At 68.8% G+C, this 55,142-nt stretch carries 57 protein-coding genes and 2 tRNA genes (2 of these 59 running past the window's edge); 35 read left to right on the forward strand and 24 right to left on the reverse strand.

Annotation, left to right across the window (positions count from 1 at the left end; translation table 11 throughout):
- The 6 genes from ACYVIO_RS08090 to rph form a co-directional block, all read left to right on the forward strand.
- Window positions 1-227: the 3' portion of a hypothetical protein gene (locus tag ACYVIO_RS08090; protein ID WP_460650028.1), read on the forward strand. 1,108 nt of this gene lie to the left of the window's left edge; 227 of the gene's 1,335 nt are visible here — the last part of the coding sequence; its start codon lies off the left edge, out of view; it ends in the stop codon at window positions 225-227.
- Window positions 228-330: 103 nt separating this feature from the next.
- Window positions 331-831 carry a tRNA adenosine deaminase-associated protein gene (locus ACYVIO_RS08095; RefSeq protein ID WP_460650029.1) on the forward strand — a complete coding sequence of 167 codons (501 nt, stop codon included), beginning with the start codon at window positions 331-333 and terminating at the stop codon, window positions 829-831.
- Window positions 832-859: 28 nt separating this feature from the next.
- On the forward strand, window positions 860-1,294 hold the full coding sequence (tadA, locus tag ACYVIO_RS08100) for a tRNA adenosine(34) deaminase TadA (RefSeq protein WP_460652071.1): 435 nt from the start codon (window positions 860-862) through the stop codon (window positions 1,292-1,294).
- A gap of 13 nt (window positions 1,295-1,307) precedes the next feature.
- A tRNA-Ser gene (locus ACYVIO_RS08105) sits at window positions 1,308-1,398 on the forward strand.
- Between the two features lie 142 nt (window positions 1,399-1,540).
- Window positions 1,541-3,049, forward strand: a complete 1,509-nt coding sequence (locus tag ACYVIO_RS08110; protein ID WP_460650030.1) for a potassium/proton antiporter — start codon at window positions 1,541-1,543, stop codon at window positions 3,047-3,049.
- 138 nt (window positions 3,050-3,187) lie between these two features.
- Complete coding sequence (gene rph, locus ACYVIO_RS08115; protein ID WP_460650031.1) at window positions 3,188-5,770, forward strand: rifamycin-inactivating phosphotransferase; 2,583 nt, start codon at window positions 3,188-3,190, stop codon at window positions 5,768-5,770.
- Window positions 5,771-5,808: 38 nt separating this feature from the next.
- Here the strand turns inward: rph and ACYVIO_RS08120 are convergent, their stop codons facing one another.
- On the reverse strand, window positions 5,809-6,372 hold the full coding sequence (locus tag ACYVIO_RS08120; protein ID WP_460650032.1) for a LytR C-terminal domain-containing protein: 564 nt from the start codon (window positions 6,370-6,372) through the stop codon (window positions 5,809-5,811).
- On the reverse strand, window positions 6,372-6,665 hold the full coding sequence (locus tag ACYVIO_RS08125) for a type II toxin-antitoxin system VapB family antitoxin (RefSeq protein WP_184801463.1): 294 nt from the start codon (window positions 6,663-6,665) through the stop codon (window positions 6,372-6,374). Before ACYVIO_RS08125 ends, ACYVIO_RS08120 begins: the two co-directional genes overlap by 1 nt.
- Before the next feature lie 130 nt (window positions 6,666-6,795).
- On the opposite strand from ACYVIO_RS08125, the gene ACYVIO_RS08130 reads away from it, so the two are divergent.
- The 6 genes from ACYVIO_RS08130 to ACYVIO_RS08155 all read left to right on the forward strand — a co-directional run bounded on the left by ACYVIO_RS08130 (window position 6,796) and on the right by ACYVIO_RS08155 (window position 13,404).
- Window positions 6,796-7,497 carry a L,D-transpeptidase family protein gene (locus ACYVIO_RS08130; protein WP_460650033.1) on the forward strand — a complete coding sequence of 234 codons (702 nt, stop codon included), beginning with the start codon at window positions 6,796-6,798 and terminating at the stop codon, window positions 7,495-7,497.
- A gap of 101 nt (window positions 7,498-7,598) precedes the next feature.
- On the forward strand, window positions 7,599-9,137 hold the full coding sequence (locus tag ACYVIO_RS08135; RefSeq protein WP_460650034.1) for a helicase HerA-like domain-containing protein: 1,539 nt from the start codon (window positions 7,599-7,601) through the stop codon (window positions 9,135-9,137).
- Window positions 9,138-9,252: 115 nt separating this feature from the next.
- Window positions 9,253-10,566, forward strand: coding sequence for a GGDEF domain-containing protein (locus tag ACYVIO_RS08140; RefSeq protein WP_460650035.1), 1,314 nt, complete (start codon window positions 9,253-9,255; stop codon window positions 10,564-10,566).
- Window positions 10,567-10,813: 247 nt separating this feature from the next.
- Complete coding sequence (locus ACYVIO_RS08145) at window positions 10,814-11,449, forward strand: SigE family RNA polymerase sigma factor (protein WP_460650036.1); 636 nt, start codon at window positions 10,814-10,816, stop codon at window positions 11,447-11,449.
- Window positions 11,446-12,405: a hypothetical protein gene (locus ACYVIO_RS08150; protein ID WP_460650037.1), complete on the forward strand. Its 960-nt coding sequence runs from the start codon at window positions 11,446-11,448 to the stop codon at window positions 12,403-12,405. The genes ACYVIO_RS08145 and ACYVIO_RS08150 overlap by 4 nt, the downstream gene beginning before the upstream one ends.
- Before the next feature lie 78 nt (window positions 12,406-12,483).
- The gene (locus ACYVIO_RS08155; protein WP_460650038.1) at window positions 12,484-13,404 is read left to right on the forward strand and encodes a hypothetical protein; all 921 of its coding nucleotides are present in this window, start codon (window positions 12,484-12,486) and stop codon (window positions 13,402-13,404) included.
- Between the two features lie 51 nt (window positions 13,405-13,455).
- Here the strand turns inward: ACYVIO_RS08155 and ACYVIO_RS08160 are convergent, their stop codons facing one another.
- Complete coding sequence (locus tag ACYVIO_RS08160) at window positions 13,456-14,673, reverse strand: hypothetical protein (RefSeq protein ID WP_460650039.1); 1,218 nt, start codon at window positions 14,671-14,673, stop codon at window positions 13,456-13,458.
- Window positions 14,674-14,859: 186 nt separating this feature from the next.
- Between ACYVIO_RS08160 and ACYVIO_RS08165 the strand changes: the two genes are divergently transcribed.
- Together ACYVIO_RS08165 and ACYVIO_RS08170 are read left to right on the forward strand one after the other, a co-directional pair.
- The gene (locus ACYVIO_RS08165; RefSeq protein WP_184801481.1) at window positions 14,860-15,381 is read left to right on the forward strand and encodes a SigE family RNA polymerase sigma factor; all 522 of its coding nucleotides are present in this window, start codon (window positions 14,860-14,862) and stop codon (window positions 15,379-15,381) included.
- Entirely contained in the window at window positions 15,378-16,358 is a 981-nt protein-coding gene (locus ACYVIO_RS08170) for a hypothetical protein (RefSeq protein WP_460650040.1), read from the forward strand. The genes ACYVIO_RS08165 and ACYVIO_RS08170 overlap by 4 nt, the downstream gene beginning before the upstream one ends.
- A gap of 181 nt (window positions 16,359-16,539) precedes the next feature.
- Here the strand turns inward: ACYVIO_RS08170 and ACYVIO_RS08175 are convergent, their stop codons facing one another.
- Together ACYVIO_RS08175 and ACYVIO_RS08180 are read right to left on the reverse strand one after the other, a co-directional pair.
- Complete coding sequence (locus tag ACYVIO_RS08175) at window positions 16,540-17,091, reverse strand: DinB family protein (protein WP_460650041.1); 552 nt, start codon at window positions 17,089-17,091, stop codon at window positions 16,540-16,542.
- Complete coding sequence (locus ACYVIO_RS08180) at window positions 17,091-17,891, reverse strand: helix-turn-helix domain-containing protein (RefSeq protein WP_460650042.1); 801 nt, start codon at window positions 17,889-17,891, stop codon at window positions 17,091-17,093. Before ACYVIO_RS08180 ends, ACYVIO_RS08175 begins: the two co-directional genes overlap by 1 nt.
- A gap of 33 nt (window positions 17,892-17,924) precedes the next feature.
- On the opposite strand from ACYVIO_RS08180, the gene ACYVIO_RS08185 reads away from it, so the two are divergent.
- Complete coding sequence (locus ACYVIO_RS08185) at window positions 17,925-18,353, forward strand: nuclear transport factor 2 family protein (protein ID WP_460650043.1); 429 nt, start codon at window positions 17,925-17,927, stop codon at window positions 18,351-18,353.
- A gap of 80 nt (window positions 18,354-18,433) precedes the next feature.
- The gene (locus ACYVIO_RS08190) at window positions 18,434-19,846 is read left to right on the forward strand and encodes an alpha/beta hydrolase (protein WP_460650044.1); all 1,413 of its coding nucleotides are present in this window, start codon (window positions 18,434-18,436) and stop codon (window positions 19,844-19,846) included.
- On the opposite strand, the gene ACYVIO_RS08195 is transcribed toward ACYVIO_RS08190, so the two are convergent.
- Window positions 19,843-20,712: an aminoglycoside phosphotransferase family protein gene (locus tag ACYVIO_RS08195; protein ID WP_460650045.1), complete on the reverse strand. Its 870-nt coding sequence runs from the start codon at window positions 20,710-20,712 to the stop codon at window positions 19,843-19,845. The two genes, ACYVIO_RS08190 and ACYVIO_RS08195, sit on opposite strands and share 4 nt — an antisense overlap.
- A gap of 88 nt (window positions 20,713-20,800) precedes the next feature.
- Here ACYVIO_RS08195 and ACYVIO_RS08200 point away from each other — a divergent pair, with 88 nt between their 5' ends.
- From ACYVIO_RS08200 to ACYVIO_RS08210, 3 genes are all read left to right on the forward strand, one after another.
- The gene (locus ACYVIO_RS08200) at window positions 20,801-21,106 is read left to right on the forward strand and encodes a hypothetical protein (protein WP_460650046.1); all 306 of its coding nucleotides are present in this window, start codon (window positions 20,801-20,803) and stop codon (window positions 21,104-21,106) included.
- 156 nt (window positions 21,107-21,262) lie between these two features.
- The gene (locus ACYVIO_RS08205) at window positions 21,263-21,664 is read left to right on the forward strand and encodes a hypothetical protein (protein WP_460650047.1); all 402 of its coding nucleotides are present in this window, start codon (window positions 21,263-21,265) and stop codon (window positions 21,662-21,664) included.
- 128 nt (window positions 21,665-21,792) lie between these two features.
- Window positions 21,793-22,578, forward strand: a complete 786-nt coding sequence (locus ACYVIO_RS08210; RefSeq protein WP_460650048.1) for a methyltransferase domain-containing protein — start codon at window positions 21,793-21,795, stop codon at window positions 22,576-22,578.
- Here ACYVIO_RS08210 and ACYVIO_RS08215 read toward each other — a convergent pair.
- Entirely contained in the window at window positions 22,551-23,021 is a 471-nt protein-coding gene (locus ACYVIO_RS08215) for a GAF domain-containing protein (RefSeq protein ID WP_460650049.1), read from the reverse strand. The genes ACYVIO_RS08210 and ACYVIO_RS08215 overlap by 28 nt on opposite strands.
- 456 nt (window positions 23,022-23,477) lie before the next feature.
- Between ACYVIO_RS08215 and ACYVIO_RS08220 the strand changes: the two genes are divergently transcribed.
- Window positions 23,478-24,248, forward strand: a complete 771-nt coding sequence (locus tag ACYVIO_RS08220) for a hypothetical protein (RefSeq protein WP_460650050.1) — start codon at window positions 23,478-23,480, stop codon at window positions 24,246-24,248.
- Between the two features lie 145 nt (window positions 24,249-24,393).
- Here ACYVIO_RS08220 and ACYVIO_RS08225 read toward each other — a convergent pair whose 3' ends face one another.
- From ACYVIO_RS08225 to ACYVIO_RS08235, 3 genes are all read right to left on the reverse strand, one after another.
- Complete coding sequence (locus ACYVIO_RS08225; protein ID WP_460650051.1) at window positions 24,394-24,705, reverse strand: recombinase family protein; 312 nt, start codon at window positions 24,703-24,705, stop codon at window positions 24,394-24,396.
- Complete coding sequence (locus tag ACYVIO_RS08230; protein ID WP_344176948.1) at window positions 24,702-24,890, reverse strand: hypothetical protein; 189 nt, start codon at window positions 24,888-24,890, stop codon at window positions 24,702-24,704. The genes ACYVIO_RS08225 and ACYVIO_RS08230 overlap by 4 nt, the downstream gene beginning before the upstream one ends.
- 390 nt (window positions 24,891-25,280) lie before the next feature.
- A complete protein-coding gene (locus ACYVIO_RS08235) occupies window positions 25,281-26,666 on the reverse strand; it encodes an MFS transporter (protein ID WP_460650052.1) in 1,386 nt (461 codons plus the stop codon).
- A gap of 70 nt (window positions 26,667-26,736) precedes the next feature.
- On the opposite strand from ACYVIO_RS08235, the gene ACYVIO_RS08240 reads away from it, so the two are divergent.
- The gene (locus ACYVIO_RS08240; protein ID WP_460652072.1) at window positions 26,737-27,165 is read left to right on the forward strand and encodes a winged helix-turn-helix transcriptional regulator; all 429 of its coding nucleotides are present in this window, start codon (window positions 26,737-26,739) and stop codon (window positions 27,163-27,165) included.
- Between the two features lie 16 nt (window positions 27,166-27,181).
- Window positions 27,182-27,955 (forward strand): GNAT family N-acetyltransferase, encoded by a 774-nt coding sequence (locus tag ACYVIO_RS08245; protein WP_460650053.1) that lies wholly within the window; start codon window positions 27,182-27,184, stop codon window positions 27,953-27,955.
- On the opposite strand, the gene ACYVIO_RS08250 is transcribed toward ACYVIO_RS08245, so the two are convergent.
- Window positions 27,952-29,148, reverse strand: a complete 1,197-nt coding sequence (locus tag ACYVIO_RS08250) for an MFS transporter (protein ID WP_460650054.1) — start codon at window positions 29,146-29,148, stop codon at window positions 27,952-27,954. The genes ACYVIO_RS08245 and ACYVIO_RS08250 overlap by 4 nt on opposite strands.
- Window positions 29,149-29,213: 65 nt before the next feature.
- Between ACYVIO_RS08250 and ACYVIO_RS08255 the strand changes: the two genes are divergently transcribed.
- Together ACYVIO_RS08255 and ACYVIO_RS08260 are read left to right on the forward strand one after the other, a co-directional pair.
- Window positions 29,214-29,666, forward strand: a complete 453-nt coding sequence (locus tag ACYVIO_RS08255; protein ID WP_460650055.1) for a helix-turn-helix domain-containing protein — start codon at window positions 29,214-29,216, stop codon at window positions 29,664-29,666.
- 326 nt (window positions 29,667-29,992) lie between these two features.
- Window positions 29,993-31,213, forward strand: coding sequence for a GH12 family glycosyl hydrolase domain-containing protein (locus ACYVIO_RS08260; RefSeq protein WP_460650056.1), 1,221 nt, complete (start codon window positions 29,993-29,995; stop codon window positions 31,211-31,213).
- Between the two features lie 186 nt (window positions 31,214-31,399).
- Here ACYVIO_RS08260 and ACYVIO_RS08265 read toward each other — a convergent pair whose 3' ends face one another.
- On the reverse strand, window positions 31,400-33,847 hold the full coding sequence (locus ACYVIO_RS08265) for a Tex family protein (protein WP_460650057.1): 2,448 nt from the start codon (window positions 33,845-33,847) through the stop codon (window positions 31,400-31,402).
- 124 nt (window positions 33,848-33,971) lie between these two features.
- Between ACYVIO_RS08265 and ACYVIO_RS08270 the strand changes: the two genes are divergently transcribed.
- Window positions 33,972-34,394 carry a hypothetical protein gene (locus tag ACYVIO_RS08270; RefSeq protein ID WP_460650058.1) on the forward strand — a complete coding sequence of 141 codons (423 nt, stop codon included), beginning with the start codon at window positions 33,972-33,974 and terminating at the stop codon, window positions 34,392-34,394.
- Window positions 34,395-34,422: 28 nt separating this feature from the next.
- Here the strand turns inward: ACYVIO_RS08270 and ACYVIO_RS08275 are convergent, their stop codons facing one another.
- Together ACYVIO_RS08275 and ACYVIO_RS08280 are read right to left on the reverse strand one after the other, a co-directional pair.
- Window positions 34,423-35,916, reverse strand: a complete 1,494-nt coding sequence (locus tag ACYVIO_RS08275) for a DHA2 family efflux MFS transporter permease subunit (RefSeq protein ID WP_460650059.1) — start codon at window positions 35,914-35,916, stop codon at window positions 34,423-34,425.
- A gap of 56 nt (window positions 35,917-35,972) precedes the next feature.
- Window positions 35,973-36,602, reverse strand: a complete 630-nt coding sequence (locus ACYVIO_RS08280) for a DUF624 domain-containing protein (protein ID WP_460650060.1) — start codon at window positions 36,600-36,602, stop codon at window positions 35,973-35,975.
- A gap of 91 nt (window positions 36,603-36,693) precedes the next feature.
- On the opposite strand from ACYVIO_RS08280, the gene ACYVIO_RS08285 reads away from it, so the two are divergent.
- The 4 genes from ACYVIO_RS08285 (at window position 36,694) to ACYVIO_RS08300 (ending at window position 40,989) form a co-directional block, all read left to right on the forward strand.
- Window positions 36,694-37,767 (forward strand): LacI family DNA-binding transcriptional regulator, encoded by a 1,074-nt coding sequence (locus ACYVIO_RS08285; protein WP_460650061.1) that lies wholly within the window; start codon window positions 36,694-36,696, stop codon window positions 37,765-37,767.
- 111 nt (window positions 37,768-37,878) lie between these two features.
- Window positions 37,879-39,153: an extracellular solute-binding protein gene (locus ACYVIO_RS08290; protein WP_460650062.1), complete on the forward strand. Its 1,275-nt coding sequence runs from the start codon at window positions 37,879-37,881 to the stop codon at window positions 39,151-39,153.
- Window positions 39,150-40,094: a carbohydrate ABC transporter permease gene (locus tag ACYVIO_RS08295; RefSeq protein WP_460650063.1), complete on the forward strand. Its 945-nt coding sequence runs from the start codon at window positions 39,150-39,152 to the stop codon at window positions 40,092-40,094. Before ACYVIO_RS08290 ends, ACYVIO_RS08295 begins: the two co-directional genes overlap by 4 nt.
- Window positions 40,087-40,989 (forward strand): carbohydrate ABC transporter permease, encoded by a 903-nt coding sequence (locus ACYVIO_RS08300; RefSeq protein ID WP_460650064.1) that lies wholly within the window; start codon window positions 40,087-40,089, stop codon window positions 40,987-40,989. Before ACYVIO_RS08295 ends, ACYVIO_RS08300 begins: the two co-directional genes overlap by 8 nt.
- Before the next feature lie 415 nt (window positions 40,990-41,404).
- Here the strand turns inward: ACYVIO_RS08300 and ACYVIO_RS08305 are convergent, their stop codons facing one another.
- Complete coding sequence (locus tag ACYVIO_RS08305; protein ID WP_460650065.1) at window positions 41,405-41,746, reverse strand: ArsR/SmtB family transcription factor; 342 nt, start codon at window positions 41,744-41,746, stop codon at window positions 41,405-41,407.
- A gap of 43 nt (window positions 41,747-41,789) precedes the next feature.
- Here ACYVIO_RS08305 and ACYVIO_RS08310 point away from each other — a divergent pair, with 43 nt between their 5' ends.
- Complete coding sequence (locus tag ACYVIO_RS08310) at window positions 41,790-42,548, forward strand: SDR family NAD(P)-dependent oxidoreductase (protein WP_460650066.1); 759 nt, start codon at window positions 41,790-41,792, stop codon at window positions 42,546-42,548.
- Window positions 42,549-42,582: 34 nt separating this feature from the next.
- On the forward strand, window positions 42,583-43,326 hold the full coding sequence (locus ACYVIO_RS08315) for an endonuclease/exonuclease/phosphatase family protein (RefSeq protein ID WP_460650067.1): 744 nt from the start codon (window positions 42,583-42,585) through the stop codon (window positions 43,324-43,326).
- Here the strand turns inward: ACYVIO_RS08315 and ACYVIO_RS08320 are convergent.
- Window positions 43,323-43,871 (reverse strand): TetR/AcrR family transcriptional regulator, encoded by a 549-nt coding sequence (locus tag ACYVIO_RS08320; protein WP_460650068.1) that lies wholly within the window; start codon window positions 43,869-43,871, stop codon window positions 43,323-43,325. The two genes, ACYVIO_RS08315 and ACYVIO_RS08320, sit on opposite strands and share 4 nt — an antisense overlap.
- A gap of 283 nt (window positions 43,872-44,154) precedes the next feature.
- Between ACYVIO_RS08320 and ACYVIO_RS08325 the strand changes: the two genes are divergently transcribed.
- Window positions 44,155-44,979, forward strand: coding sequence for a nitroreductase/quinone reductase family protein (locus ACYVIO_RS08325; protein ID WP_460650069.1), 825 nt, complete (start codon window positions 44,155-44,157; stop codon window positions 44,977-44,979).
- Here ACYVIO_RS08325 and ACYVIO_RS08330 read toward each other — a convergent pair.
- The 6 genes from ACYVIO_RS08330 to ACYVIO_RS08355 form a co-directional block, all read right to left on the reverse strand.
- The gene (locus tag ACYVIO_RS08330) at window positions 44,963-46,015 is read right to left on the reverse strand and encodes an AfsR/SARP family transcriptional regulator (RefSeq protein WP_460650070.1); all 1,053 of its coding nucleotides are present in this window, start codon (window positions 46,013-46,015) and stop codon (window positions 44,963-44,965) included. The genes ACYVIO_RS08325 and ACYVIO_RS08330 overlap by 17 nt on opposite strands.
- Window positions 46,016-46,074: 59 nt before the next feature.
- Window positions 46,075-47,496 carry a tol-pal system YbgF family protein gene (locus ACYVIO_RS08335; RefSeq protein ID WP_460650071.1) on the reverse strand — a complete coding sequence of 474 codons (1,422 nt, stop codon included), beginning with the start codon at window positions 47,494-47,496 and terminating at the stop codon, window positions 46,075-46,077.
- Between the two features lie 86 nt (window positions 47,497-47,582).
- On the reverse strand, window positions 47,583-49,274 hold the full coding sequence (locus tag ACYVIO_RS08340) for an AfsR/SARP family transcriptional regulator (protein WP_460650072.1): 1,692 nt from the start codon (window positions 49,272-49,274) through the stop codon (window positions 47,583-47,585).
- 114 nt (window positions 49,275-49,388) lie between these two features.
- Complete coding sequence (locus tag ACYVIO_RS08345; RefSeq protein WP_460650073.1) at window positions 49,389-50,015, reverse strand: VOC family protein; 627 nt, start codon at window positions 50,013-50,015, stop codon at window positions 49,389-49,391.
- A 20-nt stretch (window positions 50,016-50,035) separates the two neighbouring features.
- Window positions 50,036-50,689: a GPR1/FUN34/YaaH family transporter gene (locus ACYVIO_RS08350; RefSeq protein WP_460650074.1), complete on the reverse strand. Its 654-nt coding sequence runs from the start codon at window positions 50,687-50,689 to the stop codon at window positions 50,036-50,038.
- A 131-nt stretch (window positions 50,690-50,820) separates the two neighbouring features.
- On the reverse strand, window positions 50,821-51,777 hold the full coding sequence (locus ACYVIO_RS08355; protein ID WP_460650075.1) for a TIGR03619 family F420-dependent LLM class oxidoreductase: 957 nt from the start codon (window positions 51,775-51,777) through the stop codon (window positions 50,821-50,823).
- An 83-nt stretch (window positions 51,778-51,860) separates the two neighbouring features.
- On the opposite strand from ACYVIO_RS08355, the gene ACYVIO_RS08360 reads away from it, so the two are divergent.
- Window positions 51,861-52,223, forward strand: coding sequence for a MerR family transcriptional regulator (locus tag ACYVIO_RS08360; RefSeq protein ID WP_460650076.1), 363 nt, complete (start codon window positions 51,861-51,863; stop codon window positions 52,221-52,223).
- A gap of 179 nt (window positions 52,224-52,402) precedes the next feature.
- Here ACYVIO_RS08360 and ACYVIO_RS08365 read toward each other — a convergent pair.
- Window positions 52,403-52,490 (reverse strand) — tRNA-Ser (locus ACYVIO_RS08365).
- 624 nt (window positions 52,491-53,114) lie between these two features.
- On the opposite strand from ACYVIO_RS08365, the gene ACYVIO_RS08370 reads away from it, so the two are divergent.
- Both ACYVIO_RS08370 and ACYVIO_RS08375 read left to right on the forward strand, forming a co-directional pair.
- Complete coding sequence (locus tag ACYVIO_RS08370; protein ID WP_460650077.1) at window positions 53,115-53,759, forward strand: CatB-related O-acetyltransferase; 645 nt, start codon at window positions 53,115-53,117, stop codon at window positions 53,757-53,759.
- Entirely contained in the window at window positions 53,741-54,796 is a 1,056-nt protein-coding gene (locus ACYVIO_RS08375; RefSeq protein WP_460650078.1) for a GNAT family N-acetyltransferase, read from the forward strand. Before ACYVIO_RS08370 ends, ACYVIO_RS08375 begins: the two co-directional genes overlap by 19 nt.
- 10 nt (window positions 54,797-54,806) lie before the next feature.
- Here ACYVIO_RS08375 and ACYVIO_RS08380 read toward each other — a convergent pair whose 3' ends face one another.
- Window positions 54,807-55,142 carry the end of a TIGR03620 family F420-dependent LLM class oxidoreductase gene (locus tag ACYVIO_RS08380; RefSeq protein WP_460650079.1) on the reverse strand. 534 nt of this gene lie beyond the right edge of the window, so the window shows 336 of its 870 coding nt (coding positions 535-870); its start codon lies beyond the right edge, outside the window; it ends in the stop codon at window positions 54,807-54,809.

Genomic DNA, 55,142 nt, shown 5'->3' on the forward strand with positions numbered 1-55,142 from the left:
CGGTCGGCAACCAGGTGGTCCAGGTGTACGCACGGCAGGTCGGGCAGACCTCCTGGACCTTGGTGAACTCGGCCCGTACGGCGGTCAGCGGCTACTTCTCCCTCCGCTGGGGCCATTCCTTCGATGTCGGTCAGACCTACCAGGTGATGCTCACCTACCCGACCAAGCTCCCGCAGGCCGCGAGCAGTGCGACCGGTGTTTTCGGGCCGTTCACCGTGCGGCCCTGAGGCGGTCGCGCTGCGTCGCCGTACGGTAACTGCCGGGGCACCGATACCGGCTCGAGATCGGGTATCCCTCCCACGAGACGCCTGATTCTGCGACTATGAGGCCGTGTCTGATCCCACGGCTGGGCCGATGACGACCACCGAGCTCGACTTCGCGCTCGCGGCTTACACCGAGGACGGGGTCTGGACGGTCACGCCACTGGTGCTGCGCGGCGAGCCGGATCTGGCCGCGCTGGTGTCGGCGTTGCGGCGCTACCCGGGCGAGTCGGGCGTGATCGGGATGATCTCGGTCGACGAGGACTTCTTCGTGCTGGTCCGGCTGGACGGCGGCCGGGCCCGGCTGCTGGTGTCGGACGTCACCGCCGCGACCGAGTGGCCGCTGGCCAAGCAGGTCGTCGACGAGCTGGACATCCCGCTGGCCGATGACGACGACGAGCAGGTCCCGGCCGGCGACCTCGCGATCGTCGCCGACCTGGGCATGAGCGCGATGGATCTCGGCGCGCTGATCGACGACGTCGACCTGTACCCCGAGGAGATGCTCGAGGAGATCGCCGAGGCGCTCGGTTTCGGCAACCAGTTCCACGAGGCGATCGAGGCCATTGGCTGACCCGGCCCGCCGGGCCTGGGCCCGGCTGATGGAGCTCGCCCTGGCCGAGGCCGAGCACGCCCGCGGCAGCGCCGACGTACCGATCGGTGCGGTGGTCGTGAGCGCCGACGGCGAGGTGATCGGCCGCGGGCACAACGAACGCGAGGCGACCGGCGACCCGACCGCGCACGCGGAGGTGCTCGCGATCCGCTCGGCGGCTCAGGTGGTCGGCGAGTGGCGGCTGACGGGCTGCACGCTGGTGGTGACGTTGGAGCCGTGCACGATGTGCGCCGGCGCGATCGTGCTGTCCCGGCTCGACCGGCTCGTCTTCGCGGCGTACGACGAGAAAGCGGGCGCCGTCGGGTCGCTCTGGGACGTCGTCCGGGACCGCCGGCTCAACCACCGGCCCGAGGTGATCGGCGGCGTGATGGCAGACGAGGCAGGGGCCCGACTGCGCGATTTCTTCATTGGGCACAGATTTTGATAGCCTCCTCGGCGGTGGCGTGTCCGAGCGGCCGAAGGAGCGCGCCTCGAAAGCGCGTGAAGGGTACCCCCCTTCCGAGGGTTCAAATCCCTCCGCCACCGCCAACCACCTCCGGGTGGGAGTTACGCCGAGGACCCTGATGCTGTGTGATGCGTCAGGGTCCTCGTTTTTCGTCCGGCGAGATGATTCGTTGCCCGTGGCAGGGGTCGATTAAGCTGCAGCCCCCGACCCCGAGGGGCCGAGCCTGTGGACGTGCACGAACTCGACCGGATCCTGCTGGCCGGCGCCGCGGTGCTGCTGGTGGCGATCGTCGCCGTGCGGCTGTCCGGCCGGCTCGGGCTGCCCTCGCTGCTGATCTACCTCGGCATGGGGCTGCTGCTGGGTGAGTCCGCGCTTGGGATCCAGTTCGAGGACGCCGAACTGGCGCATGCGCTCGGGTTCGCCGCGCTGGTGATCATCCTCACCGAGGGTGGCCTGACCACCCGGTGGAACGAGGTCCGCCCGGTGATGCCCCTGGGCGTCGTCCTGGCCACGCTCGGAGTCGCGGTCTCGGTGTCGGTGGTCGCGTGCGTGGCCCACTTCGTGCTCGGCGTGAACTGGCAGCTCGCCGTACTGCTCGGTGCGGTCACGTCGCCAACGGACGCGGCGGCGGTCTTCTCGGTCCTGCGGAAGGTGCCGATCCGGCCACGGCTGCGCGGTGCGCTGGAGGCCGAGTCCGGGCTGAACGACGCGCCGACCGTCCTGCTCGTCACCATCGTCAGCACCGGCTCGATCGGCGAGCACGGCCTGCCGTACTTCGCCGGCCTGGTGCTCTACGAACTGGTGATCGGGGCACTCTTCGGTTTCCTGGTCGGCTGGGTCAGCGTCGGCCTGCTTCGCCGGGTCGCGCTCGGATCGGCCGGTCTGTACCCGCTGGCGATCGTCTCCCTCGCCTTCATCTCGTACGCCGGGGGCACGGTCCTGCTGCACGTGTCGGGCTTCGCGGCGGTCTACGTGACGAGCCTGATCCTCGGTCGCGCCGAACTGCCGCACCGGATCGCGACCAGGTCGTTCGTCGACGGGATCGCCTGGCTCGCGCAGATCGGGCTGTTCGTGATGCTCGGCCTGCTCGCGTCGCCGGGCCGGATCGGGCTGGACGACGTCGTGGTCGCGCTGGTGATCGGGATCGCGGTGACGGTGGTCGGGCGGTTCGCCGCGGTCGCGTTGTCGGCGACGCCGTTCCGGATACCGTGGAAGGAACAGACCTTCATCGCCTGGGCGGGGCTGCGCGGCGCCGTACCGATCGTGCTGGCGACGATTCCGCTGGCCGAGCACGTGCCCGAGGCCGACCGGGTCTTCGACGTGGTCTTCGTGCTGGTCCTGCTGTTCACGCTGCTCCAGGGGCCGTCGCTGCCCTGGCTGGCCAAGCGGCTCGGCGTACTGGACGACAACGCGGCGCACGAGGTCGACATCGACGTCGCGCCGCTGGAGTCGCTCGGCGCGGACATGCTGCAGGTCCAGATCCCGAGCGAGTCGAAGCTGGCCGGTGTCGAGATCGGCGAGTTGCGTCTGCCCGCGGGTGTCTCGATCTCGCTGGTGATCCGCGCGAAGCAGGCCTTCGTCCCCGACCGCCGGACCGTGCTGCGAGCGGAGGACGCGCTGCTCGTCGTCACCCCGAGCCCGCTGCGCGAGAAGACCATCCGCCGGTTGCGCGCTGTCTCCCGTGCCGGCCGCCTGGCGGGCTGGTTCGGCGAACGCGGCCGCGAACAGGTGTAGAAGGCAACAAAAAAGCAGGCGAGACGTCGTCTCCCTGCATCTACAGGTTATAGCGCACCCCGGGGCTTGCCGCAAGGCCCCCTTCGTGGCGGAGAATCGTCGGCCGACGTCACATTCGGTTACCCCGGAGGGATCGCTTTGAGCGGGCAATACGTGCTGGAACTGGACGAGGTCGACGAGTCGCAGGGTGCGGTGGTTGGGGGGAAGGGCGCGAATCTGGGAGCGCTGGCGCGGCTCGACGGCGTGCGAGTGCCGGCTGGGTTCTGCGTGACGACGGAGGCCTTTCAGCGGGTCGTGGCGGGGGCTGTGGACGATCGGCTCGACGCCTTGGCGCTGGTGGCTGCGGATGATCGGGAGGGGATTCGCACGGTGAGTGCGGAGATCCGGGAGGCCATTGAGGGGATCGCTCTTCCGGACGACGTTGCGGCGGCGATCACCCGAGCGGTCGTCGAGGACACGGCGTACGCCGTACGGTCGAGTGCAACGGCGGAGGACCTGCCGACGGCGTCCTTCGCGGGCCAGCAGGACACGTATCTGAACGTCGTGGGAGCTGCGGCGATTCTCGAGCACGTGAGTCGGTGCTGGGCCTCGCTGTTCACCGAGCGGGCGGTGACGTACCGCCAGCGGAACGGGATCGACCACCGCGCGGTCCACATGGCTGTCGTCGTACAGCAGATGGTGTTCTCGCAGGCCTCCGGGATCATGTTCACGGCCGATCCCGTCACCGGGAACCGCAAGGTCGCGACCGTCGACGCAGGCTTCGGGCTCGGCGAGGCGCTGGTCTCCGGGCTGGTGAACCCGGACGTCTTCACGGTCCGCGACGGCGAGGTCGTCGCCAAGTCGGTCGCGGCCAAGCAGCTCGCCATCCAGGCCCTACCCGCGGGCGGGACCGAGGAGGTGGCGCTCGACGCTGGGCAGCAGACGCTGCCTGCGCTGACGGATGAGCAGGTCGTGCGGCTCGTGGAGCTCGGACGGCGGATCGAGGCGCACTTCGGGCGCCCGCAGGACATCGAGTGGTGCCTGGTCGACGACGAGTTCCAGATCGTGCAGAGCCGGCCGATCACCACGCTGTTCCCGGTCCCGCAGACCGGCGACGAGGAGAACCACGTCTTCCTGTCGGTCGGGCATCAGCAGATGATGACCGACGCGATGAAGCCGCTCGGCTGGTCGATGTGGCAGCTGACCGCGATGGCGCCGATGCTCGAGGCCGGTGGGCGGCTGTTCGTCGACTCCACGCCGCACCTGACCTCGGCCGGTCGCCGCGCCGGCTTCCTGGATCTCGTGGAGAAGGGCGATCCGCTGATCAGGGACGCCCTGGAGACGGTGCTCGACCGTGGTTTTCTCCCGACACTTCCCGATCCGGCTCCCGCCGAGGGTGGGCCGCCGGTCCGTGGCGCGATCGCTCCGCTCGAGAACGATCCGGCCGTCGTCACCGAGCTGGTCGAGCGCAGCGTGACGGCCTTGGGTGTTCTCCGCGACGGCATCGCGGGGAAGACCGGACCGGCCCTGTTCGACTACCTGCTGGAGGCGATCGCCGAGCACAAGCGGCTCCTCGGTGATCCCCTGAGCATGCAGGCGATCATGGCCAGCCACGAGGCGACCTGGTGGCTCAACGACAAGCTGGGCGAGTGGCTGGGCGAGAAGAACGCGGCCGATACTTTGACGCTGTCCGCGCCGGACAACATCAGTTCGGAGATGGGGCTGGACCTGCTCGGTGTCGCGGACGTGATTCGCCCGTACGACGAGGTGGTGGCGTTCCTGCAGGAGGTCGACGACGACTTCCTGGACGAGTTGCCGAAGGTCGCGGGCGGGACCGAGGCGCGCGACGCGATCCAGGGCTACCTCGATCGCTACGGCATGCGGTGCGTCGGCGAGATCGACATCAGCCGGCCGCGGTGGAGCGAACGGCCGAGCACGCTCGTGCCGTTGATCCTCGACAACGTGAAGCTCTTCGAGCCGGGCGCGGCCGAGCGGCGTTTCGAGGAAGGACGGCAGAAGGCGCTGCAGAAGGAGCAGGAGGTGCTGGAGCGTCTGCGGGCGCTGCCGGACGGGGACCAGAAGGCCGAGGAGACCCGGGAGATGATCGACCGGGTCCGGACTTTCATCGGCTACCGGGAGTACCCGAAGTACGCCATCATCTGCCGCTACTTCGCCTACAAGCAGGCGCTGCTGGCCGAGGCCGACCGCCTGGTCGAGGCCGGGGTGCTCTCTTCGCGGGAGGACATCTTCTACCTGACCTTCCAGGAGCTGCAGGACGTCGTACGGACGAAGCAGGTGGACGGCCGGCTCCTCGCTGAGCGCAAGGAGGCGTTCCGGACGTACGAGGGACTCACGCCGCCCCGGGTTCTCACGTCGGACGGCGAGGCGGTCAACGGCTCGTACCGGCGCGACGACGTACCGGCTGGTGCTCTGATCGGCCTGGCCGTCTCCAACGGCACCGTCGAAGGCCGAGCCCGAGTCATCCTCGACCTCGCCAAGGCCGACCTGGAGGCAGGCGACATCCTCGTCACCGCCTTCACCGACCCCAGCTGGTCCCCACTCTTCGTCGGCATCACCGGCCTGGTCACCGAAGTCGGCGGCCTCATGACCCATGGCGCGGTCATCGCCCGCGAGTACGGCCTACCCGCCGTCGTCGGCGTCGACCAGGCCACCCGCCGCATCCAGGACGGCCAAAGAATCCGAGTCCACGGCACCGACGGCTACGTCGAACTCCTGGACTGAAAGACGCCCGGCTGAGGCCGCCTGCGGGTGCGGGCGGCTCAGTTCGGGTTTTGGCCGGAGGGGATGGCTTGGGAGGGCTTGACGACCGGGAGGCAGACGACCGTGTCGGCGGGGACGGCGATGCTGGGGATGCCCTTGGTGTTGAGCTTGGTGAAGCCGGTGCCGAGGACGATGTCGACGGTGTGGTCGGGGCGGGCGTCGGCCTTGGTGGCGGCCTTCTGGTTGAGCTGACCCAGGGCGAGCTTCACCTCGGGGCCGTCGGCGGTGGCGCCGCGGACCTCGACGGTGTCGATCTTGTCGCCGTTCGGCTCGTTGGCGATCTTGCCGATGTTGAAGCCGCGCTTCTTCAGGTCCTCGCCGAGCCGGGCGGCGCTGCCGGCCCGGGCGCCGCCGTTGTAGATGTTCAGCACGACCTGCTTGGGGACGAGCCGGTTGTTCTCGAGCTTCTGCTCGACGCAGTTCGGCTCGGCGCTGGAGTCGGTGAGCGAGTTCCAGCCCCACCAGAAGCCGCCGACGAGGATCATCAGCAGCACGACCATGGTGATCGGCGTCCGCCAGTGCAGTCGCGCGTGCGGCCTCGGCTGCGGGTGCAGGGCGGTCACTAGCTCACGACCAGGACCCGGGCGTGCAGGACCAGACGCTGCTGCAGGGCCGCGCGCAGCGCCCGGTGCAGACCGTCCTCCAGGAACAGCTCGCCCTTGTACTCGACGACGTGCGCGAAGAGGTCACCGTAGAAGGTGGAGTCCTCGTCGAGCAGTGCGTTCAGGTCCAGGGTGCCCTTCGTGGTGACCAGCTCGTCGAGCCGTATCTGCCGTGGAGGCAGCACGGACCAGTCCTTGGCCTTGTACCCGTGATCGGGGTACGGCCGCTCCTCGCCGACGCGCTTGAAGATCACCCACCGAAGTCTAGCGGGGCCGGAGGTCTCCGGAGAGGTCGGGAATGTCACCGCAAAAGGTCGATACCAAGACTCAACCTTTCCGCCCTGCCAGACGTCCACAGTGGATAGGGACTATCAGGGGGTAGAGATGAAGGTACTGACCAAACTCGCCGCGGGGGCGGCCACCGTGGTCGTCGCCGTTGCCGGTACGACGTTACCGGCCGACGCGCTGACCGTGGCCCAGAACAAGGCGGCCCAGACCCGTCTGAACGCGCTCGGCTGCTACGCCGGCCCGGTGGACGGCAAGATCGGCCAGATGACCCAGGCCGCGACCATCCGGTTCCAGGCGGCCAACAAGATGACCCAGAACGGCTCGCTCGGCGGTACGACGTACAGCCGCGTCATGGCCGCGTCGGGCAAGCGCTGCGACGTCCGGGCGGTCCCGGCCAGCGGCGGCGGCAAGCGGATCGTGATCAGCCAGGGCCAGAACTACCTGTGGCTGATCGATGCCAAGGGCAAAGTCGTCCGCCAGGGCCCCATCATCGACAACCCGAGCTACCTCAAGCCCGGCACCTACTCGACCGGCTCCAAGTGCGGGCGGGCGGCCCGGATCAAGAAGAACAGCGACGGCGCCAGCCTCTGGCTGAACAACTTCGTCCGGTTCGCGCCCTGCGGGATCGGGTTCCACCAGATCCCGACGTACAAGAGCAACGGCGCGCAGATCCACGGCGACTGGCAGCTCGGCACCAACCAGAAGGCCTCGCACGGCTGCATCCGGGTGCAGAAGTCGATGTCGGACGCGATCTGGGCCTTCACCACCGCCTCGACCAAGGTGGTCGTGGTCCGCTGACCCGCCCGGTGCCCCGCCTCCGAGGTTCGACGAACTCCGGACGTGGGGCACTAGCATGCCGAGCGCAGGGGTAGTTCCGTCGCGCGAAAGGCAGCGTTGAGATGGCCGAGACACCGGACGTCGTGGAGACCGTCAAGCAGGGGTACGCGTTCGAGGGGCCCGCGATCGAGCTCGGGGCGCTGCTGGTCGACGGTACGCCGAACCCGGAGGCCGCGGTCCGTATCCCGCTGTCGATGGTGAACCGGCACGGCCTGGTGGCCGGCGCGACCGGTACCGGCAAGACCAAGACCCTGCAGCTGATGGCCGAGCAGCTGTCCGCCGCGGGGGTCGCGGTGTTCGCCGCCGACATCAAGGGCGACCTGTCCGGCGTGTCCCAGCCGGGTGAGAGCAGCGAGAAGCTGCTGGCCCGGACCAAGACGATCGGTCAGGAGTGGACCGCGACCGGGTTCCCGACCGAGTTCTACGCGCTCGGCGGCCAGGGCGCCGGGGTTCCGATCCGGGCCACCATCACGTCGTTCGGGCCGGTCCTGCTGTCGAAGGTGCTCGGGCTGAACGACGTCCAGGAGTCCTCGCTCGGCCTGATCTTCCACTACGCCGACAAGCAGGGCCTGACGCTGCTGGACCTGAAGGACCTGCGCGCGGTCATCACGCACCTGACCAGCGACGAGGGCAAGGGCGACCTCAAGGAGCTCGGCGGGCTGTCCGCGGCGACCGCGGGTGTCATTCTGCGCTCGCTGATCGGGTTCGCCGACCAGGGCGCCGAGGCGTTCTTCGGCGAGCCGGAGTTCGACACCGCCGACCTGCTCAAGGAGCGCGACGGCAAGGGCGTCATCTCGCTGCTCGAGCTGCCGAACCTGCAGGACCGGCCGGCGCTGTTCTCGACCTTCCTGATGTGGCTGCTGGCCGACCTGTTCCACGACCTGCCCGAGGTGGGCGACGTGGACAAGCCGAAGCTGGTGTTCTTCTTCGACGAGGCGCACCTGCTGTTCAACGACGCGTCCAAGGCGTTCCTGGACTCGATCGCGCAGACCGTGCGGCTGATCCGGTCGAAGGGTGTCGGCGTCTTCTTCGTCACCCAGACGCCGAAGGACGTGCCGGACGACGTACTGGCGCAGCTCGGTTCGCGCGTGCAGCACCAGCTCCGCGCGCACACCCCGAACGACGCCAAGGCGCTGAAGGCGACCGTGTCGACGTTCCCGAACTCGTCGTACGAGCTGGCCGAGGTGCTCACCCAGCTCGGCATCGGCGAGGCGGTCGTGACCGTGATGAACGAGAAGGGCGCGCCGACGCCGGTCGCCTGGACCCGGCTGCGGGCGCCGCAGTCGCTGATGGCGCCGGCCTCGGCCGAGCAGTTGTCCGCGTCCGTCGCGGCGTCGCCGAACAACGCCAAGTACTCCGCGGTGATCGACCGCGAGTCGGCGTACGAGAAGCTGGCCGCGAAGGTGCAGGCCGGCGCCGCGCAGGCCGAGGCCGAGGCGCAGGCCCAGCCGGCGCCCGAGCAGCCGAAGCCGCGGGCGCAGAAGCAGGAGAAGTCGATGGTCGAGCAGGTCGTCGGCTCGTCGGTCTTCAAGCAGTTCGCGCGCTCGGCCGGGCGGGAGATCGTGCGCGGGCTCTTCGGGGCGGCTCGCCGCAAGCGCTGACCGGACGGCCTTTCCATCCTGCTGGAAAGGCTATTCGATAGTTGATCAAATCCTTACGCGCAGCACGCCGTTGCCGATTGGGACGGAACCGTCACTCGTCGTACTGTGAGAAGTGATGGTTGCGCAGAGTAGGCGATCGGTACGGAACTGGGCGCTCTGGACCCTGACGGTCCCGGCGCTGGGTCTGGTTGCCCTCGTCGACCTGCTCGCGATCGGGTACGGCGTGCGCTCGTTCGCCGAGCTGCCGTCCTGGCACGGCCTCGACCTGGTCTTCGCGCTGACCGTGTCGGCACTGATCTCGGTCGAGGGTGCCCGCCGGGTGGAGAACCGGCGCAAGTCCGGCGGCGCGCTGCACAAGGACCTCGCGCCCGCGTGGATGATCGCGGCCGCGCTCGTCCTGCACCCCGCGCTGGCGATCCTGGTCGCCGTCCTGCTGCGGATCTGGTGGCGGATCCGGGCGGGCAAGTGCATCCCGTACCGGTGGACCTTCAGTACGGCGGTCTGCGTGCTCGGCGTCGGCGCCGCCCACACGGTCTTCGCCGGAGCCCGCGACCTGGTCGGCGACTCGTCGCTCGGGCTGGTGGTCGCGATGACGCTCGCAGCCTTCGCGTACGTCGTCACCGACTCCGTGCTCTGCGGCCTGGCGATCGTGCTGATCGTGCCGGGCAGCAGCCGGCAGGACGCGATCGGCGACAAGGACTCCCTGTGCGTGGACGCGACCGCGGCGACGCTCGGGTGCCTGCTCGCGGCGGCGGCACTGGTCAGCCCGTGGTTCGCGTTCCTGGCGATTCCGATCTCGCTGACCGCCCAGCGGGCGTTGCTGTTCTCGCAGCTGGAGTCCGAGGCGCAGACGGACCCGAAGACCAGCCTCGGCCGGGTCGACTGGTGGCGGCGCCGGACCGAGGAGATGCTGCGTACGTCGCGGACCCAGCACGAGCCGATGGCGGTGCTGCTGATCGACATCGACCACTTCAAGATGGTGAACGACCGGCACGGGCACCTGGTCGGCGACGAGGCACTGCGGGCGGTCGCGACGATCCTGCGTAGCGCGATCCGGGCCAAGGACGTGATCGGGCGGTTCGGTGGCGAGGAGTTCGTGATCGCGCTGCCGGACACGGACCTGGCCGACGCGATGGTGACGGCCGAACGACTGCGGACGGCGGTTGCCGCGAGTCCGCTGGCGGCGATGTGCGCCGGCGTACTGGACGACCCGGAGCTCGACCCGGACACGTTCCACCTGACTGTTTCGATCGGGATCTCGGTCTCGACGACCGACGGCCAGACCGTCGACGAGCTGCTGTTCCGTGCTGATCGGGCGATGTACGCAGCGAAGGCGGCCGGGCGTGACCGCGTCCGCGCCGCCGCCGACTGCGCGCCTGCCGACCTGGCTCGTTTGAGCATGCCCCACCCGGCCGTCCAGCCGCACTGATTCTGCGGCGGAGTCGACGCCCTCCAAGTACCAACCATTAACACCTTTCAAGTACCGGCCACCGAATCGCTGGCTGGTACTTGAAAGCTTTAGGCGCCGTAGCCGTGGGTGCCGTCGGTGCAGGTGCCGAGGGGTGCAGGCGCCGTAGCCGTGGGCGCCGTCGGTGCAGGTGCCGAAGGTGCAGGTGCCGTCCGCAGAACCTTTTGCCGGCGTACGGCGTCTTGAGCGGTGGAAGGACGGAGGCTGTATGGGGCGGACCGACGGGCGGGACGAGGACTTCACGGCCTTCGTGCTGGCCAGATCCGCGCGGTTGGTGCACATCGCGCGGATGCTCTGCGGCGACCCCGCGCTCGCCGAGGACCTGGTGCAGACCGCGCTCGAGAAGGCGTACCTGCGCTGGGACCGGATCGAGCTCGGTGACCCGTTCGGCTACGTTCGCCAGGCGGTGGTCAACCAGCACATCTCGTGGGCCCGGCGCCGGCTCTGGCGGGAGCGGCCGAGCGGTCACGCGGCCGAGCTGGACCAGCACCTCGACCACAGGCTCGGTCGTACGGTCGCCGATCCGGCGGCGGACGTGGATCGCCGGATGGCGCTCTCGGCCGCGCTGGCGACGCTGACAGCGCGGGAGCGGGCCGTCGTGGTGCTGCGGTACGTCGAGGACCTGACCGAGGTCCAGACCGCCGCGACCCTCGGTGTCGCGGTCGGGACGGTGAAGAGCGCGACCAACCGCGCTCTGCAGAAGTTGCGCGCCACTCCGCACCTGACGGTGCTGTCCCCGGCGCGCCCGCCGGACAGCAGCTACGGCCCGGCAGGTCCGGCGCGTCGACCGGGACCTGCCGGTCGCGGCGGCCCGGCCGAGGTTTCACTAGGAGAACGGCCATGAACGATCACGACTTCGGGGACGACCTGCGGGACGCCCTGCGCCCGGACGACGGGATCCGCCCGCTCGACCCGGCCGCGGTGATCGCCGGCGCGCACCGCCGCCGCCGGATGCGCGGACTGGCTGCGGCAGGCCTCGCGTCGGTCGCCGTACTGGCCATCGCTGCCGGTGGTCTGCTCGCGTCCGGAAGCCCGACCGGTACGGCCCCCGCACCCGCCGGACCGCCGACAGCCGGTACGTCGGGAGTCCTGCCCGGGACACCGACACCACCAAGGCCGCCTGGTTCGCCGACTCCACCCTTCTACCTCCCCTCCGGAACGCCCACCGGCCAGATCACCGCGGGCCGGACGGTCGGCCCGAACACCCCGTCGACCGTGATCGACTCGCCGACGCCGAACCCGCCGGACCCCTCGCCACCGACCAAGGCCGAGCTCGCAACCTTCGCCGAAGGCTGCCGGACCGCCTTGCTGGCCGAGGAATCGGGTCCGGGGTCGGCGGCGACGAAGCGGGCGAGCCTGGCGCGAGCGGACGGGATCATCATGATCTTCGCCGACAGCACCACATGGGGCGCCTGCGACAACGGGTACGACCCGGCCGAGGTGTCGCTGCGCAAACCGGGGTCCGTCCAGCGGCCGGGCCGCGGCGACCTCCAAGCCCTTGCCGTGGCCAACAATCTGCTGACCCGGAACGGCCAGCAGTACGAGTACTCCTGGGCGGCCGGTGTGCTGCCGCAGGGAGTCGCCGGACTGCGTTACACGTTTCCCGGCGGTGAAGCAGAGGACGCGGTCGTCACCGGTCTCTTCTGGACGATGAGGCACCTGGCGTCCACCCCCGGCGGCCGGCAGACCGATACGCCGTCGATCAAGGTCGAGCTGTTCGCCCAGGACGGGTCCGTCCTGGTGACGCGCGAGCTCGAGTGGGGTCTGCACACCTGCGCCCAGATCTCCCACGGCTGCTGAGTTTCCGCAGAACCTTCCGTCGTGCCGTCGCGTCCTTCAGTACGACGAACCGGCCGAAATACTTGCGGAGGGCAACAGATGAGGAACAACCGGGCACTACGGATCGGGACCATCGCGATCGCGGCGGCCGCCGTCGCGGGGGTCGGGATCGCCGGTGCCGCGATCGCGCGCACGGGCCACTCCACCGCCGTCGCGGGCGGCGGTCCCGGCGCGACGCCCTCGACCGGCCCGAGCCAGGGTGCGACGCCGTCGAGCGCCGTGACTCCGCCGACCTCACCCGGCACGCCCGGCGCGGTCCCGAGCGGCGCGACTCCGTCCGCCTGGGCGCCGACGCCGCCCGACCAGCCGACCGTCTCGCCCAACGCCCCCGCCACCCCGTCGACGGTCCCGGGCAAGGGCCACACGGTCACGCGCATCCCGCCGTCCGCGCCGCCGCGCCCGAAGGAGTACCCGCTGCCGAAGGATGCCGTCGCGGCCTGCAAGGCGTTGCTCGCCGGCGCGGACCAGAACCGTCCAGGCCGTACGGCGCAGCAGGTCGCGCGCCTCGACGGTGGTGCCGGTTCGATCGTCGTGCTGGCGGATGCCAAGGACTGGACCGCCTGCGACACGGCGTACGCGCGTCAGAACGAGAAGGGATCGCTGCGCGCCCCGGCCCGGATCGCCAAGCCTTCGGCCCGGGACACCGCCGCGTTCGCCGTTGCCGCGAACATCATTCCGCGCGACGGCAAGGACTACAACTACTACTGGGCGACCGGTCTGGTGCCGAGCGGTGTCGCGAAGATCGCCTACACCTTCCCCGACGGCACGACCACGCAAGCCGTTGTCCAGGGCAACTACTGGATGGTGCAGCACCAGGACGCGCGGCCGTGGACGCCGGGCAGTGACGCCGGCGCGCAGCAGATCGCGGTCAAGCTGACGGGGGCCAACGGCTCGGTCGTCCGCACCTTCAAGCTCGACTGGGGAACCCACACCTGCGCGCAGATCACCCACGGCTGTTGAGGAAACCGCGTCCGGAGAGTCCCGCCCGAGGCTCTCCGGACGCGGTCGTTCTCAGCAGGCGCCGAAGGAGCCGGCGCTGATCCAGGCCTTCGCGACGTACATGCCGGCGTGCACACGCAGCCAGATGCTCGACGTGCCCTGCGAGCCGCTCACGCTCTGGCCGGTGACCTGGCACTCGACGGTGACCTGGGCGGACTTGCCGGCCATGCCGACGACGGCGCCGCTCGAGCTCGCCGTACTGCGGACGTTCAGGTAGCCGGACGTGATCGAGACCGTGCCGCGGCCGCCGTCACCGGTCCACAGGTAGGTGGTGTCGACCCAGGCGTTGTTGGTCAGGCCGAGCGCGTCCCAGAAGGTCCCGTCGGCCAGATCGATCCCGGCCGGGTTGGCGACGGTCCGGCCGAACTGGTCCTTCCCGCCGTTGTAGCCGTTCTGGTACGCCGCCTGCGACTCGGGCCGGCCCTGCGCGAGGTCCTTCCACATCTCGCGGGTGGCGCTCGGGTTCCAGTAGTCGTCCTTGGTGTTCCAGGGGCCGACGTCCCAGACCGGTTCGAACGCGCAGCGGATCGTGCCGGTCGTCGTACAGACCTTGACCGAGTAGTTGCCCGAGCCGTTGTTCGCCAGCCCGCGCCGCGACGGCAGCGCGACGAAGTGGTCCCGGCTGATGATCACGTGACCGTTGGCCGTCGTACCGCCGACCAGGCCTTCCCGGGTGGCGAAGACGCGCGACTTCAACGGCGCGGCCTGGACCGTCATCCCGCTGGTAGCGGCCTTGTCGGTGGGCTGGACGCGGACGTCACCGACCCACGGCTTGGCACCGGTCGGCGGCGCGACCACGATGATGCGCAGCTGGACCAGGTCGCTGGCGCCGGGCAGCGCGGTCGGCGTACCGGCCTTGGCCGGCGTCCACTCGGACCACCTGTTCTTCACGAGAGCCCGTACGTCGACCTCCGCGGTCGAGCCGTCCGGCGTACCGGTGGTGTAGTCGACGACGACCGCGGACGTGGCGGCGGGGAAGCGGACCGGATCGAGGTTGCCGATGCCGGAGCGCTCCTTGATCTCGGCCGAGCCCATCCGGACGGGCGCGTCGCCGAGGACGATCCGGCTGCCGTCGACGGTCACGTTGGTGGAGCCTTCGGCCGGGCGGGCGGCGACTCCGATCGGGTCGGTGCCGGCCGCCGTACTGGGCAGGACGGCGGCTGCCAGGGGTGCTGCGGCGAGGGCGGCGGCGACGCAGAGTGCGGCCGCGGTCCTTCGGGTGATACGCATGGCGGTACCTCCGGGGCGGTGAGGACGCTGTCACCGGGTGCGACACCCGGCGCACCGATCGTGACAAACAAACACTGCCCTTGCATAGCGCGTGAATAAATTTCTTCCAAGTAATTCGGGTACGGACAGAACCTAACCGGTGACCCAGTGGGTTTGGACCGGTGTGACAGAGGCTGAGGAGAATCGATGACCCGGGCCGCGGACGCCGACTTCGAGCGGTTCGTGCAGGCACAGTCGACGCCGTTGCTGCGGTTCGCGGAGATGCTGTGCGGTGATCGCCACACCGCGGAGGATCTCGTGCAGCAGGCGCTGATGCGGTCCTACCCGAAGTGGCACCGGCTGGACGGCGACCGGCTGCGCTACGTCCGCCGGGTGCTGGTCAACCGGTTCCTCTCGCAGGCTCGCCGGCGCTGGTCCAACGAAGTACCCAGCGATCCGGTGGACAACGACTGGGACGACCGGTCGGTGGCGGACTTCGCCGGTGAGGTGCAGACCCGTGACGCCGTGCTGTCAGCTCTCGGTGGGCTGACAGTGCGCGAGCGGACGGTGGTCGCCCTGCGGTACTCGCAGGACCTCTCCGAAGCGGAGACCGCCGAGCTTCTCGGCATGGCCGCCGGGACCGTGAAGAGCACGGCCTCCCGGGCGCTGGCCAAGCTGCGTCTGGCACCCGACCTGATCGAATCCGGAGTAGTTGGAGGAACAAGATGAGCGACGAGCAGCGGGTGCGCAGCGCGCTCGAGTACGACCTGGAGCCGTGGCAGCCCGACCCGGCCGACCTGATGCGCCGGGGCCGGCGTCTGGCCTGGCTCCGCCGAGGACTGGCCGCGGCGGGCGTGACCGCTCTCGCCGGCAGCGTCGCGACGGTGTCCGCCGCGATCGGTGGACCGGCAGACGTCCGCAACCTGCTCGCCGGTGGCGACAAGCCCCCGGTCCCCGTCGAGCTCCCGGCCGGTACGCCGACCGCGCTGCCGTCGGTCGACCCGACCTGCCTGCAGAAGGTGCCGACCAAGGGCAAGGTCGAGGCGTCGGTCAAGGTGAAGGTGGAAGGCGAGCTGCCGACCGCCAAGCCGTCGCTGCCGCCGGTGGGGAAGCCTTCGGTTCCCGTGCCGACCGGTAAGCCCTCCCTCCCGGGGAAGCCGTCGCTGCCGACGACGAAGCCGTCGCTCCCGGGCAAGCCGGGCCTGCCGACCACGCTGCCCACGGGCAAGCCGTCGCTGCCCTCGGTCCCGGTGCCGACCGGTAAGCCTTCGCTCCCGGGCAAGCCGAGCCTGCCGCCGGTGCCGACCAAGCTGCCGACCGGCAAGCCGTCGCTGCCGTCGGTCCCGGTGCCGACCGGTAAGCCTTCGCTTCCGGGCAAGCCGTCGCTGCCGACCGCCAAGCCGTCCCTCCCGGGCAAGCCCGCCCTGCCGCCGTGCGTGACCGACCACGTGCCGACCGCGCCGCCGGTGAACGTGCCGACGACCCTGCCGTCGGTGCCGGGCAAGCCGTCCCTCCCGAAGCCGTCACTGCCGGGTAAGCCGTCGCTGCCGACGGTTTCCGTCCCGACCGTGAAGCCGTCCCTGCCGGGCAAGCCTTCCCTCCCGCTGCCGACGGGCAAGCCGTCGCTGCCGGGCAAGCCGAGCCTTCCTCCCCTGCCCACCGAGCAGCCCACCGGGATTCCCACCGGGCTGCCGACTCATCGGTAGTCGACCCTCCCCTTCACACCGATGACACCTCCGGCCGGCCCGCGGGCGGAACGGGCCGGCCGGCGGTGGGGCCATCTCTTCTTCAGATCCGCGACCCGAAAACGCGTGATCTGCAGCGGCCGCAGTTGATGTACACCGAGATCAACTGCGGCCCCCACCGGCGAGTGGGGCCTCGGGGGTCCTACTCGCCGGTGGTTCCGTCCGCCAGCTCCCGTACGACGTCCAGCTGGCCGGTGTGCCGCGCGTACTCCTGCAGCACGTGGAACAAGATCCACCCCAGCGTCGGCTTCACGTCCTCGGCGCCGAAGCGCCCGCCCTCCTTGGACCGCATGCCGAGCGCGCCAACGCCGACAACGCCGACGCCCTGAACGGCAGCGTCCTCGGCCTTGACGACACCGGTGACGATTTCCCGGGTTCGTTCCCCGCCTTCTTGCAGCGCGGCGAGCAGGCCTTCGAGCGTGTCGCCCTCCTCGAGCCGCCAGCGCTCGTCGGCGTCGCTGTCACCCCACGGCTGGTCGACCTGCTCCGCCGTGAATCCCCAGCGAAGCCATCGCCGTTCCATGAACACCAGGTGCTTCAGCAGCGCCAGCGGCGTCCATCCCGACGGCAGTTGGCTCGTTCGCAGCTCCTCGTCGGACAGGCCGTCGAGCTTGCGTCGTACGGTCTCGCGGTAGAAGTCGAGCCAGGCCAGCGGTAGCTGGACCGGATCGCCAAGACGTTCGTCGGGCAGCATCAGAACAGCTCCTTGAGGTACTCGGCCGTCGCGTCGTCCGCGGGGAAGAACTGCTCGATCATCAGCTCCGACACTGTCACGTCCAACGGCGTACCGAACGTCGCGATCGTCGTCAGCAGCGACAGCTCCCGGTCACCGCGCCGCAGCTTCATCGGTACGACGACCTCCGGCGTCGGCGTGGACGCGATCCGGTCGCCGCCCGGTACGCCGTATCCGCGCAGTTCGTCGTACAGGTCCTGGAGCTCTGGATCGGCGGTGCTCGCGATCTGGCGTTGCAGCGTGCTGAGCGCGCTCGCGCGGATCTCGGCGAGGTTGGTGATCCGGCCGCCGAGCGCGTCGGGGTGCAAGGTGAGGCGCAGGGCGTTGATCGGTGCCGAGAGCAACTCGGGCGCGACACCCTCGGTGAAGAGCGCGGCGGCGGCGTTGGTTTCGACAATGTTCCACCAGCGGTCGACGACCAGCGCCGGGAACGGTTCGTGGGCCTTGAGCAACCGGCGCAAGGTCTCGCGGATCGCCAGCATCGCCGGGGAGTGCAGCGAGGCCTCGCTGTAGATCGGCGCGTAGCCGCCGGCGAGCAGGAGCTGGTTGCGGTCCCGCAGCGGTACGTCGAGATGCTCGGCCAGCCGCAGCACCATCTCGCGACTCGGCTTGGACCGGCCGTTCTCGACGAAGCTCACGTGCCGCGTGGACACCTCGACCTGGTTGGCCAGATCGAGCTGACTGAGCCGCCGTCGTTCGCGCCAGCCGCGCAGCAGCTCGCCCACCGGCCGCTGGAAGGTCTCCTCGGCGATCATCGTCATGCCCCGACGGTAACCGGCCAGGTGATCACCGGCATGACCTCCGAGGTCATGGCCGGATCACGGGTCCCGACGGCAAGGTTCTGGTCAACCGATCCTGAGGAGAACACGATGAACCTGGCCGAGCAGTACTTCGCCATCTGGAACGAGACCGACGCCGAGCAGCGCGCCCGGCTGATCGAGAAGACCTGGGCACCCGAAGGCACCTTCGTCGACCCGAGCTTCGAGGCCACCGGGTACGACGAACTGAGCGCGATGGTCGGCACCGCGCAGGGGATGTTCCCGGGCCTGCGCTTCACGGTGACCGGGACGCCCGACGAGCACCACGACCGGATCCGGTGGACGTGGGAGCTGGCCGCCGAGGGGCAACCGGCCGTTGCCGGAGGCACCGACATCGTGACGGTCGCCGCCGACGGCCGGATCAGCTCGGTGGTGGGCTTCCTGGATTTCGCCCCCGCCCACTGAGCGGAGTACCGGTGTTCACTTTGTGGGGTTGATCGTTCCACGCCTGGCCGACGACCCGTCGGCTTCGTAGCTTGGTCGCCATGATGATCAAGGGACTGCTGGCGCTGGGCCTGATCGGAGCGGGTCTGCTGCCCGCCGTACCTGCCGCCGCCGCTGCGTCACTCGACTGGAAGCCCTGTGAGCAAGGGCCGACGATCGAGTGCGCGCGGCTGACGGTGCCGCTCGACCACCTTCATCCGAGCAAGGGGAAGACCGAGCTGTTCGTCGCCCGGATCCCGGCGAGCGACCAGGCGCACAAGCTCGGTGTCCTGACCTTCAACCCGGGCGGTCCGGGTGGGGCCGGTGCTTCGATCCTGGAGGCCGGTCTCGCTGCCGACCTGTTCGGCCCGGAGCTGCTGAAGCGGTTCGATGTGGTCAGCTTCGATCCGCGCGGAACGGGTCAATCGAGTCAGCTCGACTGCGGCCCGGTGCTGCGGCCCGGCGTACCGGTGTTCCCCAAGTCGCCGCGTGAGTACGACGCGATGGTCGCGGCCAGCCGGGAGCTCGGGAAGGCCTGCCTGGCCAAGAACGGCGAACTGATGCGGCACCTCGACACCCGCACCGCAGCGCGCGACCTCGACGCGATCCGGTCCGCGCTCGGCGTCGAGAAGCTGAGCTACTTCGGGCCGTCGTACGGGTCGTACCTCGGTACGACGTACGCGCAGCTCTTCCCGCGCCGGGTCGACCGGATGGTGCTCGACGGCATCGTCGACCACGCGCAGGGCTCGACCCGGTTCGTGCTCAGCGAGGCGCGGGAGATGGAACGCGGCTTCAACCGGCTCGCGGCCTGGTGCGCGGCGACGCCGACGTGCGAACTGCACGGGCAGGACGTCGGGAAGGTGTACGACGCGGTGGTGCGCAAGGCCGATCGGTCGCCGTTGACCGGCGGGGTGAACGGTGATCAGATCCGGATGGCGCTGCCGGTGTTCCTGCCGACGCTGGGTGACCAGGCTGGTCCGTGGGGTGCGTTTACTTCCGCGCTGGCCAAGGCGTTGAAGGGTGATGGGTCCGGGTTCGTCGGCGGGAGCTACGTCGGGAACCCGGAGTCGGCGTACACGGCGGTGTCGTGCATGGACTTCCCCGGAGAGTTCCGTGGGTACGCCGACGTTCGCGCACGCCTCGCGCTGGCGCGCGCCGTCGCGCCGCGCGTGGGTGCCGCAGTCGAGGGCTGGGTGATGGCCGCCTCGTGCGCCGGCTGGCCGATCCCGCCGACCAACCCGTGGAAGCCGACCCCGATCGCCGACGTACCCGGGGTGCTGATCCTCAACAACACGCATGACCCGGCCACACCCCTCAACCAGGCCGTCAGCCTGCACCACCAAATCCGCGGCAGCCGCCTACTCGTCAGCAACACCTACGGCCACACGTCATGGTTCAACTCCGAGTGCGCCCGCGGGCACGCGACCACGTACTTTCTCACCGGCAAACTCCCGACCCGCGGCACCACCTGTTAGAGGAGGGCGTCCAGGAGGCGTTGGCAGCGGACTGGGTCTGTTGTTAGGCCGGCGCTGAGGCCCCAGAGCCAGTAGTCGACTGTTCTGAAGATCACCCAGTCGCGGGCGTACGAGCGGTCGAGGTTGGCTGCTCGTACTGCCGTGTCGAAGCAGTGGTGGATCTCCGCGTCGTCTGCCATTTCGTCGAGGCGGGTCCACAGGACTCGGGCCAGGTCGAACTCGATGTCGCCGCGGTAGATCACTGGGTCGACGACTAGCCAGTCTTCACGCTGGCCGCGGAGGACCTGTGCTGAGTGGAGGTCGCCGTTTACCGCTGCTGTGGCCTTTGAGTTGGACAGCTTGGGGGCGACGTCGAGAGCGGCCAGCAGGTACGGCGGGGCAACTGCCCCGGTCTGCCCTTTCAGGTGGCCTTCCATCTTTTGGGCGCTGGCTTGGACGAGTTCCTGGGTCGACAAGGCGTCCTTGGGGCCGTCCACCGCGAGGCGTCGCATTAGGCTGCCCAGGACTTGGACTGCTTCGCGGGTCGGTTGCTTGTCGAGCGGCTCTCCGAGTAGCTCCAGCAGCATTGCGCCTCGCGCGGCGTCGGCGTCGTACAGGCGGACTGTCCCTCGCCCGTCCCACCAGCGCAGGGCGCGGACCTGGTCGGAGACCTCGTCGCCTGGCGGCGACATGCGCAGCGCGAAGCGGCTGCCGTCCCGCTCGACCGGCACCACCACAGCGTTGGATCCGTGCGCTACCGGACCGGCGATTGTCAGGTCCCACCGCGAGCACTGCTCCTCGACCGCGGCTGGCAGCCCCGCCAACCACTCGGCGCCCTCGGTCCACCAGCGGGGCATCTCCAGGAATGACTGCGGCAACTCGATCACGCCAGCACGCTAGCCGGTCAGCCCGCCCGTGCCGACCGCATTTCCGAGGGCCTCCGTCGCGGGGTGGACCCGGGATCCGATCCGGCGGATGGTCGAGAACTCGGCGGGCTCCGAAGGACGGTTCCAGAGCAATGGCGACTACATCGGCACGCTGGACTGGGCGTTCGACAACAAGAGTGCGGTCACCCGCTGGCAGACGAACTACGGCCGGGCGGGTGAGTGCGTCGACAAGAACGGCGCGCAGAACGGGGTGACGGCCTGCAACTACGACCTGGCTGAGAACGGGTACGTGCGGATCCAGGTGTGCCACCGCAACCTCAGCGGCGGAGGCGGGCTTGCGACCTGCTCGAGCTGGAGCCAGTGGCTGTCGATCCGCGACGGAGGCCCGCGGTAGCTGGATCGGGTGGTGGGGGCCGCCGGGCGGTCCCCACCCGCGCGGCCGACCGAGTTTCCCCCGAGCGAGGGAAACGAATCCATCGCGCGGGTGATCCGGAGGGGAGCACCTCCTGGAAACGTCGGCGCGGTCATGTTCGAGCAGAGAGGAAATCTGGTGAGAAAGACGGTAGGCGTCCTGGTGGGAGCGGTCGGTCTGGCGGCGTTCGCAGCTGCGCCGGCGCACGCGGTGGAGTGGCCGAGCTGGCCGGGCATGGTCGAGAACTCGGCCGGTTCCAAGGGGTACTTCGACAGCGACGGTGACCACGTCGGCACGCTGGACTGGGCGTTCGACAACAAGAGCGCGGTGACGCGCTGGGAGACCGACTACGGCCGGTCGGGTGAGTGCGTCGACAAGAACGGCGCGCAGAACGGCGTGACGGGCTGCAACTACGACCTGGCCGAGACGGGATACGTCCGCATCAAGGTGTGCCACCAGAATCTCAGCGCCGGCGGTGGGCTCACCAGCTGCTCGGGATGGAGTCAGTGGCTGTCGATCCGGGACGGGATTCCGCGGTAGCGCCACGCCGTCACTCCTTGCAGGGCATCGATTACTGGCCTGATCCGCCCCGATCTGCCCTTGCGTGTGGTCTCGCCGCGGGGCGCCTCGCGGATCATGATGAGCAGCATGGTGTTGAGGCGGAGGGCATGAGCAGCAGTCTGGAGTTCGACCCGGAGGTGTCACGGCAGATCGAGGCGATGTACACGACGCCGGACGTGGTCGAGCAGCGGAGAGTGGTCCGGACGGCGCTGGCGTTGCGGCCGGGGGACCGCGTGCTGGACGTCGGCGTCGGCCCGGGACTGCTGGCCGCGGAGATGGCCGGCGAGGTCGGGCCGGACGGTCGGGTCTGCGGCGTGGACATCAGCGACAGCATGCTGGCGATCGCGGGCACGCGCGCCGACGTACCGGGTGGTCCGTCGCTCGAGCTCGAGCCGGCGTCGGCGGCGCGGTTGCCGTACGGCGCGGAGAACTTCGACGTCGTCGTCTCGACCCAGGTCTTCGAGTACGTCGACGACGTCGCGGGAGCGCTCGCCGAGATCCGCCGGGTCCTGCGCCCGGCGGGTCGCGTCCTGCTGCTCGACACGGACTGGGGTTCGATCGTCTGGCGCTCCAGCGACGACGGGCGGATGGCCCGTGTCCTGAGGGCGTTCGAGGAGCACCTGCAGGACCCGCATCTGCCCCGCTCCCTCGGCGAAGCCCTCGACAAGGCCGGCTTCACCCGTACGCACCTGCAGGTCATCCCGCTGCTCAACGTCGGTTACGACCACCGCACGTACAGCGCCGGCCTGATCGACATCGTCTCCGCGTTCGTCCCCGGCCGGGCGGATGTCACCGAAGCAGAAGCCGAAGCCTGGGCCGACGAGCTCCGCAGCCAGGGGGAGGCGTACTTCTTCAGCCTCAACCGCTACCTGTTCGTCGCGTCAGCGATCTGAGCCCACAGGTCAGCAGTCGCCGGCCCGACGGCAGGGTCGCGGATCCGCTGGAAGTTCCGCCCGCCCCGCGAGAACGTGTACACCACCGCGGCCGGTGCCTCAGCTTCGGTGAACGGCTTCGCCGACCACTCGCACGGCCGGACGTGCACCAGATCGACGGCGACAGCGTCGGGCGACGCGTCGTACCGCCACGGTCCGGTGAGTCGCCCGAGGCGATAGAGCCCGTCGGCCTCGCGAGTCCATCCGAAGGCGCCGTCGGGGACCTCAGCGAAGCGCTGGAGGCGGCGGGCGGCGCGTTCGTCGTACGACGTGCTCAGTCGCTCGAGCGCGTTGTCCAGCGTCGACGGTGGTGGACGGAGGGTGCCGCCGATTCCGCAGAGCCCGAGGTGGAGCGCGCGATCGACAGCCAGACCATGGGGGACGTCGTCGCGACGGGAACGCATCGGTGTGCGGTAGACGGGTGTACTCACGTCACCGCGAGGGAGGCCAGGGGACGGGCGCACCGTGGGATGCGCCCGTCACCTTCGGTCGTTCTCCCGCCCCTCAGTGGGAGAACTCGCGGCTCGGTGAACTCCACCCATGCCCGAATGGGGCTGACTGAACCGCGGGACATGACTACAGGTACCCCACCGCTCCCACGTCACACCCGTTCCGGAGCGAAAACTTTGCATTCCTCGAACGCGCGCGGCTGTAACGCCCGCTGGGCCATGGACGGATGCACCGGCGCTGCCTAGCCTGGTTCGCGGTTCCGTGGCGGGGGAGGTCGCGGACGTGAGGTGGGGGAAGGTGCACGATGACCGATGAGCAGCCGTACGACGACGAGCTCACCGAGGCCGAGCTGGACGAGTTGGAAGCGCTCGGAGCGGCGGAGGACGCCGCGTTGATCCTCGGGAAACTAGATGCCTGAGGCAAGAATGTCCTGGCGCGGCGCGAACCTGTGCACGCGCACCGTCGCGATGCTGCAGGCAGCCGAGAAGCTGGCCAAGGTGCCGTTCACGATCATCCAGGGGTCGTACAACCAGGGCGGCGTCGCGGCCTCGGCCGGGACGCACGACGGCGGGGGCGCGGTCGACCTCGCGGTGGACCGGTTGACCGCCGTACAGCGGAAGGCCGTCGTACTGGCGATGCGGCAGGTCGGGTTCGCCGCCTGGCTGCGGACGCCGGCGCAGGGCAACTGGCCGTACCACGTGCACGCGATCGCGGCCGGCGACAAGGATCTGTCCCGTGGTGCGGCGCACCAGATCGCGGAGTACAGGCGGTGCAAGAACGGCCTGGCCAACCGCGGCGCGGACGACGGGCCGCCCGGGTACTACGGGATGACCTGGGAGATCTACCTGAAGTACCACCCGGGGACGGCGCCCGCGGCCCAGGCGCCACCGCAGCCGAACACGACGATCTCGCTCGGGGCGATGGAGTTCGCCCGGACGCACGACTCGATGAGTGGGGTCTGGGGTGCCGACCGGGCGCAGGTGCTGGCCTGGGCTGCGCATCCGAAGATCGCGGCGATCGGCAAGCACGAGACCAGGCCGCCGGCCGGGGTGTCGTGGCGGGTGCACTTCCAGCAGATGACGCGGAAGATCCAGCAGAAGTTCAAGCTGCCGGTCACCGGGCGGTTCGACGCCACGACGGCCGCGGTGATGAAGCGCTACGGGTACAAGATCATTGCCTGACGCAACGACAAGGCCCCACCGGTAGCAGCCGGTGGGGCCTCGGTTGGTCCACTACCACCCGGGCACTCCCGGTGCGGCTGTGGGGTTGGAGAGCGGAACCGGCGCCGATGCAGGGGTCAAGACGCCGGCTCCGCTTGTCTTCGGGTTACCTCGCGCTCGCCGCCCAGGTCTGAGCCTGGTGGAACTCGAGGTGCTGCGTCGCGCCGGGCGAACCAACCGCGCCGACGTGCTGCAGGGTGGGGACGACCACAGCCCGTACGTCGGTCCGCTTCGCCTCGTCCAGCAACGCGTTGAACGCGGCGGACTGGGCGGCGTCCCGCTCGGTGTAGACCGTGCCGAGGGTGAACCCCTCGGTGGTGGCGTACGCGACCAGGGCATCGGTCGCGGCGGCCAGCTCCTCGGCGCAGCTGAGCGCGTCGGCGCGGACGTAACCGAGCAACGTCGGGCGGGTGGTCATCGGACCGGGCCGCTGCTGACGAGAGCGGGCTCGTTGGTGACCCGCAGCGAGGCGAACCGCCGCCGCATGGCCTCCTCGTACTGCGCTGCCTGGTCGGCCGTCGCGGTGTGGTCCGCGATGGTGTGAGCGCCGAACCAGACCCGCACGCGGCGCTGCTCTGCGGGGATCTCCAGCGACTCGGTCATGGGGGCGTTTCCTTCGAGTGGGGTGAGGTGCCGAGCGGGACACTCGGGCGCCTCGAGGGGACGGGGACCGTGGGTTCGGAGCTGGTCGCCGACAGTGAGGAAGCCGGTGACCGATCTCACGTGCTCACGGGTGGTAAGGAAAGAACACCTCAAAAAGAGGTATCCCGGGAATAGACTGACAGGGACCTTTACAGAGGCCTTACTCCCACCTGACAACCGCGGTGAGCTGCGAAGGAAAACCCCTGGTCAGGCCCGTTGGGACCGGTTCCGGCGGCCGTTCTGGTACAGCCCTGTCAAGATTGTTTGCAGGGATTTACCGATAACGATTCGGCCGCCGGCCGGCGCTCATTCGTTGAGCGGTGAATTGTCGGATGTCCTGGTAACCCTGAGCTATCGGGCGGCCACCGTACGACGTACCAGTCCTGGCGCTCCGGCCGTCAGACCGAGCACGGCGGCTGCCAGCGGTACGACGAGCGCCGTACGGAAGTCGGCAACGGTCAGCTCGTCGGCCGAGGCCAGTACGGCGGCGACGATCGCCAGACCGAGCGCCGATCCGAACTGGAACGACGTGGTCAGTACGCCGCTCGCCAGACCCTGCTCGGCCTCGGCGACGCCGTCGGTCGCGGCGATCGTCAGCGGACCGTACGCGAGCGAGAACGCCAGTCCCAGCAGGAGAAACGTCGGCAGCATCGCGAGGTAGGTCCAGTCCGCGGCGAGCGGCAGGAACAGTGCGTAGCCCGCGATGGCGAACGCGAATCCGCCGAGTACCACCTTGGTGTTGCCGAAGCGGTTGACCAGCCACGGCGTCAGCGTCGGCGCGAGGATCGAGTCGATGCCGATCACCATCAGGGCCAGGCCGGTCTCCAATTCGGACCAGTGCCGCAGCTCCTGCAGGTAGAGCACGGCGATGAACTGGAACCCGACGAACGACCCGACCAGCGCGACCGCTCCGAGGTTGGCCCGGACGAGTCCGGCGTTGCGCAGGATGCCGAGGCGGACCAGCGGTGCCGGCGTACGGCGTTCGATGGCCACGAAGAGGATCAGCAGCAGGAGTCCGGCCGCGAGGGTGATCAGGGTCTGGGCGGCCGGGACGTCGGGCGCGCGGACGACCGTGGCGACCAGCAGCATCATCGCGCCGGTCAGGGTGAACGCGCCGGCGAGGTCGAAGACCTTCTTCTCCTTGGTGGCGGGCTGCTCCTTGGGCAGGAGGATCAGCGCGGCCGGGAGCAGAACCGCGGTCATCACGACCGGGGCGAAGAAGACCCAGCGCCAGTCGATCGCGGTGAGCAGGCCGCCGACGACCATGCCGAGGGAGAAGCCGGCCGCCGCGATTCCGGCGTACACGAGGAGGGCCTTGTTGCGCTGCTTGCCCTCGGGATAGCTGGTCGTGATGATCGACAGGCCGGCCGGGGTCATGAAGCCGGCCGCGATTCCGGTGACGAAGCGGGCCAGGATCAGCACCCAGCCGTCGTTCGCCAGGCCGCCGAGGCCGGAGAAGACGAGGAAGACGGCGAGCCAGCCGACGAACATCCGGCGCCGGCCGAGCAGGTCCGCCGCGCGGCCGCCGAGCAGCACGAAGCCGCCGTACCCGAGCACGTAGGCGCTGACCACCCACTGCAGCTCGCTGGTCGACAGGCCGAGCTCGGCGCGGATGGACGGCAGGGCGACGCCCATCATCGAGATGTCGATGCCCTCCAGGAAGATCGCGCCGCACAGCACCAGCAGCACCGCCCAGGCTCGAGCGCCGAGGCGAGTGGGTGCTTCGGTGGTTGACATATCTGGGTTCCTCATCGTTAGGTCGGTTATCTCTTGTAACTGACTCCATCGTGAGGAACCATCGGTGAGTATGGAAGAAGGCACTTCAAAGGAACCGGGTTACTCCTGCTGCACCGAGGACGCGTTCCAGTGGGACACGCGGGAGGACTGCGAGGTCCGGCAGATCCTCGACCGGATCGGCGACAAGTGGTCGCTGCTGGTGATCGCGCTGCTCGACAACCGCAGCCTGCGCTTCACCGAGCTGAAGAAGACCATCGACGGGGTCAGCCAGCGGATGCTCACGGTCACGCTTCGCCAGCTGGAGAGGGATGGGCTGGTACGGCGTACGGTCCACCCGGTCGTGCCGCCACGCGTGGACTACGCGCTCACACCGCTGGGCGTGACGCTGCACGCGACGATCCAGTCGCTGGTGAACTGGACCGAGACCCACCAGAACCAGATCGCCCTGGCGCGCGCGGCCTACGACATCAGGACTGCCGCGGAGAAGGCTGGGGTCTGACACCTAGGATCACAGGATGGGGATCGCAGCGCGGATTGCCGCCGCTCAGTTGTCAGGGCTCACCCGGAGCCGCCGCCAAATCGTCGCCGGCCCGCTGGTCGGGCTGCTGCACGACGACGACGTGTGGTTCCTCTCGAGCATGCTCGCGTCCGACCCGGGCGCTCCGTTCGATCCCGACGAGGTCTCGTGGGCGCTCGAAACCATCCGCCTGGCTTTCGCCGCCGAGGGCCGCTGGCTGCACGGCGAACTGATCGAGGAAGCCAACCCCGGCCTCGCCGAAGCCCTCACCGAGCACGGCATGGTCATCCGCTCCCGCCCGCCCCTCCTGGCGGTCGAGCCGGCCGACCTCGTCGTCCCCGAGTTCCCCGACGGCATCACCGCCGCGCTCGTCGCGACACCTGAGGACCACGCCGAGTCCAACGCGGTCGCCGCCGACGCGTACGAGACCGAGGACGTCGTCACCACCTTCCAGCCCGACCCTTCGGCCGGCGGCGCTGTCCTGATCCGTGAGGACGGGGTCGCGGTCGCGACCGCGTCCTGGACCGCGATCGCCGACGGCGTCACCGAGGTCGCCGGCGTCGGCACGCTGCACACGCACCGACGCCGCGGCTTCGGTGCGCTCGCGACGGCGTACGCGACCCAGCAGGCGTTCTCAGCCGGCGCCGACCTCGCCTGGCTCACTCCCGGTGACGAAGGGGCCGACCGCATCTACCGCCGCCTCGGATACGCGCCCAAGGCAACCGCCGTGCACCTCGGCGACCCCGGCGGCCACCTGGACGACCTGGTCTAGGAGGGCTTCCGCGTCAGCTCCGCCGGATGGCCCGGTACGGCGTACAGCGTGAGCGGCGCAGCCAGTACGGCGAACGCGGCCAGCAGATTGAGCGTCACCGGCAGCTCGGCGACCAGCGTGAGCGCCGGTGCGGCGAGCGCGCCGACAACCGCTGCGAGCGCGTCGACCGCGAAGAACAACGCGCCGACCTGCGCGAGCATGTTCGGGGTGGTGATGCGCTGCACGGTCGTCTCGGTGGTGATCAGCAGGACGCTGCCGGGCAGGCCGATCAGTACGGCGGCTGCTATCGCGAACGGGATGTTCGGCGCGTTCACCAGCGCGAAGAACGCCGCGCCGGTCGCGAACTGGGTCGCCGCGATGAGGTCGCGAATTCCCAACCAGGACAGGGCTTTCACGCTGATCGCGGCGCCGAGCAGGTAGCCGGCGCCGAGGCCGGAGAACACGTAGCCGATCGTGTAGCCGGGCGCGTCGAGCCGGTCGACCATCAATGGCACGAGCAACGCGGTCAGCCCGGCGTTGGCGATCAGGAAGACACCGTTGCCGGCCAGCAGGCCGCGCAGGGGCTTCGAGCGTACGGCGTACTGGAGTCCTGCGAGTGGCCTCAGTGGTTGATGCGGTGCTCGCTCCGGTCGGGTCCTGACGGCGGCGATCGTTGCTGCTGACAACAAGTAGCTCACGATGTCGACGACGAGCACGAACGTGATGCCTGGTCCGGCCAGCAGCAACGCACCGAGCGGCGGCGCTCCCAGTCGGGTCACGCTTCCCGCGAAGGCCCTTGCCGCGTTGGCGGCCGCCAGTTCCGGCCCGGTCCCCACGACGCTTGGCAGCAACGCTCGCGACGCCGGCCGGAAGACGGTCGTCGCCATGTTCTCGACCAGGACGGCCAGGTAGATCATCCACAAGCGCTCCGGCCGGTCGGCGAACAGGATCAACCCGACGGCTGCCGCGCTGACCAGATCGGCCACCCACATCGCCCGCGCCAGATCCCATCGATCCAGCAGCACGCCGGCCCACGGCCCGAGCAGCAGCGCGGGCAACGCCTCCAACGCCAAGGTCAGTCCGGTCGCCGCCGCCGACCCCGTCAGCTGGAACACATGAAACGGAATCGCCACCACCAGCAACCAGGACCCGACCCCCGACACGGCGCCGCTGGTCCACACCAACCGAAAGTCCCGATTCCCCCAGATGCTCACCCGGCGGACACTATCCCCACAAAACATTTCTAGGCAACACTGTCCTGACAAGATAGTCTGATCCCGTGGACCTAGGCGCAGAACTCAGAGACCGCCGCAAAACCGCCGGCCGAACCATCGCCTCGGTAGCCGTCGACGCGGGCCTGTCCGTCCCCTACATAGCCAACCTGGAAAACGGCCGAGGCAACCCCACCGTCGCCACCCTCACCCGCCTGGCCGAGGCCCTTGGGACAACACTTCGGGTCGAGCTGGAAGACCCGCCCACCGACCTCCCTCGTTCTTCTTCCGGCCGCAGCGGCCTCGGCCCGAGCGACCTCTCCGGCCGCATCGCCGACAACCTCAGCCCCCGCGCACTACAGGTCACCAAGCAGTTGGCAGAGGCCCAAGGCCGATCACCCAGAGCAGTCCGCCAAGACCTGCTGACCACCTTGGAAGCTCTGGCTGGCCTGCTGGGAAAAGAACCAACACCAGCCGACCTGGACCGCCTGCTCGACCTCGCTCTGCTGGCGGGAAACTGAACCGGGCGGACATCAACCCACCGAACGGACACTCCAGCCCCGTCCCGACCGCCCCGAGCCCGTTGACGCCTCGGATACTCTGCGTGAAAGTGATGCCCCGAGTTGTCTTGTCGGTCACGGTTCGATAACGTCGGGCGCCGTACGCCTGAGAGCGAACGAGACCGACATGGCCGGCAAGCTTCACCCGCCGGTCTGCCCGGACCGGACCGGCCCATCGGGGTTCGGCTGTCCTGGCCTTCTGGGGATCCAACAGAAAATCTTTTGTGGGCCGCCGCTGGAGTGCTGGGGCAGTCAGTGGTGGCCCGTCGAGCAGAGGAACGTCTCGCATGCCCCCCATCCGAACTGGCCGAAGCCGCCTCGTCATCCCAGCTGTGTTCCTTGCCCTGGGTGCGCTGGTAGCCGCACCGATCGCCGTTCAGGCGGCCAAGGACTCTCCCGTCGCTGCGACCGCGACCGCCGCGGACAGCACGGCTTCGACCCTCCCGAGCGTCGGCCGCGTGGAAACGTGCGTCCTGGACGCGTACTCCAGCTGTACCGTCCTGCACGGTTTCGCCGACAAGCCGACCGCCATCACGGCGACTCCGGCCGGACCGGCGATCATCTCGATCGACCCGGGTCGCACCACCGACGAAAGCTACCGTCTCCGGGCGTACAGCCGCACCGGTGAGAGGTACAGGGCCGGGACCACGCTCCGTTACACCGCGCACTACGACTTCGCCGCGGCCCCGACGCAGCCGACCACCCCGACGCCGACGGCCACGAACACGCCGACCAAGCCGCCGACGAGCACCCCGCCCCCGACCACCACCCCGCCGACCTCAACGCCGACGTCGACCCCGACGACGACTACGTCGACTCCGACCGCCACCCCCACCACGTCGACTCCGACGTCGACGACCAGTCCGGTCGGGAACTGCACCAACCCGGTGTGGACCACGAGCTCGAACAACAACCAGGGCGAGGGTCGGACGTTCGGCGCGTACTACGTCCACAACAACATGTGGAACAACGAGAACGGCACGTACGCGCTGGGCGCCTGCAACTACAACAGCTGGTACGTCGACGTCACGCAGCCGCTGCCGGGTGACAAGGGCGTCCAGGCGTACCCGAACGTGCACAAGGACTACGACGACGTCCCGCTGTCCAAGATCCAGTCGGCCAAGTTCGCCGCGACCACTCCCGCGAACTGCTCGGCGTGCATCTACAACGTCGCGTTCGACGCGTGGATCGGCGACGGTTTGAACAACGAGCTGATGATCTGGACCGACAACAAGGGTCAGGTCCCGGCCGGGCAGAAGGTCGGCACGGTGGAGTTCGGTGGCTTCACCTACGACGTGTGGCACACGTCCGGCTACACCGCCTACGTGTCGCGGGTGACGCAGAAGTCCGGCACCATGCCGCTGGCCAGCTTCTTCAACGACATGACCTCGCGCGGCTGGGCTCCGAAGGCCACGACCTGGCAGGTCGACTACGGCGTGGAGGTCGTGTCCACCGGTAACACCAAGCAGCGCTTCGACTTCACGGACTTCTCCATCCAGGAGAACTGACCGTCAGCTGCCGTTGAGCCGACGGCCGGTGTCCCGGAGACCTCTCCGGGACACCGGCCGTCTGGCTGTTCTCCGGGACCGCCCAGGGCACCGGTCGTCCGACTGTTCCCCGGGACTGCCCGGGCACCGACCGTTCCGGCAGTTCCCGGGGGCTGCCCGGGCACTGCCGTCAACACGGCGTACGGGTCACCGGACGGTGAAGCCCGCCTTCCGGAAGGCGTCCGCGAGCGAGCCCTCGTCCATCGGGGTCTCCTTGCCGCCCTGACCACCCTGGCCCTGGCCGCCGCGTCCACCCTGACCGCCGCCCGGACCACGTCCACCCGGCCCACGCCCGCCGCCCTGACCGCCAGGACCGCGACCGCCGCCACCCTGGCCCGGCCCGCGTCCACCGCCGCCTTGTCCACTCGGCCCGCGGTTCTGACCGCCGCCCGAGCGTCCCGACGTCGGCGCGCCGACCTCGTCGTCCAGGCGCAGGGTCAGCGAGATCCGCTGCCGCGGGATGTCGACCTCGAGCACCTTGACCTTGACGATGTCGCCCGGCTTGACCACCTCACGCGGGTCCTTCACGTAGGTCTTCGACAGCGCCGAGACGTGGGCGAGCCCGTCCTGGTGCACGCCGATGTCGATGAACGCACCGAAGGCCGCCACGTTGGTGACCTGCCCCTCGAGCTTCATCCCCGGCTTCAGGTCGCCGATCTTGTCCACGCCCTCGGCGAACGACGCCGTCTTGAACGCCGGCCGCGGGTCCCGCCCCGGCTTCTCCAGCTCGGCCAGGATGTCCGTCACCGTCGGCAGACCGAACGTCTCGTCGACCAGCTCGGCCGCCTTCACCGAACGCAGCGCGGACGTGTTGCCGATCAGCGCCTTCAGGTCGGAGCCGGTCTTGTCGATGATCCGGCGGACCACCGGGTACGCCTCCGGGTGCACGCTGGAGGAGTCCAGCGGGTCGGCGCCGTCGGGGATCCGGAGGAACCCGGCCGCCTGCTCGAACGCCTTCGGGCCCAGCCGCGGCACCTCCTTCAGCGCCGTACGGGATGCGAACGGCCCGTGGACGTCGCGGTGCTGGACGATGTTGTCCGCCAGGCCCTGCGTGATGCCGGAGACCCGGGTGAGCAGCGGCGCGGACGCCGTGTTGAGGTCGACGCCAACGGCGTTCACACAGTCCTCGACGACAGCGTCGAGCGAGCGGGACAGCGAGTTCTCCGGGAGGTCGTGCTGGTACTGGCCGACGCCGATCGACTTCGGGTCGATCTTGACCAGCTCGGCCAGCGGGTCCTGCAGCCGGCGGGCGATCGAGACCGCGCCGCGCAGCGAGACGTCCATGCCGGGCAGTTCCTGGGAGGCGAACGCCGACGCCGAGTAAACCGACGCGCCGGCCTCCGAAACCACAGCCTTCGTCAGCTTCAGGTCCGGGTGCTTGGCGATCAGCTCCGCGGCCAGCTTGTCGGTCTCGCGCGACGCCGTACCGTTGCCGATGGCAATCAAGTCGACCTGGTGCGCGGCGCAGAGCGCGGCCAGCTGGGCGATCGACTTGTCCCACTGGTTCTGCGGGACGTGCGGGTAGATGACGCCGGTGGCGGTCACCTTGCCGGTCGCGTCGACGACGGCGACCTTGACGCCGGTCCGGAAGCCCGGGTCGAGGCCCATCGTGGCGCGGGTGCCGGCCGGGGCGGCCAGCAGCAGGTCGCGTAGGTTCGCCGCGAAGACACGGACCGCCTCGTCCTCGGCGGTCTGCCGCAGGCGCATCCGCAGGTCGATGCCCAGGTGCACCAGGATCTTGGTCCGCCAGGCCCAGCGGACCGTGTCGACCAGCCACTTGTCGCCCGGGCGGCCCTGGTTCTCGACGCCGACCTTGCGGGCGATGGTCGACTCGTACTCGGTCGGGCCGTCCACCTCGACGCCGGCCGGCAGCGGCTCGACGGTCAGCGAGAGCACGTCCTCCTTCTCGCCGCGGAACATCGCGAGGATCCGGTGCGACGGCATCTTGCCGAACGGCTCGTCGAAGTCGAAGTAGTCGGAGAACTTCGCCCCGTCGGTCTCCTTGCCCTCCCGTACGGCGGACGCGAGCCGGCCCTGGCTCCACAGCCGCTCACGCAGCTCGCCGATCAGGTCGGCGTCCTCGGCGAACCTCTCGACCAGGATCGCCCGGGCGCCGTCCAGCGCGGCCTGCGGGTCGGCGACGCCCAGCTCGGCGTTCACGAACACCGCCGCCGCGGCGAGCGGCTCGTACGTCGGGTCGCTCAGCAGTCCGTCGGCCAGCGGCTCGAGCCCGGCCTCGCGGGCGATCATCGCCTTGGTCCGCCGCTTCGGCTTGAACGGCAGGTAGATGTCCTCCAGCCGCGACTTGGTCTCCGCGGCGAGGATCGAGGCCTTCAGGGCGTCGTCCAGCTTGCCCTGGCTCTCGATCGACTCCAGCACGGTCTTCCGGCGTTCCTCGAGCTCCCGCAGGTACCGCAGGCGCTCCTCGAGATCGCGGAGCTGCGCGTCGTCGAGCTCCCCGGTGACCTCCTTGCGGTACCGCGCGATGAACGGGACCGTCGAGCCCTCGTCCAGCAGCCCGACCGCCGCCTTCACCTGCCCGACCCCGACTTCCAGCTCGTCGGCGATCCGCTGCTCGATCGACTGCAAACTCACTGTGCCGTTCCCCTCTACGTCCAACTGACTTCCGCCCACATCCTTCCCCATCCCACCGACCAACGGCGACTCCCGCCCCCAACCTTGTGGACAAACCCCGGTCCCGCCCTCATGATCCGAACTCATGAGGGGGATCGGCTGGAAGATGTTCAAGGACGGGTCGCTGACGCCACCACCGCTCCTGGTGCGCTACGCGACCGTGGTCTTCGCCGTGGTGACGCTTGTCAACCTGCGCGACGACCACGCCCCGCACGAGATCGCGTTCGCAGCGTTCCTCTGTCTGGCGGCCCTCGGGGTCACCGTCGGAGCCAAAGCGATGGCCGACGGAGGCGCGGACCGGTGGGCCCGGGCCCACCCGGTCCTGAACGGCGCGGCCATCGTCGTGCTGATGGTGAACTGCTTCTTCGTCCTGGTGGCAATGGCCTTCGGCGACCGGATCGGCGTCCTGGTCGGCTGCCCGATCGGCGTGGTGTTCTCGGTGTACGCCGTCCATCGGGAGCAGCGCAGGCTGCAGGCACCAGCACAAGAGGCGGCCCGCCGCCCCTGACGGGACAGCGGGCCACCGGGTAAGGCTGTCAGGCGGCTTCGAGGACCTCGGCCGACTCGTCGTCGGTGATGGTGGACTCCGAAGTCTTCGGCCGCATCAGGGTGCAGGCGATGACTACCGACGCCGCGACGATGGCGGCGGCTACGGCGAAGGAGTAGTGGAAGCCGCTGGTCAGGGCGTCGAGGGCGGGCTTGCCGGCGGTGGCCAGGGACTCGGTGCGGGTGGCCGAGAGGGTGGCCAGGACGGCCAGGCCCAGGGCGGCGCCGACCTCGGCCGTCGTACCGATCAGGCCGGAGGCGAGACCGGCGTCCTCGGGCTTCACATCGGCCATCGACAGGCCCATCAGCGCCGGGAAGCAGATGCCGCCGCCCAGGCCGAGCAGGATCAGGACCGGGAGGACGTGGACGACGTAGCTTCCGCCGACCGGCGCCTGGGTGAACAGGACCAGCCCGACGACAATCAGCGACAGTCCGGCGATCAGCGGGCGGCGCGGGCCGAAGCGCATCACGAGCTTCTCGGAGTACTTGACCGACAGCAGCCCCATCACCAGCGTCGTCGGCAGGAACGCCAGCCCGATCTCCAGCGCGTCGTACCCGAGCACGCGCTGCAGGTAGAGCGAGCCGAGGAAGAAGATGCCGAACATCCCGGACGACGACAGCGCCTGGACCAGGTTCGCCCCGGTCAGCGTGCGGGAGCGGAAGATCCGCAGCGGCACCAGCGGGTTGGCGGCGGTCGACTCACGAACGATGAAGCAGGCCAGCAGCGTCAGCGTCAGCGCACCGAGCGCGATCGTCCGCGGCGCGGTCCAGCCGAGCTCGGCGGCCGGGCTGACGATGGTGAAGACGCCGACCATCAGCGCCGCGGTGATCAGCACAGCACCCGGTACGTCGGTCCCACGGCCCAGGCCGAGGCCCTTGTCCTTGGCGATCAGCTTGACGGCGAGCCACGCGGTCGCGATCCCGATCGGCAGGTTGATGAAGAAGATCCAGTGCCAGCTGATCGCCTGGGTCAGCACGCCACCGGCGAGCAGACCGATCGAGCCGCCGGCGGAGGCGACGAACGCGTAGACGCCGATCGCCTTGGCCTGCTCGCGCGGCTCCGGGAACAGCGTGACGATCATGCCCAGGATCACCGCGGAGGTCAGCGCGCCACCGACACCCTGCAGGAACCGGGCTGCGACGAGCATCTCCTGCGATCCGGCCAGTCCGCACCACACGGACGCGGCGGTGAAGAGGGCCAGTCCCGCGACGAAGATGTTGCGCCGTCCGAGCAGGTCACCGAGCCGCCCGGCCAGCAGGAGCAGGCCGCCGAAGGCGATCAGGTAGGCGTTCACGACCCAGGCGAGCGACGAGCTGGTGAAGCCCAGATCGTCCTGGATCGCGGGCAGCGCCACGTTCACCACGGTCACGTCGAGCACGATCATCAGCATGCCCGCGCAGAGCGTGTAGAGGGCGAGCCAGCGGGACCTGCCGCTGCCCTGCACGGCCGGCGTCGTCGCCAGGGAATCGGTGGTCGCGTACATGCTGGTTCTCCTCTGGTCCGTAGGTTGCTTACACCCCTACGTCGAACCAGAGCGGCTCAATTTGACATGGTCCCCGAAGTTTTTTCCTGACGGGTCCGCGGCGGCCGCGAGATCCAGTACGCGAGCAGCGCCGGTACCAGCCCCGATCCGATCACGAACAGTGTTGGCAGCCGTCCGACCACCAGGAACCACGTGGCCAGCCCGACCACCCCTCCGGCAACCGGCAGTGACCGCCGAAGCAGGAAGAGGTTCGCCGCACGGAAGACGCTGCGTGTGGTCGCGTCGTCCTCGGCCTTCGGCATCACCGCTAGTGCGCTCAGATAGAGCCCGACGATCATGCCGCTGAGCGGAACCAAAATGGCCAGCGCGAAGATCCGGACCGGACCGTTGGTCGAGGCCCAGAAGAACAGCCCGAACGCGAGGGCCACTCCGCCGAAGTACAGGGCGAGTCCGGACAGCCAGAAGCGCTTGAAGCACCACTTGAACTCGGTGAAGAACCGTCGCATCAGCGCCGGATGCTCCTGCCCGATCGCGTACGGCAGCACCCGCTGGAGCGCGAACGCGGCCGGGAACAGCGTGACGATGCCGAGGCTCAGCAGCAGGAAGACGAGCTGCAGCATCAGCAGGTCGCCGACCAGCGAGAGCTTCGACATCACGACGTTGGTCCGGCTGGTGGCGTCGCTCACACCGGTTCCTCCTGGTTCCTTGGCACAGAGATGATCGTATGATCACAAACAATCACGAGCAGATCACAGCGCACATTGGGGGCCGAGCCGCATGCTTGCACCGGAGCGCCACGAGCTGATCCTGCGAAGCCTGCGCCGGCACGGCCGGCTCCGAGTGGCTGAACTGGCTGCCGAGCTCGGCGTCTCCGCGATCACAGTACGCCGTGATCTCGCGGAGCTGGATGCCGCCGGAATGCTCCGGCGGGTGCACGGCGGCGCGGTCGGGACGGGCTCGGCCGGCACGTCGAACCCGGGCAGCCAGCTGACGGTCGGCCTGGTCGTGCCCAGCTCGACGTTCTACTACACCGACGTGATCCGCGGCGCCGAGGCGATGGCCGACCGGTACGGCGCGCGCCTGGTGCTCGGCGTCTCCGGGTACGACGTCCAGGTCGAGCAGGAGCGGATCGACAAGATCCTCAGCCTCGGCGTCGCCGGCCTGCTGCTCGCGACCGCGCTCGGCGACAACCGCGCCGCCGAGACCGGCCGCCGGCTCGACGCGATCGACGTCCCGGTCGTCCTGATGGAGCGCGCGTTCGGCTTCCCCGACGTGGTGAACGAGTACGACCACGTCCGGACCGACCACGCGTACGGCGCGATGCTCGCGCTGCGTCACCTGGTCTCGCTCGGTCACCGCCGGATCGGGATCAACCTGAACGCCAGCGTCACGGCGTACTGGCTGCGGCAGGGCATCGCGGAGGCCGCGGCCGCGCTCGGTGTCGACCTGTTCGTCTCGCCGGTCGCCCTCCCCGCCCGCGGCGAGGATCCCGACACGATCGCCCAGCTCGACGCCTTCCTGGCCGAGTGCGAGTCCCACGGCGCCAACGCCGTCCTCGTCCACTCCGACGAGCACGCCGCGCGCCTGGTCGAACGCGCCATGGAACGGGGCCTCCGGGTCCCCGACGACTTGTCGGTGATCGCGTACAACGACGAGACCGCCGCGCTCGCCGTCGTACCGCTCACCGCCGTCTGCCCGCCCAAGCTCCAGCTCGGCCAGACCGCCTGCGAGCTGCTCCTGCGCCGCCTGAAGGCCGGCCCGGGCCGGCGATCGGCGACCCAGCACCTGAGCCTCCTGCCGGAACTCCGCGTCCGAGAGTCCTGCGGAGCGGCACTCCTTGATCGAATTTGATCATTCGAGCGCCAGGGTATTGACGAGGAAAGCCCTTTCCCATACTTTCGCTGCACTCGGTGCGCCGGTCGTGACTGGACCGGGAGCACACGGCAGCGAAGGAGTTCCCCTGTGAGACGTAGTGCTGGGTTGGCGGTGCTGGTGGCCGCGGTCGGACTGGTCGCGAGCGCTTGTGGCAACGGGGTGATCGACAAGAGTACGGACGGCGTCCCGCCTGCCGAGGCGACCGGGACGCTGCGCGTGCTGCTCCCGTCGTTCCCGGCCAGCAACGAGGGCCGCAAGGAGTTCGCGAAGGTGGTGGCCGACTTCTCGAAGAAGTATCCGAAGATGAAGGTCGAGCCCGACTTCGCGACGTACAACAACCTGAACGAGAAGATCTCGACCTCGATCGCGGCCGGCATCCCGTACGACGTGATGGTGACCGGTGTCGGCTGGGTGCAGCCGTTCGCGGCCAAGCGGATCTTCGCCGATCTCGGCGACTTCGGGGTGACCCCCGACGTGATCAAGACCAAGAGCGTCGGCGCGCTGATCCCGGCGGTCTCGTACCAGGACCGGATCTACGCCTACCCGCTGCTGGCCGACGCCCGCGCCGTGGCGTTGCGGATCAGTGCCTTCAAGGAGGCGGGTCTCGATCCGAACGACCCGCCGACCTCGCTGGCCGAGATCAAGGTCGCGGCCGAGAAGCTCACCAAGCGGGACAAGGACGGCAACATCACCCGCAGCGGGTTCGACCTGGCCGGAGCGACCAGCTTCCGCCAGCCGTTCGTCACGTTCCTGGCCTCGACCGGGACGCCGCTGTACGTGAACCAGGAGCCGAACTTCAACAACGAGAAGGGTCTGGAGACCCTCAACTGGATCAAGTCGATGATCAACAACGTCCAGAAGTACGGGCAGCAGAACGCCGCCCAGCAGCCTCTGGTCTACAGCGGCGAGGCCGCGATGGGCATCGTCGGCGGCGCCATCGACTGCTCCGAGAAGGGTCTCGGCCAGGCGACCTGCGACGACCTGAAGTTCTTCCGGTTCAACAGCGGCAAGGAGATCGAGTACGTCGGTGGTGACCTCGCCTCGATCGGCTCGCGCAGCCGGCACAAGGAGGCGGGCTTCGCGTTCATCGAGTCGCTGACGCAGCCGGCCACGCTGGACGCGATGGCCAAGCTGAACAAGAAGCTCCCGGCGTACAAGGACGCGGCGAACTCGCCGCAGGCCAAGTCGAACCCGCTGAGCAAGTTCGTCGCCGAGGGTCTGCCGTACACGGTCAACGAGAACAGCCCGCCGTCGAACTGGCTGGAGATGCGGTTCAACTTCGACTCCCAGCTCACCCAGGCGGTCCTCGGTCAGAAGGATCCCGCCAAGGTGCTGGCCAACCTGGCAGGACAGTCCCGATGAGCGCGACCCTCGAACGTCCCAGCCCCGCCCTGACGGCGCCCCGTACGGTTGCCCCCGGCAAGGACAGCCGCAAGCTGATCCGCAGCCAGGTCCGGGCCGGCTGGGTGCTGATCGCGCCGGCGCTGCTGCACTCCGGGATCTTCATCGTGATCCCGGTGATCTTCGCGATCGGCCTGAGCTTCACCGACTACAGCTTCGGTGACTCCTGGGCCTGGGTCGGGTTCCAGAACTACTCCGACCTGTTCAACGACGCCGACTTCCGGGCCGCGCTGAAGAACACAATCCTGTACGCCGTCGTGGTGATCCCGATCTCGATGGCGATCTCGCTGTTCATCGCGCTCGGGCTGAACCAGAAGATCCGCGGGCTCGGCTTCTTCCGGACCGCGTTCTACATCCCGACCGTCACCGCGACGGTCGCGGTGGCGACGATCTGGCTGTGGATCTACAACCCGGGCTCGGGCCTGGCGAACGGCTTCCTCAGCCTGTTCGGCTTCGCGCCCAGCAGTTGGCTGTCCGATCCGGGGACCGCGCTGCCGTCGCTGATGGTGGTCGGCATCTGGCAGGGCCTGGGCACCAAGATCATCATCTACCTGGCCGCTCTGCAGGGGGTGTCGCGGGATCTGGTGGAGTCCGCGTCCCTGGACGGCGCCGGCCGCTGGCAGCGGTTCGTCAACGTCACCTGGCCCGCGCTCGGCCCGGTCCAGTTCTTCGTCCTGATCACGTCGATCGTGGGCACCTTCCAGGTGTTCGACCTGGTCTACGTGATGACCAAGGGCGGTCCCGGTACCGAAACCACGGTGCTGGTGCTCGACATCTACCAGAACGCGTTCCAGGCACTCCGACTCGGCTACGCGTCCGCCGAGACGGTGATCATGATGATCCTGATCGCGGTCTTCATCGGTCTCGGACGCCTGCTGCAGAGGGCGGATGTCAATGACTAGCGCAACGGTGTCCGTGGTCGGTGAGACCAAGGAGTCGTCGGTCCGCACCGGCCGGATCGTCCTGTACGTCGCCCTGACGGTCGGCGCGCTCCTGATGATCACGCCGTTCCTGTGGATGGTGCTGACGGCGTTCAAGAGCGAGCTGGAGATCACCAAGTTCTCCTGGCTGCCCGGCGAGCTGCGCTGGCACAACTTCGTCGAGGCGATGCAGACGGCGCCGTTCCTGCGGTACTTCCGCAACAGCCTGATCATCGCGGTCGGCGAGACGGCGTTCACGCTGGCGGTCTGTACGACGGCCGGGTACGCGCTGGCGAAGCTGCCGATCCGGGGCGCGAAGGCGCTGCTCAGCTACTTCATCCTGCTGCTGATGGTGCCGTTCCAGATCATCCTGGTACCGCTGTTCCTGATCGTGAAGTCGATCCCGCTGTTCGGCGGGAACAACATCCTCGGCCAGGGCGGCATCGGCTGGCTGAACTCGTGGTGGGGCCTGATCATCCCGCTCGGGGCGGCGCCGCTGTTCACCTTCCTGGCCCGGCAGTTCTACGTCTCGATCCCGAACGAGCTGGCTCAGGCGGCGCGGGTCGACGGGCTGGGGGAGTTCGGCATCTTCTGGCGGATCATGACCCCGCTGATCAAGCCGGCCCTGATCACGATCTGCGTGTTCCAGATCGAGGCGGCCTGGAACGGGTTCCTGTGGCCGCTGATGATCACCACGTCGGACGCGATGCGCCCGCTGCAGCTGGGACTGGCGATCTTCGCGCAGAACCCGGCGGAGGTGCAGTGGCCGTACCTGATGGCCGGTACGGCGCTGGCGACGCTGCCGATGATCGTGATGTTCGTCTTCGCGCAGAAGCGGTTCGTCGAGGGAATGGCGAACGTGGGCATCAAGGGCTAGCACCCCGGGCCTGTCCCGGACAGACGAAAGAGCCGCCGTCGACCCACCTGGTCGACGCCGGCCCTTTCGTTTTGGTTCGCTCTCAGGCCCCCCTAGAGAGTTCCCCGTGTTCCCCCCTTGTTACTTCCCCCCATTTACTACCCCCCATTTCGGAAGGTGCCCCGTGCAGGTGCTCGCCCCGCCCCGGGCGAGCACCTACTGGGGCCCCCTCCACAAAACCGGTGATCCCGAAGAAGCACCGGAGCGTCCACCAAGCCCCCCAGCCAGGCCGCTCGAACCTTTTATCGTCACAAGGTGAAGTCCGTTACACGTTTCCTCCACCTTTTTCAGGAGAATCCCGGAGGATTTCAGTCCTGAACGGTCCGGAACGCGGAATTGTCGCATTCTGAATTCTGGCCTTCACGCTGCGTGACGATCAGCGGGTCTCCAGGCCGACCTGGTCGCCGGTCCCGTCTGCCTCGGCCGCCGCCAGTACGGCGTACATCAGGCCGGGGAACCTCGATTCGACGTCCTCGCCACGCAGGGTCACCCAGCAGCGGGTGCCTTCTTTGCGAGTTCGAGTGAGGCCGGCGTCGCGCAGAACGCGCAAATGGTGGCTGAGGGTCGATTTGGCGACCGGGGCCCGCAGTTCGCCCCAGCCGCGTTCCGCGCCGTCGGCCAGGACGCGGACCAAGCCGACCCGGACCGGGTCACTCAGGGCCGCCATCACCTCGGTCAGCCCGATCTCGGCCAGGTCGGGGTGCTGGGTCGCGCGCATGCTGTCGATGGTAGCTTGTTCGACGTTCTACGAACATCGAACGATGGAGGATGTTGTGCAGGACTTTGCCGGACGGACTGTGATCGTCACCGGTGCGGGCTCGGGAATCGGTCGGGCTGCCGCTCAGCTGTTCGCCCAGGCGGGCGCCGACGTACTGGCTGTCGGTCGTCGCCTGGAAGCTCTGGAGGAGACAGCTGAGCTGTCCGGTGCCGAAATACTTTCTGTCGACCTCTGTGCAGAAGATGCCGCTTCCCAAGTCATCGACACTGCCGTCGAACGCTTCGGCCGGCTGGACGCGCTCATCAACAACGCCGGGGTCTTCGACCTGATGCCGCTATCTGACGTCTCGGCGAAGCGCATCGACGCACTCTTCGCCGTCAACGTCACCGCCCCCAGCCTGCTCGCACAGGCCGCGCTCCCGCACCTGCGCGCCACCCAGGGCGCGATCGTCAACGTCTCCAGCACCTTCGGCCACCGCCCGATCGCGGGCGCCGCACACTACGGCGCGGCCAAAGCCGCGATCGAGCAGCTGACCCGCAGCTGGGCGCTCGAGCTCGCTCCCGACCAGATCCGCGTCAACGCCGTAGCTCCCGGCCCCACGGAGTCCGAAGCCCTCGCCGCCGCGGGCCTCCCCACCCACGTCGTCGACCAGGTCAAAGCCGACGAGGCCGACCGCATCCCCCTCGCCCGCCGAGGCACCCCGTCAGAGGTAGCCCGCTGGCTGGTCCACCTGGCGTCGCCTGCCACCACCTGGCTGACAGGCCAGATCCTCACGGTCGACGGCGGCCTCGAACTCGTCTGATTCGCCGAGGCCTCGATCGGGCACTCGATCCCCGATGCGAGTCCTCACCCTGAACGTGCAGAACGACGTCGGCGACCCACGGCGCTTCGCCCTGATCAACGCCGAGCTCCGCCGCCTGCGGCCGGACGTCGTGATGCTCCAAGAGGTTTGCTACGGCGACCAACTGGCCGAGCTCCTCGAGGGCACGGACCTTGTCCACCGCACGCATCAGTCCGACGTACTGCCGAATCTCCCGAAGCTCTTCCAGCACGACGGTACGGCGCTCGCAACCCGTCGCCCGCACCGCGTCACCGACGTACTGGAGAGCCCCGGCACCGATCCCCACTGGTGGACCCTCGCCGCCACCATCGATGACCAGCTCCTGGCCATCACGCCCACCACCCCGTGGCGCCTGGACCACGAGCACGCCCGCGAACGCCAAGCCCTCGACATCGCGACCCTGCACGCCCGCCACGATCTCCCGACCGTCCTCGCGGGCGACTTCAACGCCACCCCCGACGCCGCGAGCATCCGCTTCCTCTCCGGGCTCCAGTCCCTCGACGGCCGCAGCACTCACTTCCACGACGCGTGGGCTGTCGCCGGCGAAGGCCCTGGCCACACCTGGACCACCGAGAACCCCTTGGCCCGCAAGGAAATCGCGAACCTGATCGGCCAGTCCAACCACCACCGCCGCATCGACTACATCTTCACCACCGGCGCCACCATCACGTCAGCAGCTCTCGTCGGCGTAGACCCACCCCTGAGCGACCACTACGGCCTGACCGCCGACCTGGGCTAGCTCAGGTGGGCGTCGACGGCTCGGGTGATGAAGGTGTCGAGGTGGGCGGGGTCGAGAATCAGGTCGAGGGCCTTGGTCGCGCGGAGGACGGCGAGGCCGTGCAAGTTGGTCCAGAGGGCGACGGTGCGTTCGGCGGCGTCGTCCGGAGTGACCGTGGCGATGATCCGCGTCAGGGACTCGAACAGCGGGAGCGTCGTCGTCCGAAGGTTGCCTCCGGCACCTTCCAGCAGGTCGTGGCGGAAGATCAGCTCGAACATCGCCGGGCGTTCGGCAGCGAAGGAGAGGTAGCGCCGGCCGAGCTCGATCAACTGGTCACGGGCCGCACCATCAGCCGACCGCGTCAGCCGCCCGGCGAGATCGGCGAGCCCGGTCGCCGCGATTGCCGCCAGCAAAGAGTTGTGGGTCGGGAAGTACCGCCGCGGCGCCCCGTGCGAAACCCCGACCCGTCGAGTGATCGCCCGCAACGACAACGCCGCGAGCCCTTCCTCCTCGAGCAGCTCGACGCCGGCCAGCACCAACCGGTCGCGCAACGGAATCTCGTCCACGTCGGCATTCTCCCTGAAAGAAGAGCCTGTTCTCTTGCGCCCCACCATGCCGTACGATTCCTGACGTGACTGCCGGGTCGGCTTCGAGCCAAGTACGAGTAGGGTTCCCGGCCGCGTTCTGAGCGCGGCGAGGGCCGATCGCGGCCCGCCTGTTCCACCTGATCGGCGTGTGAGTGCTGCCGCGCCTTCTTCCACTCCACAACTGACTGCTGCGCTTCGTCGTACCCCCTCCCGCGCTCACTCGCGGGCCACTTCGTCATGCCCAAATCCAGATGGGAATTGAATGCTGAACGCTTTCACCGAACAGATCATCCAGGAGTTCCGCGCCAACCAAGGCCGGGTCGGCGGCCCGTTCGACGGGGCCCGACTACTCCTGCTCACCACCACCGGCGCCCGCAGCGGCCGCCGGCACACGGCGGTGCTGGGCTACTACCCCGACACCGCCGATCGCGTCCTCGTCGTCGGCTCGGCCGGCGGCGGCCCGAAACACCCGGACTGGTACCACAACCTGCGCGCCAACCCCCGCGTCACCATCGAGACCGGCGCTTTCACGTACGACGCCGAGGCGTCGGTCCTGCAAGGCGCCGAACACGACGAGACCTTCGCCCGCCTGGTCGAGGCGGACGCGGGATGGGGCGAGTACCAGCGCCAGACCACCCGGACCATCCCGGTCGTCGCCCTCACCCAGGTCGAGGCCGGTCCGCCGAGCGTCTCGTCCTTCGGCGATTACCTGCTGCTCGTGCACGGTGCCTTCCGTCGCGAGCTCGCCTTGATCCGTAAGGAAATCGCCGCATCGTCAACGGCAGCAGTCGGACTCGGCGCCCAGCTCCGGATCAACTGCCTCACCCTCTGCCAGGGTCTGCACAACCACCACACCGGTGAGAGCCTGGGCATGTTCCCGGCCCTGCTCGACCGCTATCCCGAGCTCTCGCAGGAGATCGGCGCCCTGCAGGCCGACCACGACAAGATCGCCTTCCTGCTCGACGACCTCCAGCAACTGATCAACACCGGCCGCCCGGCCGACGTACTGCCTGAAGTCGATCGCCTGATCGCAGAGGTCACCACCCACCTCGACACCGAGGAGGCGATCCTCATCCCCCTGCTCTGATCGCGACCGCGCCCTCACGCACCTGCAGGCCTTGGATCGGGGCCCGGCTGGTCACCACGACCATCGGGCCTCGACCCGGCAGCAGCGGCCGCACCTGCTCGGCATCCCGTGCGTTGTCGAGCAGCACAAGCATCCGCCGCCCAGCGGTCACCGTACGGAAGAGCGCGGACTGCTCCTCCAACCGCTCAGGGATCTCAGTCACCCCCACGGCACGCAGCAAGTCCGAGCACCCTGCACCAGACCCCTGCAAATCAAGGCGAATCTCTCCGTCGGGAAAGCTCTGCTCCCGAGCCCACTGCCGTACCAGCGCGGTCTTGCCTTCGCCGTACACGACAGCCAGCCCACTACCTCGCCGTACGGCGCTCAAGCCGTCCTCACCCACCGGCAGCTCGCTCAACCGCCGGTAGGCCTCCTGCAACTCCTCCGACGGGTCAGCCCCGAGCTCCTCGGCCAGGTGCGCCCGTACAGCTTCGTAGGCGGCCAGCGCCTCGTCCCGCCGACCCAGCTGCTCCAGTACGACGATCAGCCGCGCCCACAGCGACTCCCGCAACGGGTGCCGCCCAGTCAGCTCCTGCAACTCATCAAGCACCGGGGCGTTCCGTCGCTCCACAGCCCCCAGGTAGCGCTCGGTCAACGCCGGTATGTACGCGCGGCGCAGGACCTCAGACCCGCAGTCCGCCAAGGGCTCTCCGCGCCACAGCTCCAGCGCCGCGTCGACCGCGCCCTGCCCACACAGCTCTTCAAACCGCCGGACATCCACGTCAGCGACCAGCTGGTACCCAGCAGGCCCGGACTGGACCTGCTCCACTCCCAGCGCCCGCCGCAACCGCAGTACGGCGTTCTGCAAAGCAGCACGGGGATTGCTCGGCCGCCTGTCCCACAGCTGACCCGCCAGCTCAGCCGCGTCGACCCAGCCGGTCCGCACCGCCAGCGCGGCCAGCAGGGCCCGCTGGCCCGGAGCGGTCACTCGCACAGGCCGGCCGTCGACGGCTACCTCGAGCGGCCCCAGCAACCCGACCTGTACCTGACGACCCACCAGCGACTCCCCCCAGCGATCCCTTTGGCCACGGTAACCGCCGAAGGGATCACTGAGAGTCAGCGCAGGAACAGGTAGCGGAAGGCCGCCTGGACGCTCGCGGTGGACGGGATGACCTGCAGGCTCGACGGCGGGTAGTCGAAGGAGGTCAGGTAGGTCGAGTAGGTGATCCGGGCCGGGCAGTCCGGACCGTCGATCTGCACGCGGGTGTTCGACACGATCCGCCCGGTGCGCAGCTCGTAGACCTTCACCGGCACGGCCACCTTGTGAAAGGTCACGTCGGAGATGTTCTGCGGGTTCTTCTCGCTCCGGTAGGGACAGGTCCGCAGCGACGTACCGTCCACCGCGTCCTCGGTACAGACGATCACCACCGCGTTGCTGGCGTCGCTGGCACGCCAGGACGCCGGGAGCCGCTTGGTGTACTCGTCGTCGCCCTCGAACATGCCCGAGTTGAAACCGCCCGCGTACGGCCGGGCGCCGCTGTACCGCGCCGGGTTCGAGCAGTACGAGTCGTTCGCCAGCAGGTTGCGCACGTTGGTCAGCTCGATCGCCAGCGTGGCCTGCCGGATCCCCGCCTGCGCCTTCGCCACCCGCGAGTCCTTCGGGTACTGCGTGACCAGCTGCTGGTACGACGACCGCGCGGCGTCCCAGCTCTTCTGCCCCATCAGCCGATCCGCGCACCCGAGGATCGCCGCCGGCGCCGTCTTCGTCACGGTCGCCTTCGACTGGTCGAGCACGTTGTTGGTCGCCTCACGCTGCCGGAGCCAGTCGGTCACCCGGACCGTGCGGCACGGGTCCGGCACCGGCAGGCCGTCGAGCCAGCCCTTCAGCGTCACGTCGACGGTCTTGTCGTGGCCCGGCTCGGCCAGCACCGAGCCGAGGGTGTCGAACCCGTCCTCCAGCGCCGTGTAGTCACCGGTCAGCCCGGTCGCCAGGACAGCCTTCGCGTCGTCCAGGCGGCCGCACAGCTGCACCTCCGCGTCACCCTTCTCGGTACCCGGCGCGTCGACGATCCGGTGCCCGAACCACAGCTCCTCCTGGGCTTCGGTGAGCTTCGCGCAGTCGCCCGCCTCGCGCGCGTCGGAGACCTTGCCCGCGATCCGGCTCGCGTCGTACCGGACGAGCCCGATCGCCAGCAGGACAGGGATCGTGATGCCGAGCGCGACCAGGCGCTTGCCCAGAACCGACTCCTTCTGCGGTGCCCGCGCGGCCAGGAACAGCCCGTGCGCGACGACCAGCACCCACCAGACGACCAGTGCGATCTCGCACCACGTCTGCTTCAGTACCAGCAGGAAGATCAGCAGCGCGCCGACGACCATCAGGTTGAGGATCGCGAGCACCCAGCGCTTCATCAGCACGTAGCCGATCCCGAGCAGCGACGCGTTGCCGACCGCGACGGCCAACGGATCGGCCTTCGGAGCAGGAGGCGGTGGTGCCTGCGGTGGCGGCGGCTGCCAGGCGTATTGCGGCGTGTAGCTCATCGGTCCCTCTCCCCAGCAGCAGGCCTCGTCACTGTCAGTGTGCGACATTTGACGAGGGTTAAACCCCTGGTGTCAGGGACCTGCCATCAGGTGAGCTCGACGGCGTACGCGCGGACCAGTTGGTGAAACTCGAAGCGCTTGCCGCGGGTGCGGCAGAGCAGGTGCTGGTCGGCCAGGTTGTCGAGGACGGCGCGGGCGTCGTACGGCGTGGTGCCGAGCAGCCAGGCCGCGGTCGACGTGCTGAACTCGGAGCCGAAATGCAGCCCGAGCAGGCGGAACGCGCGGGCGGCGTACGGGTCGAGTGCCTGGTACGAACGGGCGAATACGGCCCGCAGGTCGCCGCTCTCGTCACCGATCGCCAGGGCGGTCAGGCGGCGTTCGCGCAGCTCGCTGGTCATCGCCTCGACGTCGCCGTCGGCGCGGACCGCGGCGATCGACAGGGCCAAGGGGATGTAGCCGCAGAGCTCGGCGAGCTCTTCGAGTACGGCGTTGTCCTGCTCGTCGGTCTTCGCGCGGAGCAGCTCGATCGACTCCTGTGCTGTCAGCTCGTCGAGTGCGATCCGTGGCGCGCCTTCCCGTACGGCGAGTCCGTGCAGCTCGTTGCGGCTGGTGACCAGGGCTAGTGAATTCGGCCCCGGGATCAGGGGGCGGACGTGGTCGGCGTCGAGCGCGTTGTCGAGTACTAGCAGGCAGCGGCGACCGGCCAGTGTCGTACGGAGCAGTGAGCTGCGCGCTTCTACGTCGTACGGGATCTGCTGTTCGGGTACGCCCAGTCCGGTCAGGAAGCTCGCTAAAGCAGTGCGGGCGTCGACCAGCTCGCCCGGCCCGTACCCCTGCAGGTCGATGAACAGCTGCCCGTCCGGGAACAGTTCCTTGCGCTGCTGCGCCCACTGCAGGGCCAACGCGGTCTTGCCGATGCCGCCGAATCCGTGCAGCACAACGGTTGTCGACTCCACTGCCTCGTCGAGTGCCTTCAGCTGCTGAGCCCTGCCGACGAACGCTCCACGTGCGGCCGGAAGCTGTTGCGGTACGGCGTGCTTGGCGGACTGCTGCTCCTCGCAGTCCAGCAACTCGGCGTACTGGCGTCTGAGCTCGGGACCGGGATCAGCACCGAGCTCGTCGGCCAGCAGGACCCGCACTGCCTCGTAGCAAGCCAGTGCCTCGGCCGGACGACCGCACTGCCTCAGCGCCTTGAGCAGCCGGGACCAAAACGCCTCCCGCAGCGGGAACCGCGCCGTCAGCTCACGCAGCTCGGCCACTACCGCGCTTGGCCGTCCAACTGTCAGCTCCAGGTCGACGCGATGCTCGCGGGCGCTCAGGTAGAGCTCGACCATCCGCTCGGCCTCGACGTCGTTGAGCCACTGCGACGCGACGCCCTCGAAGGGTTGCCCTCTCCACAGCTCGAGGGCCTCTGTCAGCAAGCGTTGTTGCTCGGTGTGGTTGGCCGCACTTTGTGCTTCGCACAGCAGCCGGCCGAACCGTACGGCGTCCACGCTGTCCGGCGAGACGTCCAGCCGGTAGCCGTCGCCCTCGGTCCGGATCAGCGAACCACCCAGCAGCCGCCGCAGCCGCATGATCTGCGTCTGCGTGCTGTTCCGGACGTTGGCGGGAAGGTCCTCGCCCCACACCGCCTGCGCGAGCCGGCCCACCGACACCGGCCGCCCGACCTCACTGGCCAGCATCGCCAACGCGGCCCGCAGCCGCCCCGACCCAACCTCGATCTCCTGCCCGGCCACCGTCACCCGCAACGGCCCGAGCACCCCGATCTCGACCTCCATGCCCACCCTCCCCGAACGTGCTTCGCTTCGCACAGTAGGAGCAGGCGATGGCCTCAAGCAAACATTTGCATCAGCCTCGAAGCCTCTTGCACTCGTTGCCCTTTCGGGCAAGCTCTACTCGCGCCCGACCCAGGTGGCGATGCACACTTCGTTGCCCTCGGCATCGGCCAGCACCCACCACTTCGGCGCGTGCTCGTCCGACACCAGGCGCCCGCCAGCGGCCAACGCCGCGGTGACCCGCGCCTTTGCCAGGTCGTGCGGCACCGCCACATCGAGATGCATCCGATTCCGCCCACCCCTCGGTAGATCCATCTGTTGCAGTCCGAACGCCGGCCCCCGCCGTACGGGATCGAACAGGTAGTCGTCCCCGAGTTGCCCGTACCCCAACACCGCCCGCCAGAACGGCAACACCGCCTCGCCGACCAGCGCATCCAGCGTCACGTTCACGACCTGGACCGCTGACGGATCCGCCGCGATTCCCATCGACGCCGCAACCCCGGAGATCCGCCGGGCCGCGTCGACATCCCGCCGCCCCAACGAAACCGTCGCCCCGTCAGCTCGCAGGTCGACCCGCAAGTGCTCCTCAGCCGCCCCGGCGACGCGCCCGATCCCCTCAACGAGCGCGACGCCTTCACCCAACGATCCAGTCCTGAAATGCGCCGACACCAGGTGGTAGAGGGACCGCCAATCCTCAACCCCACCAGCCGCATGGAACTCCCCAGCCGAGATCTGCCCACTCATGCGGGCGAACCTAACACCGCTCAGCCGCGCACCAGCGGCTGTCCGAGCGGAAGTGCCTTGCCGCCCGTCGCCTGCGAAGCCGATCCGAAGAACAGGTAGACACCCACCGCGGCGAAGACGAACACCACGACGCCGGCAACCTTCAGCGTGCCGGCCGACCCCTGCATCGTGCCGACCAGAACCAGTACCAAGGCGATCTCGATCAGCGCGAACAGCACCGTGTAAGCGATCGGCAGCCGGAGCGTGGCCAGCGTCAGCATCCCGATGACGACCAGCCAGGAAATCAGGAACAGCCCCTGCGTATCGACAGCGTCCGCCGCAACGATCGCGAACCAGTTGTGCGTCAGCCCGAGGACGAGCATGCCGTAGCTCAACCAGAAGCCGGCGAAGATCCCGAACACCCCGGCCACCGCACTCTGGCCGACCGCGGCCGACCAGACGGCTGCGATCACCAGTCCCAGCCCGGTCGCCGCGACGATGATCGGCAACGAGGCGCCAACCGCCGCCGCGGGCACATACCCAACAAGCACAAGCCCCAGCGCCACCGATCCCGCGATGAAACTGGGAAGACCGATCAGCGCCGGGTCCCCGGTCACCGCCGGAACCGCAGCCTCAGCAGCGGGTCCGGCGTGCAACCCCCGGCCGCTTTCAACATCCGCGTCAACAGCAGTCATGACAAGCCCCTTCCGAGCAGATCCCGACGCTCGAAAGGTACGGTCCGCTACTCCCGGCAACTGTCTCGTTTTGAGACAGCCCGCCCGCGCGGCCTTCAAATCGGCCTGACGTGCCTGTCGCTCAACGTCGGTCAGGAGGCTGCGGCCCTCTCGCGGATCTCCACCGCCGTCTCGAGCATCTGCGCCGTACCGGTGAACGAGTCCTGCAGATTCAGATCCACGATCAGCTCGTCCGCGCCCGCCTCCGCGGCTGTGTGCAGGTCGTCCATGATCTGGTCGAGCGTGCCGACGAACGCCGACCGGTCAGGTCCCGCCGGACGCTCGGTGAAGGTGACGTTGCCGACCACGACCAGCTCCATCCGGCTCGCGTCCCGGCCGTACTCGGTGGCCATCTGCCGGATGCGATCCCAATGCGCACGCAGCTCTGCGGCCCCGGCCGGCCCGGGCGTGGTGAGCAGCGGCAGCCAGCCGTCCGCCCGTTTGGCGACGCGCTCCATGGCCTTCGAACTGCCGCTCCGGCCCAGGTTGCTGGCACCGCCGCCGATCATCACCGGAATCTTCGAGACCGGCTTGGGCAGAACCGCGGCGTTGTTGATGATCACGCGAGGACTCCGGAAGTTCACCGGGTCAGGTCCCCACACCGCATCGAACACGTCCAACGTCTCGTCGAGAAACCGCCCCCGATCCGCCCGGGTAGCTCCGGTCGCCTGGAGTCCGTCGGTCGCCCAGCCGGCCCCCATCCCCGCAACCACGCGCCCTCCGCTGATCTGGTCAACGGTCGCCAGCGCCTTCGCCAGCTGGACAGGCGTATGGAGTGCCGCAATCAGAACAGCAGTCCCCAGCCGCACCCTCTCAGTCACTACCGCCGCCGCCGTAAGAACCGCCAGCGGATCAGCCGTCTGCCGCCCACTCTCCGGCCAAGGCACATCCGGCGGAGCGTACGGCTCGATCGGCGTCTCCGCGAACAGCAACTGTTCGTACGTCCACAAACTGTCGTACCCAGTCGCCTCAGCCGTCCTGGCGGCGACCACCAAGTCGCGCTGCAGGTCGACCCCCAACCTCTGCGGCAAACGAAGCCCGAACTTCACTGAAACCTCCGATGTAAGTCAGTACCTCCACCCAGTGTTGAACCCTCACACTCATGTGAAGGTCAAGCGCTACCCTTGAACACGTGAAGATCGGAGAACTCGCGGAGCGCACCGGCGTCTCCCGCCGGCTCCTGCGGTACTACGAGGAGCAGGGCCTCATCACCCCCACCCGAGCCCTCAACGGCTACCGCGAGTACGGCGAGCCCCACGTAGACGTAGTCCTACAAATCGCAGGCCTCCTCGACGCCGGCCTACCCACCCGCATCATCCAGCAACTCCTCCCATGCCTGGACAAGCCAAAAACCATCTACGTCCCCGCCCTGAAACCCGAAATGATCGAGGCCCTGCACCACCAACAGGCCCGCCTCTCAGAACGCATCACCTGCCTCACCCGAAACCGAGACGCCATAGCCGACTACCTGGACACAGTCCTGAGCGCCAAGTAGCCGAGACCGGCCCCGCGGCGACCTGACCAGCGCCCCGCCGGATCCGAGACGGAAACTGAGACGGAATGACTGTGGGGCGGTCCCCAGATCGGGAACCGCCCCACAGTGTGTTCGTTCTCTGCGAATGACCGGATGTTGCTCTGACCAGCGGAAACCCGGTCAATCGGTCACTCGGAGAGTGGCGGAGGATACGAGATTCGAACTCGTGAGGGGTTGCCCCCAACACGCTTTCCAAGCGTGCGCCCTAGGCCACTAGGCGAATCCTCCAAGCGGAGAGAATACGCGAGGCGGGCGGGCGGGGGGAAATCGGGGGTGGGGAGCGATCGAGGGGCGGTGGCGGAGGGCGTCGAGGTCGTGTGGCGGACGTCGCGTCGTACCTGTCGCTGCTCTCTGCGTCCGTGGCAATGCTGACCTGACGGTGTACAGACCGCGCGCTGTTGACGGGGGCCTAAGGACGGCCGGCTGAGCGCCGATCCGGTCCGCAGGTCGCGTCCTGCCCAGGCGATGTGTCTCTGGCCGGGGTTCGGCCTTCGCCGGCGCCGGGAGTTGTCAGTTGGCCCCGGGTGCCTCCGGCCGGGTGTCGTGCTTCCGCCAGCCGCCAGCCGCCAGCCGCCAGCCGCCAGCCGCCAGCCGTCAGCCGTCAGCCGTCAGCCGCCAGGCGCCAAGGAGCCCGAGTCGTGTCCGGGGCGAGCAGGCAGTGCGGCAGTTGTGCGGGTGGGGAGCGCATCTGTCTTCGCCAGGTCGCTGGGGGCAGGGGGACCTCTGGGGCCGGCTGGCCGGGGTGGCGGGAGGGGGAGCTTCGGCTGCGGTGGTTGGTTGGATCCGGGCCGCGGCGGGTGGTTGGGCGAAAACGGGAGGCTGGGGGTGGGGGTTGGGTTTTAGGGTCGGGGGATGAGTGGAGTGCCTGATCCTGGAGTTGTGCGGCCGGTGGTGGGGGCTGAGCGGGTGGTTTTGCTGAAGCCTCTTGTGCGGTCGGAGTTGGTTGAGGTGGGGGAGTACACCTACTACGACGACCCGGATGATCCGGAGGCGTTTGAGACGCAGAATGTGCTCTATCACTACGGGCCGGAGAAGCTGCGGATTGGGAAGTACTGCGCGTTGGGGACCGGGACGACGTTTGTGATGAACGGGGCGAATCATCGGATGGATGGGCCTTCGACCTATCCGTTTCCAATCATGGGTGGGGACTGGGCTGAGCACTTCGGGCTGATCACTGGGTTGCCGGGGCGGGGGGACACGGTGGTGGGGAACGACGTGTGGTTCGGGCTGGATGCGAAGGTGATGCCGGGGGTGCGGATCGGGCATGGGGCGATCGTTGCTACTGGGGCCGTCGTGGTTGATGACGTGCCGGATTACGGGATCGTGGGTGGGAATCCGGCGAAGGTGATTCGGCGGCGGTTCGGTGATGAGGATGTTGAGCGGCTGCTTGCGATTGCTTGGTGGGACTGGCCGGCTGAGGTGGTCACTCAGCACGTTCCGGTGATCATGTCCGGGAGCGTTGACGAGTTGGAGCGGGTGTGGAAATCCGTCCGCTAGGTGATGGTGACGTTGGGGCTGTCCAGGGGCTGATTGAGTCCGATCCGGGGTACACCGAGCGGATCACGGGGGCGCCGCCTGGTGTGGGTGATGCGCGGGAGTTGCTGACCATGCGGCCGCCGGGGATGGCGGCGGAGGCCAAGGTTGTCCTTGGGGTGTTCGAGGGGGACGGGTCCGCGGCGTCGCTTGGAGAAGAGGGCGCGGCGACAGGTGGCGACGGAGCTGCGGTCGACGGCGGCGAGTTGGTTGCTGTGGTTGATCTTCTTCGGGGGTATCCGGATGCGGCGGTTGCGTTTGTTGGGCTGCTTCAGGTGCGGGGTGGATGGCAAGGGCGGGGGATTGGGCGTACGGCGTACCGGTTGGTGGAGCGGTACGTGACCGAGAGTTGGCCGGAGGTGCGGCGGCTTCGGCTGGCGGTTGTTGATACGAACGCGGAGTTTGCGGCGCCGTTCTGGGGGCGGCTCGGGTTTGAGGCGACTGGCGAGGCGAAGGTGTATGAGAACGGGGCGGTGAGGTCGACGGCTCGGCTCTATGAGAAGGCGCTGTGTTGGGCGCATCCGCAGCTTGTTGTGCGGGAGTCGTCGATCGCTGGGATGGGGTTGTTCGCCACCGCGCCGATTGCGGCCGGCGAGGTTGTTTCGGTTCTGGCTGGGCGGAAGGTGTCTACGGCTGAACTGACGGAACTGCTGAAGCATCCTCCGGTTGACACGATCACGCTGGAGGAGGACCTCCACCTGGTCCTGCCGGATGATCCGCGGCCGGTCATTGCTTACGGCAACCACAGCTGCGACCCGAATACCTGGTGGACCGATGCTGTCACTTTGATTGCTCGTCGGGACTTTGCGCCGGGTGACGAGCTCACCAGTGACTACGGGACGAGCACAGGCGTTCCAGACTGGCGGATGAGCTGCTCGTGCGGTTCACCGCTCTGCCGCGGGGTGGTGACCGGAGGTGATTGGGAGCGCCCGGAGTTGCAGGAGCGGTACGGCGATCACTGGATTCCCGAACTGCTCGCCCGCCAGAACCGCCAGCAATAGGCGCCGGCCGTCAGAGGAGCGCGGGGGCCAGGGCTCGCCATTGGTCGGTTGGTTGGGGGCCTGTGACACCGGTGATGACGTTGATGGCTACGTGGTCGGCGCCGGCGGCCAGGTGTTTGTGCAGGCTCTCGGCGATCTGGTCGGGAGTCCCCCATGCGGCGAGGGCGTCGACCATGTGGTCCGGGAGCTTGGCGAAGTCGTCGTCGGTGAAGCCCATTCGGCGGAGGTTGGCGGCGTACCCGGGCAGGCTGGTGAAGAAGCTGAGGGTGTCGCGGGCGATGCCGCGGGCTCGGTCGGCGTCGGGCTCGACGACCACCAGGTGGCTGACGGCGAGCAATTTGTCGTC

This window comes from Kribbella endophytica, from assembly GCF_054781295.1.

Coding starts and splice junctions, on each gene's coding strand:
- ACYVIO_RS08215 (WP_460650049.1), bottom strand. CDS start 23,021: ATGCGTTCCCGTCGCGACGACGTCCCCCATGGTCTGGCTGTCGATCGC.
- ACYVIO_RS08145 (WP_460650036.1), top strand. CDS start 10,814: ATGGGGCGGACCGACGGGCGGGACGAGGACTTCACGGCCTTCGTGCTG.
- ACYVIO_RS08260 (WP_460650056.1), top strand. CDS start 29,993: ATGCCCCCCATCCGAACTGGCCGAAGCCGCCTCGTCATCCCAGCTGTG.
- ACYVIO_RS08340 (WP_460650072.1), bottom strand. CDS start 49,274: ATGGAGGTCGAGATCGGGGTGCTCGGGCCGTTGCGGGTGACGGTGGCC.
- ACYVIO_RS08270 (WP_460650058.1), top strand. CDS start 33,972: ATGAGGGGGATCGGCTGGAAGATGTTCAAGGACGGGTCGCTGACGCCA.
- ACYVIO_RS08245 (WP_460650053.1), top strand. CDS start 27,182: ATGGGGATCGCAGCGCGGATTGCCGCCGCTCAGTTGTCAGGGCTCACC.
- ACYVIO_RS08305 (WP_460650065.1), bottom strand. CDS start 41,746: ATGCGCGCGACCCAGCACCCCGACCTGGCCGAGATCGGGCTGACCGAG.
- ACYVIO_RS08140 (WP_460650035.1), top strand. CDS start 9,253: ATGGTTGCGCAGAGTAGGCGATCGGTACGGAACTGGGCGCTCTGGACC.
- ACYVIO_RS08200 (WP_460650046.1), top strand. CDS start 20,801: ATGGTCGAGAACTCGGCGGGCTCCGAAGGACGGTTCCAGAGCAATGGC.
- ACYVIO_RS08155 (WP_460650038.1), top strand. CDS start 12,484: ATGAGGAACAACCGGGCACTACGGATCGGGACCATCGCGATCGCGGCG.
- ACYVIO_RS08190 (WP_460650044.1), top strand. CDS start 18,434: ATGATGATCAAGGGACTGCTGGCGCTGGGCCTGATCGGAGCGGGTCTG.
- ACYVIO_RS08350 (WP_460650074.1), bottom strand. CDS start 50,689: ATGACTGCTGTTGACGCGGATGTTGAAAGCGGCCGGGGGTTGCACGCC.
- ACYVIO_RS08180 (WP_460650042.1), bottom strand. CDS start 17,891: ATGACGATGATCGCCGAGGAGACCTTCCAGCGGCCGGTGGGCGAGCTG.
- ACYVIO_RS08130 (WP_460650033.1), top strand. CDS start 6,796: ATGAAGGTACTGACCAAACTCGCCGCGGGGGCGGCCACCGTGGTCGTC.
- ACYVIO_RS08230 (WP_344176948.1), bottom strand. CDS start 24,890: ATGACCGAGTCGCTGGAGATCCCCGCAGAGCAGCGCCGCGTGCGGGTC.
- tadA (WP_460652071.1), top strand. CDS start 860: ATGGAGCTCGCCCTGGCCGAGGCCGAGCACGCCCGCGGCAGCGCCGAC.
- ACYVIO_RS08315 (WP_460650067.1), top strand. CDS start 42,583: ATGCGAGTCCTCACCCTGAACGTGCAGAACGACGTCGGCGACCCACGG.
- ACYVIO_RS08285 (WP_460650061.1), top strand. CDS start 36,694: ATGCTTGCACCGGAGCGCCACGAGCTGATCCTGCGAAGCCTGCGCCGG.
- ACYVIO_RS08240 (WP_460652072.1), top strand. CDS start 26,737: ATGGAAGAAGGCACTTCAAAGGAACCGGGTTACTCCTGCTGCACCGAG.
- ACYVIO_RS08345 (WP_460650073.1), bottom strand. CDS start 50,015: ATGAGTGGGCAGATCTCGGCTGGGGAGTTCCATGCGGCTGGTGGGGTT.
- ACYVIO_RS08235 (WP_460650052.1), bottom strand. CDS start 26,666: ATGTCAACCACCGAAGCACCCACTCGCCTCGGCGCTCGAGCCTGGGCG.
- ACYVIO_RS08150 (WP_460650037.1), top strand. CDS start 11,446: ATGAACGATCACGACTTCGGGGACGACCTGCGGGACGCCCTGCGCCCG.
- ACYVIO_RS08160 (WP_460650039.1), bottom strand. CDS start 14,673: ATGCGTATCACCCGAAGGACCGCGGCCGCACTCTGCGTCGCCGCCGCC.
- ACYVIO_RS08300 (WP_460650064.1), top strand. CDS start 40,087: ATGACTAGCGCAACGGTGTCCGTGGTCGGTGAGACCAAGGAGTCGTCG.
- ACYVIO_RS08325 (WP_460650069.1), top strand. CDS start 44,155: ATGCTGAACGCTTTCACCGAACAGATCATCCAGGAGTTCCGCGCCAAC.
- ACYVIO_RS08370 (WP_460650077.1), top strand. CDS start 53,115: ATGAGTGGAGTGCCTGATCCTGGAGTTGTGCGGCCGGTGGTGGGGGCT.
- ACYVIO_RS08335 (WP_460650071.1), bottom strand. CDS start 47,496: ATGAGCTACACGCCGCAATACGCCTGGCAGCCGCCGCCACCGCAGGCA.
- ACYVIO_RS08225 (WP_460650051.1), bottom strand. CDS start 24,705: ATGACCACCCGCCCGACGTTGCTCGGTTACGTCCGCGCCGACGCGCTC.
- ACYVIO_RS08185 (WP_460650043.1), top strand. CDS start 17,925: ATGACCTCCGAGGTCATGGCCGGATCACGGGTCCCGACGGCAAGGTTC.
- ACYVIO_RS08220 (WP_460650050.1), top strand. CDS start 23,478: ATGCCTGAGGCAAGAATGTCCTGGCGCGGCGCGAACCTGTGCACGCGC.
- ACYVIO_RS08170 (WP_460650040.1), top strand. CDS start 15,378: ATGAGCGACGAGCAGCGGGTGCGCAGCGCGCTCGAGTACGACCTGGAG.
- ACYVIO_RS08175 (WP_460650041.1), bottom strand. CDS start 17,091: ATGCTGCCCGACGAACGTCTTGGCGATCCGGTCCAGCTACCGCTGGCC.
- ACYVIO_RS08165 (WP_184801481.1), top strand. CDS start 14,860: ATGACCCGGGCCGCGGACGCCGACTTCGAGCGGTTCGTGCAGGCACAG.
- ACYVIO_RS08310 (WP_460650066.1), top strand. CDS start 41,790: ATGGAGGATGTTGTGCAGGACTTTGCCGGACGGACTGTGATCGTCACC.
- ACYVIO_RS08210 (WP_460650048.1), top strand. CDS start 21,793: ATGAGCAGCAGTCTGGAGTTCGACCCGGAGGTGTCACGGCAGATCGAG.
- ACYVIO_RS08275 (WP_460650059.1), bottom strand. CDS start 35,916: ATGTACGCGACCACCGATTCCCTGGCGACGACGCCGGCCGTGCAGGGC.
- ACYVIO_RS08135 (WP_460650034.1), top strand. CDS start 7,599: ATGGCCGAGACACCGGACGTCGTGGAGACCGTCAAGCAGGGGTACGCG.
- ACYVIO_RS08295 (WP_460650063.1), top strand. CDS start 39,150: ATGAGCGCGACCCTCGAACGTCCCAGCCCCGCCCTGACGGCGCCCCGT.